General features: G+C 64.4%; 44 protein-coding genes and 1 pseudogene (2 of these 45 running past the window's edge). 30 read left to right on the top strand and 15 right to left on the bottom strand.

Features of this window, described 5'->3' with window-relative positions; translation table 11 throughout:
- Window positions 1-220 carry the end of an efflux transporter outer membrane subunit gene (locus CAG00_RS08515; protein WP_085664040.1) on the top strand. Its footprint begins 1,184 nt before the window's first position, so the window shows 220 of its 1,404 coding nt (coding positions 1,185-1,404); the start codon falls outside the window, past its left edge; the stop codon is at window positions 218-220.
- A 125-nt stretch (window positions 221-345) separates the two neighbouring features.
- Here the strand turns inward: CAG00_RS08515 and CAG00_RS08510 are convergent, their stop codons facing one another.
- Window positions 346-1,965 carry a PvdJ/PvdD/PvdP-like protein gene (locus CAG00_RS08510; RefSeq protein WP_085664039.1) on the bottom strand — a complete coding sequence of 540 codons (1,620 nt, stop codon included), beginning with the start codon at window positions 1,963-1,965 and terminating at the stop codon, window positions 346-348.
- A gap of 347 nt (window positions 1,966-2,312) precedes the next feature.
- Between CAG00_RS08510 and pvdM the strand changes: the two genes are divergently transcribed.
- Together pvdM and CAG00_RS08500 are read left to right on the top strand one after the other, a co-directional pair.
- Entirely contained in the window at window positions 2,313-3,659 is a 1,347-nt protein-coding gene (gene pvdM / locus CAG00_RS08505; protein ID WP_085664038.1) for a pyoverdine-tailoring dipeptidase-like protein PvdM, read from the top strand.
- Between the two features lie 17 nt (window positions 3,660-3,676).
- Window positions 3,677-4,963 (top strand): aminotransferase class V-fold PLP-dependent enzyme, encoded by a 1,287-nt coding sequence (locus CAG00_RS08500; RefSeq protein ID WP_085664037.1) that lies wholly within the window; start codon window positions 3,677-3,679, stop codon window positions 4,961-4,963.
- A 142-nt stretch (window positions 4,964-5,105) separates the two neighbouring features.
- On the opposite strand, the gene CAG00_RS08495 is transcribed toward CAG00_RS08500, so the two are convergent.
- Window positions 5,106-6,071 carry an alpha/beta hydrolase gene (locus tag CAG00_RS08495; RefSeq protein ID WP_085664036.1) on the bottom strand — a complete coding sequence of 322 codons (966 nt, stop codon included), beginning with the start codon at window positions 6,069-6,071 and terminating at the stop codon, window positions 5,106-5,108.
- A 142-nt stretch (window positions 6,072-6,213) separates the two neighbouring features.
- On the opposite strand from CAG00_RS08495, the gene CAG00_RS08490 reads away from it, so the two are divergent.
- Entirely contained in the window at window positions 6,214-7,335 is a 1,122-nt protein-coding gene (locus CAG00_RS08490; RefSeq protein ID WP_085664035.1) for a cupin-like domain-containing protein, read from the top strand.
- A gap of 141 nt (window positions 7,336-7,476) precedes the next feature.
- Here the strand turns inward: CAG00_RS08490 and CAG00_RS08485 are convergent, their stop codons facing one another.
- The 8 genes from CAG00_RS08485 to CAG00_RS08450 form a co-directional block, all read right to left on the bottom strand.
- Window positions 7,477-8,868 carry an aspartate aminotransferase family protein gene (locus CAG00_RS08485; RefSeq protein WP_085664034.1) on the bottom strand — a complete coding sequence of 464 codons (1,392 nt, stop codon included), beginning with the start codon at window positions 8,866-8,868 and terminating at the stop codon, window positions 7,477-7,479.
- A 217-nt stretch (window positions 8,869-9,085) separates the two neighbouring features.
- Window positions 9,086-10,408, bottom strand: a complete 1,323-nt coding sequence (locus CAG00_RS08480; RefSeq protein ID WP_025339993.1) for an ATP-binding protein — start codon at window positions 10,406-10,408, stop codon at window positions 9,086-9,088.
- Window positions 10,405-11,088 (bottom strand): response regulator transcription factor, encoded by a 684-nt coding sequence (locus CAG00_RS08475; RefSeq protein WP_025339994.1) that lies wholly within the window; start codon window positions 11,086-11,088, stop codon window positions 10,405-10,407. Before CAG00_RS08475 ends, CAG00_RS08480 begins: the two co-directional genes overlap by 4 nt.
- Before the next feature lie 120 nt (window positions 11,089-11,208).
- Complete coding sequence (locus CAG00_RS08470; protein ID WP_085664033.1) at window positions 11,209-11,772, bottom strand: NTP transferase domain-containing protein; 564 nt, start codon at window positions 11,770-11,772, stop codon at window positions 11,209-11,211.
- On the bottom strand, window positions 11,769-12,740 hold the full coding sequence (locus tag CAG00_RS08465; RefSeq protein WP_085664032.1) for an XdhC family protein: 972 nt from the start codon (window positions 12,738-12,740) through the stop codon (window positions 11,769-11,771). Before CAG00_RS08465 ends, CAG00_RS08470 begins: the two co-directional genes overlap by 4 nt.
- Before the next feature lie 3 nt (window positions 12,741-12,743).
- Window positions 12,744-13,955, bottom strand: a complete 1,212-nt coding sequence (locus CAG00_RS08460; protein ID WP_075045863.1) for a cytochrome c — start codon at window positions 13,953-13,955, stop codon at window positions 12,744-12,746.
- A gap of 2 nt (window positions 13,956-13,957) precedes the next feature.
- Window positions 13,958-14,494: a (2Fe-2S)-binding protein gene (locus CAG00_RS08455; protein ID WP_025339998.1), complete on the bottom strand. Its 537-nt coding sequence runs from the start codon at window positions 14,492-14,494 to the stop codon at window positions 13,958-13,960.
- Entirely contained in the window at window positions 14,487-17,318 is a 2,832-nt protein-coding gene (locus tag CAG00_RS08450; RefSeq protein WP_085664031.1) for a xanthine dehydrogenase family protein molybdopterin-binding subunit, read from the bottom strand. The genes CAG00_RS08455 and CAG00_RS08450 overlap by 8 nt, the downstream gene beginning before the upstream one ends.
- A 323-nt stretch (window positions 17,319-17,641) precedes the next feature.
- Between CAG00_RS08450 and dsbD the strand changes: the two genes are divergently transcribed.
- The 3 genes from dsbD to dsbG are packed head-to-tail and all read left to right on the top strand — an operon-like array spanning window position 17,642 to window position 20,953.
- Window positions 17,642-19,357, top strand: coding sequence for a protein-disulfide reductase DsbD (gene dsbD, locus CAG00_RS08445; protein WP_085664030.1), 1,716 nt, complete (start codon window positions 17,642-17,644; stop codon window positions 19,355-19,357).
- Window positions 19,357-20,193, top strand: a complete 837-nt coding sequence (locus CAG00_RS08440) for a TlpA disulfide reductase family protein (RefSeq protein WP_085592815.1) — start codon at window positions 19,357-19,359, stop codon at window positions 20,191-20,193. The genes dsbD and CAG00_RS08440 overlap by 1 nt, the downstream gene beginning before the upstream one ends.
- A 1-nt stretch (window position 20,194) precedes the next feature.
- Complete coding sequence (gene dsbG / locus CAG00_RS08435) at window positions 20,195-20,953, top strand: thiol:disulfide interchange protein DsbG (protein ID WP_085664029.1); 759 nt, start codon at window positions 20,195-20,197, stop codon at window positions 20,951-20,953.
- A 134-nt stretch (window positions 20,954-21,087) separates the two neighbouring features.
- Here the strand turns inward: dsbG and CAG00_RS08430 are convergent.
- A pseudogene (locus tag CAG00_RS08430) lies at window positions 21,088-21,384 on the bottom strand (phosphopantetheine-binding protein); the annotation flags it as partial.
- 373 nt (window positions 21,385-21,757) lie between these two features.
- On the opposite strand from CAG00_RS08430, the gene CAG00_RS27780 reads away from it, so the two are divergent.
- The 6 genes from CAG00_RS27780 to CAG00_RS08405 all read left to right on the top strand — a co-directional run bounded on the left by CAG00_RS27780 (window position 21,758) and on the right by CAG00_RS08405 (window position 26,363).
- Window positions 21,758-21,958: a hypothetical protein gene (locus tag CAG00_RS27780; RefSeq protein ID WP_139832751.1), complete on the top strand. Its 201-nt coding sequence runs from the start codon at window positions 21,758-21,760 to the stop codon at window positions 21,956-21,958.
- Window positions 21,959-22,020: 62 nt separating this feature from the next.
- The gene (locus tag CAG00_RS08425; protein WP_085664027.1) at window positions 22,021-22,887 is read left to right on the top strand and encodes an McbB family protein; all 867 of its coding nucleotides are present in this window, start codon (window positions 22,021-22,023) and stop codon (window positions 22,885-22,887) included.
- A complete protein-coding gene (locus CAG00_RS08420; protein WP_085664026.1) occupies window positions 22,884-23,675 on the top strand; it encodes a microcin B17 processing protein McbC in 792 nt (263 codons plus the stop codon). The genes CAG00_RS08425 and CAG00_RS08420 overlap by 4 nt, the downstream gene beginning before the upstream one ends.
- Before the next feature lie 4 nt (window positions 23,676-23,679).
- Window positions 23,680-24,882 (top strand): YcaO-like family protein, encoded by a 1,203-nt coding sequence (locus CAG00_RS08415; protein ID WP_085664025.1) that lies wholly within the window; start codon window positions 23,680-23,682, stop codon window positions 24,880-24,882.
- Complete coding sequence (locus tag CAG00_RS08410) at window positions 24,879-25,634, top strand: ABC transporter permease (protein ID WP_085664024.1); 756 nt, start codon at window positions 24,879-24,881, stop codon at window positions 25,632-25,634. Before CAG00_RS08415 ends, CAG00_RS08410 begins: the two co-directional genes overlap by 4 nt.
- Window positions 25,635-26,363: an ATP-binding cassette domain-containing protein gene (locus CAG00_RS08405; RefSeq protein ID WP_085664023.1), complete on the top strand. Its 729-nt coding sequence runs from the start codon at window positions 25,635-25,637 to the stop codon at window positions 26,361-26,363. It begins immediately after the preceding gene.
- A 216-nt stretch (window positions 26,364-26,579) separates the two neighbouring features.
- Here the strand turns inward: CAG00_RS08405 and CAG00_RS08400 are convergent, their stop codons facing one another.
- The gene (locus tag CAG00_RS08400; RefSeq protein WP_085664022.1) at window positions 26,580-39,533 is read right to left on the bottom strand and encodes a non-ribosomal peptide synthetase; all 12,954 of its coding nucleotides are present in this window, start codon (window positions 39,531-39,533) and stop codon (window positions 26,580-26,582) included.
- A 317-nt stretch (window positions 39,534-39,850) separates the two neighbouring features.
- Here CAG00_RS08400 and CAG00_RS08395 point away from each other — a divergent pair, with 317 nt between their 5' ends.
- Window positions 39,851-40,381 (top strand): RNA polymerase factor sigma-70, encoded by a 531-nt coding sequence (locus tag CAG00_RS08395; protein ID WP_015271130.1) that lies wholly within the window; start codon window positions 39,851-39,853, stop codon window positions 40,379-40,381.
- A 131-nt stretch (window positions 40,382-40,512) separates the two neighbouring features.
- On the opposite strand, the gene CAG00_RS08390 is transcribed toward CAG00_RS08395, so the two are convergent.
- Window positions 40,513-41,526 (bottom strand): GNAT family N-acetyltransferase, encoded by a 1,014-nt coding sequence (locus CAG00_RS08390; protein WP_085664021.1) that lies wholly within the window; start codon window positions 41,524-41,526, stop codon window positions 40,513-40,515.
- 63 nt (window positions 41,527-41,589) lie between these two features.
- Window positions 41,590-42,390 (bottom strand): ABC transporter substrate-binding protein, encoded by an 801-nt coding sequence (locus CAG00_RS08385; RefSeq protein WP_085664020.1) that lies wholly within the window; start codon window positions 42,388-42,390, stop codon window positions 41,590-41,592.
- A gap of 172 nt (window positions 42,391-42,562) precedes the next feature.
- Here CAG00_RS08385 and CAG00_RS08380 point away from each other — a divergent pair, with 172 nt between their 5' ends.
- Window positions 42,563-43,114: an exonuclease domain-containing protein gene (locus tag CAG00_RS08380; RefSeq protein ID WP_075045871.1), complete on the top strand. Its 552-nt coding sequence runs from the start codon at window positions 42,563-42,565 to the stop codon at window positions 43,112-43,114.
- A gap of 75 nt (window positions 43,115-43,189) precedes the next feature.
- Window positions 43,190-43,474, top strand: a complete 285-nt coding sequence (locus CAG00_RS08375) for a pyrimidine/purine nucleoside phosphorylase (protein WP_012315400.1) — start codon at window positions 43,190-43,192, stop codon at window positions 43,472-43,474.
- A 211-nt stretch (window positions 43,475-43,685) separates the two neighbouring features.
- On the opposite strand, the gene CAG00_RS08370 is transcribed toward CAG00_RS08375, so the two are convergent.
- Window positions 43,686-44,378 (bottom strand): alpha/beta family hydrolase, encoded by a 693-nt coding sequence (locus CAG00_RS08370; protein ID WP_085614477.1) that lies wholly within the window; start codon window positions 44,376-44,378, stop codon window positions 43,686-43,688.
- A 50-nt stretch (window positions 44,379-44,428) separates the two neighbouring features.
- On the opposite strand from CAG00_RS08370, the gene ccoN (CAG00_RS08365) reads away from it, so the two are divergent.
- From ccoN (CAG00_RS08365) to hemN, 14 genes are all read left to right on the top strand, one after another.
- On the top strand, window positions 44,429-45,853 hold the full coding sequence (gene ccoN / locus CAG00_RS08365; RefSeq protein WP_013973491.1) for a cytochrome-c oxidase, cbb3-type subunit I: 1,425 nt from the start codon (window positions 44,429-44,431) through the stop codon (window positions 45,851-45,853).
- A gap of 13 nt (window positions 45,854-45,866) precedes the next feature.
- Window positions 45,867-46,475 carry a cytochrome-c oxidase, cbb3-type subunit II gene (gene ccoO, locus CAG00_RS08360; RefSeq protein ID WP_013973492.1) on the top strand — a complete coding sequence of 203 codons (609 nt, stop codon included), beginning with the start codon at window positions 45,867-45,869 and terminating at the stop codon, window positions 46,473-46,475.
- A gap of 5 nt (window positions 46,476-46,480) precedes the next feature.
- The gene (locus tag CAG00_RS08355; RefSeq protein WP_025340008.1) at window positions 46,481-46,675 is read left to right on the top strand and encodes a cbb3-type cytochrome c oxidase subunit 3; all 195 of its coding nucleotides are present in this window, start codon (window positions 46,481-46,483) and stop codon (window positions 46,673-46,675) included.
- On the top strand, window positions 46,672-47,613 hold the full coding sequence (gene ccoP / locus CAG00_RS08350) for a cytochrome-c oxidase, cbb3-type subunit III (protein WP_015271136.1): 942 nt from the start codon (window positions 46,672-46,674) through the stop codon (window positions 47,611-47,613). Before CAG00_RS08355 ends, ccoP (CAG00_RS08350) begins: the two co-directional genes overlap by 4 nt.
- Window positions 47,614-48,073: 460 nt before the next feature.
- Window positions 48,074-49,516, top strand: a complete 1,443-nt coding sequence (ccoN, locus tag CAG00_RS08340) for a cytochrome-c oxidase, cbb3-type subunit I (RefSeq protein WP_015271137.1) — start codon at window positions 48,074-48,076, stop codon at window positions 49,514-49,516.
- The gene (ccoO, locus tag CAG00_RS08335) at window positions 49,516-50,124 is read left to right on the top strand and encodes a cytochrome-c oxidase, cbb3-type subunit II (protein WP_013973496.1); all 609 of its coding nucleotides are present in this window, start codon (window positions 49,516-49,518) and stop codon (window positions 50,122-50,124) included. Before ccoN (CAG00_RS08340) ends, ccoO (CAG00_RS08335) begins: the two co-directional genes overlap by 1 nt.
- Before the next feature lie 5 nt (window positions 50,125-50,129).
- On the top strand, window positions 50,130-50,321 hold the full coding sequence (locus tag CAG00_RS08330; RefSeq protein ID WP_085664065.1) for a cbb3-type cytochrome c oxidase subunit 3: 192 nt from the start codon (window positions 50,130-50,132) through the stop codon (window positions 50,319-50,321).
- A complete protein-coding gene (gene ccoP / locus CAG00_RS08325) occupies window positions 50,318-51,295 on the top strand; it encodes a cytochrome-c oxidase, cbb3-type subunit III (RefSeq protein ID WP_046615057.1) in 978 nt (325 codons plus the stop codon). Before CAG00_RS08330 ends, ccoP (CAG00_RS08325) begins: the two co-directional genes overlap by 4 nt.
- A gap of 321 nt (window positions 51,296-51,616) precedes the next feature.
- Window positions 51,617-53,032 carry a cytochrome c oxidase accessory protein CcoG gene (gene ccoG / locus CAG00_RS08315; protein ID WP_085664018.1) on the top strand — a complete coding sequence of 472 codons (1,416 nt, stop codon included), beginning with the start codon at window positions 51,617-51,619 and terminating at the stop codon, window positions 53,030-53,032.
- A 15-nt stretch (window positions 53,033-53,047) separates the two neighbouring features.
- The gene (locus tag CAG00_RS08310) at window positions 53,048-53,572 is read left to right on the top strand and encodes a FixH family protein (protein ID WP_054572585.1); all 525 of its coding nucleotides are present in this window, start codon (window positions 53,048-53,050) and stop codon (window positions 53,570-53,572) included.
- 155 nt (window positions 53,573-53,727) lie between these two features.
- A complete protein-coding gene (locus tag CAG00_RS08300; RefSeq protein ID WP_085664016.1) occupies window positions 53,728-56,202 on the top strand; it encodes a heavy metal translocating P-type ATPase in 2,475 nt (824 codons plus the stop codon).
- Window positions 56,181-56,396, top strand: coding sequence for a cbb3-type cytochrome oxidase assembly protein CcoS (ccoS, locus tag CAG00_RS08295; protein ID WP_025340014.1), 216 nt, complete (start codon window positions 56,181-56,183; stop codon window positions 56,394-56,396). The genes CAG00_RS08300 and ccoS overlap by 22 nt, the downstream gene beginning before the upstream one ends.
- Window positions 56,389-57,072, top strand: coding sequence for a sulfite exporter TauE/SafE family protein (locus tag CAG00_RS08290; RefSeq protein WP_046615052.1), 684 nt, complete (start codon window positions 56,389-56,391; stop codon window positions 57,070-57,072). Before ccoS ends, CAG00_RS08290 begins: the two co-directional genes overlap by 8 nt.
- Window positions 57,073-57,258: 186 nt before the next feature.
- On the top strand, window positions 57,259-57,671 hold the 5' portion of the coding sequence (hemN, locus tag CAG00_RS08285) for an oxygen-independent coproporphyrinogen III oxidase (RefSeq protein WP_085664015.1). Its footprint extends 970 nt past the window's final position; the window shows 413 of its 1,383 coding nt (coding positions 1-413); it begins with the start codon at window positions 57,259-57,261; its stop codon lies off the right edge, out of view.

Below are 57,671 nucleotides of genomic sequence, written 5' to 3'. Positions count from 1 at the left end.
GCGGCAGTGGCAGGATGAAGAGGTGGCGCAGGCGCGGCTGGCGTTCGACCTGGCGCAGCAGCGCTATGGCGCGGGAGCGGAGACGCTGTTGAGCGTGCTGGAGACCCAGCGCACCTTGTATGTGGCGCAGGACCAGCAGGCACAACTGCGCCTGGCCCGGTTGCAGGGTAGCGTGGCGTTGTACAAGGCATTGGGGGGTGGGTGGCAGGTCGGGCAGTAAACCGCGTTGCCTTCCGGGGCTGCTGCGCAGCCCATCGCGACGCAAGGCCGCTCCCACAGGTTCAAGCCATGCGCCGTCATGTGGGAGCGGCCTTGTGTCGCGAAAGGGGCGCAGAGCGCCCCCAATCAACGCGAGCGCTGCGCCACCTTCATGTTGCGCGCATACCACGGCCGCTGCGGTACCTTGGGCCGCAGCTTGTCGAGCAGGTCGTCATCGCTGTAGATGATGCGCAAGGCCAGCTTCATGGTCTCCGGGTCCATCTCTACACTGCGCCCGGGCCGCAAACCCGGCACCGTCGAGCAGCCATGGGTATCCGGCCCCAGCCACGGGTCGGCCACCTCCACCCAGCGCCCTGGCGCAAACCATGGCACGCCATTGACTTCCAGGCGCCGCACCTCGCCCGGGTGCAGCCGCTCATGAGCGTGGAACCAGTCCTCGATGCGGTCGTCGATCCAGCCATGAAAGTGCCAGAACACCGGGTTCACATGGGATGAAAACGGGTCACCGAGAAAATCGTTCTGTTCGGCGAACCAGCGGTCGGCAAAATCATCCGGCGTGCGCGCCGTCGGCACCGGCATGCCGTTGGAGGGGTCGCGCGGCACCGATGCCCAGCGCATGTGCAGCCAGTCGTGCAGGCCCAGCTCCACTTCCGAACCGAACTGGCCCAGGGTCAAGGTGCTCAGGTACTCCGGGTCGGTGTAGCGCGACTCCCAGACCAGGAAGTTGCCATGGAAGGTATCCGGCGTCTTGATGTCGCGCACCCACTGGGTGTAATCCGCATCACCGCTGGCCAGCCAGGTGGGCGGCAGGGCATTGCCGTCATGGTTGTCGAAGTAGCGGGCGAATCCGGCCCGGTCGCGCTCCAGTTCCGGCTGCGGCAGCGGGAAGCGCGTCCATGACGGCAGGTCCTGCAAGGCACGCGCCCTGCCAAGCATGTGCCGGTGCATGAAGAAAAAGTCTTCGCCCGAGCCGTTGCGGTCCTTGTGCCGGCCCCGCGCGTCACGCTCGCGATCACGCGGCCCGGGCTGCCAGCCCAGGCCACGCAGGGCGCCCTGCTTGTCCTTGCCCAGTTTGTGCCATTTGTCCCGCGACGAGTGCCACAGCTGGTGGAACAGGCGATGCTCCGGGGCGGTCAGCCAGGCCAGCAGTTGCGGGTTCAGCGGGATACGCTCGCGCGCCTCGGGGAAGGTGCGCTTCAAGGCCAGGAACTGGTTGTCCTCCACGGGCAATGTCAGCGCGCGGTCCAGGCGTGCAATGCGCCCGTTGAGGGTGGCCGGCCCGGCGTTGCCGAAGCGGCCCCATACCTCGTCGAGCACGATATGGCATTCATAGCGGGCCTGGGCCGAAAACAGGCGCCAGCGCAGGGTGCCCGGCTTGTCCGCCAACAGGTCGCCTACCACGCGGTAGCGCGGTTCCTCCTGCCCACGCAGGCGCTCGGGGGTATCCAGGTAGCCGCGCAGGGCGCGCCCGCTGGTTGCCACATCCAGGAACAGCTCCAGTTCACCCGTGGGCAGGCCGTCCAGGCCCGCATCCTTGCCTTGCAGGGTCCAGCGCCAGATGCCGCGCAGGGTATCGCCCAACTGCTGCAGGCGGGTATCGGCCAACTCGACCACGGCCTCGCCAGGGGTTTCCGGGAATTCCTCGGCGGCACGCTGGCGCTGCACATACAGCGCCCCCAGCGCACCGGGCACCACCACCCCCGTCAATGCCACACCGGCGATGAAACCGCGTCGGGAAATCGTCATTGCATACCTGTGCATTCATTGCGGCCATGGAGCACGGCCCGTCCAAGGCTAGAACGTTGCACGGCAGGCGAAATTTAGCGGCTTGCCACCCCCAAACCTTGAAGGCAACTCGGTCAATGTAGGAGCGGCCTTGTGTCGCGAAAGGGCCGCAAGGCGGCCCCGGCAATTTTGCAGAGGTGCGAAGATCCTGGGGGCGCTGCGCACCCCTATCGCGACACAAGGCCGCTCCTACAGGGCCCTGCGCCAGCGACCTGATAGCGGCTAAATTTCTCGGCTGCGAGCTCGTTCACTGCAGGTAGCGGCGGCCTCTGTGCCCATCCCTCGACGGTGAACCTACTGAGACCAAGATGACGACTCCACGCTGGAAGAAAGCCCTGTTTATCAGCCTGGCCGCGGCGGTTGCCGCTGGCGCCGGGTTTGCCGCCTGGCACTACTTCGCCACACCCGCCGGCTATCCCAGGGAGGTGACCCGCCAGGCCAACGACCTGCAGGAACGCATCATCTCGTTCGACAGCCATGTCACCCTGCCGCTGACCTTCGGCACCGAAGGCAGCGAGGCCGACAAGGATGGCGGCGGCCGCTTCGACCTGGCCAAAGCCGCACGCGGGCGTTTGTCTGGCGCGGCCCTGACCATCTTCGCCTGGCCAGAGTCCTGGACCGGTGACGGTGGCCCGCACCGCCCTACCCCAGGCTTCGTCGAAGCCGCCCGCCACACCCAGGAGGTGCGCTACAACGCCATCACCGCCATGGTCCGCGACTTCCCGCAGCAGGTGGGTATTGCCTATACCCCGCAAGACATGCGGCGCCTGCACGGTGAAGGCAAGTTCGCGGTGTTCCTCAGCATGCTCAACGCCTATGCGCTGGGCGATGACATCGACCAGCTCGACCGCTGGGCCGCGCGCGGCGTGCGCATGTTCGGCTTCAGCTACGTGGGCAACAACAGTTGGGCCGACTCTTCGCGCCCGCTGCCGTTCTTCAATGACACCGCCGATGCCCTGGACGGCCTGTCGCCGGTCGGCAAGCGCGCCGTGCAGCGGCTGAACGACCTGGGCGTGATCATCGATGTGTCGCAAATGTCCAGCAAGGCGCTGGCCCAGGCCGTCGCCCTCAGCCGCGCGCCGGTGGTGGCCTCGCACTCGGCGCCGCGGGCGATGGTCGACATCAGGCGCAACCTCTCCGACAAGGAGCTGCAGCTAATCAAGGACAGCGGCGGCGTGGTCCAGCTGGTGGCCTTCTCCACCTACCTCAAGCCCTTGAGCAGCAAGACCCAGGACAAACTCAACGCCCTGCGCGCCCGCTACGACCTGCCGCCACTGGCCAACCTCGACTACGCACTGATGCCCGGTGACCCGGTGATCGCCGGCTGGCCCGAGCAGAAGGTCGGCCAGTACGCCAACGCGCTGTACGGCATTCTCGAGGAGGAACCGCCGGCCACGCTCAAGGACTATGGCGACGCCATCGACTACACCGTGCGCAAGGTCGGCATCGACCATGTCGGCCTGAGTTCGGACTTCAACGAAGGCGGCGGCATCGACGGTTGGCAGAACGCCAGTGAAGCACGCAACGTCACCGCCGAACTGATCAGCCGCGGCTACTCCGAAGCGGATATCGCCAAGCTCTGGGGCGGCAACTTCCTGCGGGTGTGGGAGCAGGTGCAGCGCGCCGCGCAACCTGTCGCCACCTCATCCCCCTGACCCTTGCGAGCCATTTGATGAACGATCGTCGCACCTTTCTCAAGCAGGCCGGCCTGCTTGCGGCCGCCCTGCCCCTCACAGGCCCACTGCTGCCTGCCGCCCGAGCGGCAGCTGCGCAGCCTGCCACCGCCAGCGACTGGGCCGGGTTTCGCAACCTGTTCGAGCTGGACCCGGCCTACGCGCACTTTGCCAACTTCCTGATCACCTCGCACCCACGGCCCGTGCGCGAAGCCATCGAGGCGCTGCGTGCCCGCTTCGACCGCCACCCGGCCCGCATGGTCGACTGGGACAGCCAGTCGGAATGGAAGCACGAAGCCGCCGTGCGTGAATGGGCGGCCCGCTACCTCGAAGTGACGCCCCGGCAAATCGCCCTGACCGGCAGCACCACCGAAGGCCTGGGGCTGATCTATGGCGGGCTGAAGATTGCCCCGGGGCAGGAAATTCTCACCACCGTGCACGAGCATTCGGCCGCCCGCCATACCATGGGCTTTCGCACCACGCGCGATGGCACACCGGTGCACCGGTTGCGCCTGTTCGACGACCCCGCCAAGGTCAACAGCGACCAGGTACTGGCCACCATCGCGGCGGCCATCGGGCCGAAAACACGGGTGCTGGGCATGACCTGGGTGCACTCGGGCAGTGGCGTGAAACTGCCCGTTGGCGAGATCGGCGCGCTGGTGCGCGAGGTCAATGGCCAGCGTGACGAGCAGGACCAGATCATCTACGTGATCGACGGTGTGCATGGCTTCGGCGTCGAAGACATGCGCTTTGCCGATCTCAACTGCGACTACTTCATCGCCGGCACGCACAAGTGGATGTTCGGGCCGCGGGGTACCGGGATCATCTGCGCGGCGTCCACCGAACTGAAGCAGCTGAACCCGAGCATTGCCACGTTTTCCGAGAACGAGGACTTTGCCACGGTGATGACGCCCGGGGGTTACCACGCGTTCGAGCACCGCTGGGCATTGGGCAAGGCGTTCGAGCTGCACCTGCAGTTGGGCAAGGCGGCGGTGCAGGCGCGGATTCATGGGCTTAATGGCTATCTCAGGCAGCGGCTTGAGGCGCTGCCGGGGGTCGAGTTGGTGACACCGCGCAGCACGCAGTATTCGGCGGGGTTCACCTTCTTCCGGGTCACGGGGCAGGATGCTGACGAGGTGGCCCGGTATCTCAACAGCCAGCGCATCGTGGTCGATGCGGTTTCGCGGGATGTCGGGCCGGTGGTGCGGACGGCGCCTGGGCTGTTGAATACCGAGGCGGAGATCGAGCGATTGGTCGATGTGTTGAAGAAGCACCTTCGCGGGTGAGGCCCTGGGGCCGCTGTGCGGCCCATCGCGACACAAGGCCGCTCCTACAGGTACAGCGCCAAGCTCGAATAGACGCGGTCTACTGTAGGAGCGGCCTTGTGTCGCGAAAGGGGCGCGCAGCGCCCCCGGCAATTTCGGCCCATCACCGGCCAATGACCCGCTTCAACCACTCCCCGACATCCCGGTAAATCCCCTCCACCTGCCCCACGATCCCCGACATGCGCAAGAAGTCATGGGTCAACCCCTCCACCCGGGCAAAGGTCACCGCCGTCCCACCCGCCACCAGCCAGTCACGATAGGCCATGCCCTCATCATGCAACGGGTCATACTCGGCCACGAACAGGCAAGCCGGCGCCAATGGCTCGCGCAGCGTCGACAGCAACGGCGACACCCGCCAGTCCAGGCGCTGCTCGCACTGCGGCACATAATGCTGGTAGAACCAATCCAGCGTAGGCGTCTCCAGCAGGTAACCCTCGGCATGCTCGCGATGGGACTCACGCCAGCAGGAGATATCGGTCACCGGGTAGAACAGCAACTGTGCCAGCGGCTTGAACGCCAGCGCCTCCGGCTGCTCCACCGCCGTAATGGCCAGCACCGCCGCCAGGCTGGCGCCCACACTGTCCCCTGCCAGCACCACCCGGCGGTTGTCCAGGCCCAGCGAGGCCGCCTGCTCAGCCAGCCAGTTGGCGGCGTCCAGCACATCGTGCAAGGCTTTCGGGAACTGCTGCTCCGGTGCCAGCCGGTAGTCCGCCGCCAGCACCGCGAACTCGCCCAGGGCCGCCAGGCGACGGCACACCGAGTCATGCGAATCGAGGCTGCCGACCACATAGCCGCCGCCATGCAGGTACAGGATCACTGGCTGCAAGGCAGCACCAGCATCGCCCTGGCGGTACAGACGAGCAGCCAGGCGGGCACCGTCGCGCACGGTAATCTGCAACTCGCTGGCCGTGACGTTGCCGGGCGGGCTCGGGTCGAGTATCTGCGAGCTGCCTTCGAACTCGGCACGGGCCTGGGCCACGTCCATCGCGTGCATGGGCAGGCTCCTGCCCGTCAGCCGGCCAAATTCGACCAGTTCCAGAAATGCCGCCAGATCAGGGTGCAATGCCATGTGGGTTCCTTGGGTGAACAATGTGACTCGAGTCTCCCTACGGGACGTAGCAGCACACCGAAAAATTACCCGCCCACACGGCTAAATCGTTGGTGCAGGCACTCGTTATCCCAGCACAACGAAAGACCGCCAGAGGCATACCGTGGACCTTCAGAGCATCCTCAGCAAACTGTTCGCCAACGCCCATGCCGTCGGCATCGAAGGCGTTTTCCAGTTCGTCTTCGGCCAGGACCGGGCCTTCTGGTCGGAGGTGCGTGACAGCAGCCGCACCGGTGCCGGCCGGCACAGCGCCCCGGACGTCACCATCGAGGTGGCCGAGCGTGACTTCCTCGGCATCATGGGCGGCACCGCCAACGTCGAAGAACTGTTCGCCAGCGCCCGCCTGAAGATCAGCGGCAACATGGGTTTGGCCACCCTGCTGCCGCAGATCATCAGCAACGCCCGGCGCGGCGCGCCGGCGACCAAGGTGTCGATGAACCAACGCTACCCGACACCGGCACGCCTCAGCGAACGGGTGTCGGCCGCGCAACCGGTGCAGCGCGAGGTGGCACGCATTGCCCGCGCCGACATGCCGCTGGCGCGCTTCCAGGGCGAATACCTGGCGCACGGGACGCCGGTGGTCATCAGCGATGCCCTGCAGGACTGGCCGCTGTTCACCATGGGCCGCGAAGCTTCGCTGGAGCATTTCGCCGAACTGCAGGGCATCACCCGGCACGGCGATTACGTGAAGAAGACCTTCTCCACCGACCGCGACTTCCGTTCCACTTCCATGGCCGACTTCATCGCCTCGCTGGACACCCCTGCCAAACCCGGCGAAACCCCGGCCTACATGGGCAACAACATCGTGCCGGAAAAGCTGCTGACGCTGATTCGCTACCCGCAGTACTTCGCCCGCGAGAAGTTCATTGCGCCGCGCATCTGGATCGGCCCCAAGGGCACACTGACGCCACTGCACCGCGACGACACCGACAACCTGTTCGCACAGGTATGGGGGCAGAAGTCGTTCATCCTTGCCGCGCCGCACCATCGCCCGGCCCTGGGTACCTGGTCGACCAGCCCCAAGGGCGGCCTGGACGGCTGCGACTTCAACCCCGACGCCCCGGATTACCAGCGCTTCCCGGCGGCGCGCGAGGTGCCGTTCCTGCGCGTGGTGCTGCAGGCCGGTGACCTGTTGTTTCTGCCCGAAGGGTGGTTCCACCAGGTGGCGTCTGTGACCACCTCGCTGTCGGTGAACTTCTGGGTGAATTCCGGGCGCGGTTGGTAGCCGGGATTAGCAAGGGGCGCTTTGCGCCCCTATCGCCGGCAAGCCAGCTCCCACAGGTACAGCGCAAGCCTTCCGGTCGGCGCAGTCCCTGTGGGAGCCGGCTTGCCGGCGATAGGGCCGCGCAGCGGCCCCGGCAATCGATCAGACCGCCGCGATCAACGCCTCGGCAAAGCGCTGCGCGACCTCATCGATCTGCTCGCCACTGATGATCAACGGCGGCAGGAAGCGCACCACCGCCCCATGCCGCCCACCGAGTTCCAGGATCAGCCCGCGCTTGAGGCACTCGCGCTGCACCTTCGCCGCCAATTCACGGTTGGCCGCCGGATGCCCAAGCGCATCCCGCTGGCCTTGCGGGTCCACCAGCTCCACCCCAAGCATCAGGCCACGCCCGCGAATATCACCCAACTGCGGATAATCCCGCTGCAACTGCTGCAGGTGCTGGCGCAGGCGCTGGCCCATGGCCTCGGCATGCTCTGCCAGGCGATGCTCGACCAGGTAATCGATCACCGCCGAACCCGCCGCCATGGCCATCTGGTTACCACGGAAAGTGCCGGCGTGGGCGCCCGGTTTCCAGGTGTCCAGCCAGTCGCGGTACACCACCACCGCCAGCGGCAGGCTGCCGCCAATGGCCTTGGACAGGGTGACCACGTCCGGGATGATGCCGGCATGCTCGAAGGCGAACATGCGCCCGGTACGGGCGAAACCGCTCTGGATCTCATCGACGATCAACGCCACGCCGGCCTGCTCGGTGATACGGCGTACCCCCTTGAGCCACTCGATATCGGCCGGAATCACCCCGCCCTCGCCCTGCACCACCTCGAGGATCACCGCCGCCGGCAGCGGCACGCCGCTTTCCGGGTCGAGCAGCAGGGTTTCCAGGTAATGCAGGTTGGCCCTGACCCCGGCTTCGCCGCCCAAACCGAACGGGCAACGGTAGTCGTAGGGGTACGGCATGAACTGCACACCGTTGCCGAGCAAGGCACCCAGCGGCTGCTTCGGCCCATGGCTTCCCATCAGGCTCAGCGCACCCTGGCTCATGCCATGGTAGGCGCCATGGAAGGCCAGCACGGTGCTGCGACCGGTGGCGCTGCGCACCAGTTTCAGCGCTGCTTCGACCGCATCGGTACCGGTCGGGCCGCAGAACTGGACCTTGGCCTCACGGCGCAACGCCTCGGGCAGCACGCCGAACAGGTCCTGGACGAAGCGGTCCTTGACCGGCGTGGTCAGGTCCAGGGTGTGCAACGGCAGCTCATCGGCCAGTACCCGCTGGATCGCCTCGACCACCACCGGGTGGTTGTGGCCCAGCGCCAGCGTGCCGGCGCCGGCCAGGCAGTCGATGAACTGGCGGCCTTCGACATCCTCCACATGGATGCCACGGGCGCGCTTGAGTGCCAGTGGGATGCGCCGCGGGTAGCTGCGGGCGTTGGACTCCTGTTGTTGCTGGCGTTGCAGCAAGGGTGAATCGGTGAACTCGTACAAGGTACGCGGCGCGCTGGTCGGCGGGACCTGGGCAAGGCAGGAAGCGGTGGACATGGGTGAATCCTCGCAAGCAAGCGAAAGTGCGGGTGTTCGTCGCTTGGAGAACGCTTGAGTGCGGGGAGGATTTAGCGGTTGCTGTGGGATTTTTGAAAGCAGGCCCGGCCTCTTCGCCGGTAAACCCGCTCCCACAGGATTGGCACAGATCTCAGGGTTGATGCAGTACCTGTGGGAGCGGGTTTACCCGCGAAGAGGCCGGCACAGGCAATAAAAATCAATGCCCCGAGCGCGCCGGCACTTGCAACAACACCCGCAACCCATCACTGCGGCTGTCGAACTTCAGGCTACCGGCACAACGCTGCACGATCGCCTGCACGATCGCCAGCCCCAGCCCGCATCCACCACTCTGCCCGTTACGCCAGAAGCGCTCGGTCAGGTGTTCCAGGTCCGCCTCGGCAATCCCCGGCCCATGGTCCCGCACCATGAAGCCCACCTGGCCGTCAGCCATCTGCACCTCAAGCTCCACCGCCTCGTCGCCGCCATGGCGCAAGGCGTTGTCCAGCAGGTTGCGCAGCGCCGCCACCGCCAACGGCGCAGGCATGCCCAGGTAGATCTGCGTAGCGGCTTCAGGCAAGCGCAGCACGATGCGCCGGTTGTCACCGCCGCCGGCATCCTGCACCGCCTGCCGGGCCACCTGCTCGGCGCTGCACTGCACGCCATCCTCGAACGACAGGCTGCCCTCCACCCGCGCCAGCATCAACAACTGCTCCAGCGTGCGGTGCATGCGGTCGGCGCCCTGCTCGGCATGTTCCAGCGCCTGCTCACGCACGGCGCCATCGGTCATCCGCGCTACCTGCAGGTGGGTCTTGATCGCCGTCAGCGGGCTGCGCAGTTCATGCGCGGCATCGTCGGTCAGGCGCCGCTCACGCTCGATGGTCTGGGCAATACGCAGGAACAGCTGGTTCTGGGTTTCCAGCAACGGTTGCAGTTCGCTGGGCATCCCCGCCACCTGCAGCGGCTCGACGCTGTCCGCGCGCCGGCGGCGCAGGGCATCGCGCATGCGGTTGAGCGGCTCCAGGCCCTTGCCCAGGCCGATCCACAACAACCCCAGGCTGCCAAGCAGGGCCATCAGCACCGGCGCCGAGGCTGCCAGCAGGATCGACTGGTTCAGCGCCTCGCGCTCCATGTGCCGGTCGGCGGTGGTGATTCGCACATCGCCATGGTTGTAGGTGAAGGTGCGCCACAGCGCGTCGTCGATGGTCTGGTCACGGAAACCGCTGCGTTCATCGTCCATGACGCCATCATGCTTGTGGTTGCTGGCGAGAATCTCGCCACGCAGCGAGCTGACCTGGCAGGCCATGCCGTCCGGCACGCTGAACTGGTCGGCGGAAAAATGCGCCTCCCCACCCTTGGCGGTCAGCGGCTGCGGCAGCTGGTCGATCAGCCCGGCAACCATGCGCGCCGAAGCCACCAGGCGCTGGTCGAGGGAGAACATCATCTGCTGGCGCAGGTCGCGCAGCATCCACGCGGCGGCCAGCGCCCAGATGATCACGAAGGCGCTGCCCAGGATCAGGCTCAGGCGTACCCGCAGGCTCATGATGCGGCCTCCTCCGGCGCCTGCGCCGGGCCAAGGCGGTAGCCCAGACCGCGCACGGTCTCGACGATGCCGTTGCCCAGTTTGCGCCGCAGATGGTGGATATGCACGTTCAGGGCATTGCTCTCGACTTCGTCGCTGAAGCCGTACACGCAGTCTTTGAGCTGCTCGCCGGACAGCACCCGCCCGGGGTTCTGCAGCAGCGCCTGGAGCAATGCCTGTTCACGCCGGGACAGGTCGACCGGCTGGCCGGCCAGGGTTGCCTCGCAGCTGCTCGGGTCGTAGCGCAGCGGGCCGTGTTCGATCACATTCACCGCCCGCCCGGCCACCCGTCGCAGCAGGGTGTGCAGGCGAGCAGCCAGCTCGCGCAGGTCGAAAGGCTTGAGCAGGTAATCGTCGGCACCGGCCTGCAGGCCATCGACCCGGTCGGTGACCGCATCACGGGCAGTGAGCACCAGCACTGGCAGCGTCTCGCCTTTCTCGCGCAGGCGGCGCAACAGCTTCAGGCCGTCTTCGTCGGGCAGGCCAAGGTCGAGGATCATCACGTCGAACTGCGCGGCCTGCAGCATCGCCCGTGCATCGGCGGCGTTGCCCACACGGTCCACGGTCAGGCCCTGGGCGGTAAGGCCGGCGCAGATGCCGGCGGCGATCAGGTCGTCGTCCTCACAGAGCAGAACGTGCATGGCGGGGCTCCCGGAATGGTGTGGCTGGCATTGCACCTTGGGCAGATTAAGGGGGGATTATGGACCTTTTGTGGGGTGGATTGGGGTGTTCGTCTTGGGTGCGATGGCGAACACCAGGGCCTAAATCAACCCCTGCGGCGTATCTACATCCAGCAACACCCCAGCATCCTCCACTTCAACCACCACGCAACAATCCAGATGCGCTTGCACCACCGACCGGGCTCCTTCATCCCCGGCAAGCTGCCCCAGCGCCGGCCAGAAGTCGCGGCCGAAGACCACCGGGTGCCCCTGCTGCCCCGCATTGCGCGGCAACACGATGGTCGAGGCGGTGGCCGCCTCGGCCAACCGACGCAAGGTTACCGACTCGATCCAAGGCATATCACCCAGCAAGATCGCCACCGCCTGCGCCTGGCTGTCACCCAACGACCTGGCGCCGGCAGCCAGGCTATGCCCCATCCCCGACGCCGCATCCGGGCTGGCGATAACCCGGCAATCGGCAGGCAAGGCAAAATCCTCGCTCCACTCGCCCGCGCGCAACACCACGCGCACATCATCGAACACCGCTTGGGCCCGTTCCACACTATGCGCCAGCAGGCTGCGACCATCAGCCAAGGTCGCCCGGCGCTTGTCTGAACCGAAACGCGTGCCGCGGCCTGCCGCCAGCACCAGCGCAACCACGCTCACAGCGCGCCCCGCTCGATGCCGTTGCGCACCCGCAGAATGTCGGCCAGCACCGCCAAAGCGATCTCGGCCGGGGTCTTGCTGCCCAGGTTGAGGCCGATCGGGGCGTGGATGCGGCCCAGTTCGACCTCGCCCAGGCCACCGATCCGCCGCAGGCGTTCGCGGCGCTTGTCGGAGGTCACCCGGGAGCCCATCACACCGATATAGAACGCCTCGGTGCGCACCGCTTCGAGCATCGCCAGGTCATCGATCTTCGAGTCGTGGGTCAGCGCCACCACGGCTGTGTCGGCATGGCAACCGCCATGGGCGATGAACTCTGACGGCAGCTCGTGGCGCACTTCGATGCCATCCAGCCGCACGCCGTCGAGCACTTCGTCACGGGGCTCGCAAAGGATGACTTCGAAGCCCATGCCCTTGCCGAACTCGGCACAGAAATGCGCGACGCTGGAGTACCCGGCCAACAGCAGACGCTGGGCGGCACCCACACGCAAGAGTACACAAGCACTTTCACGCTGCACACGCGGCCCCTGGCTGTGGTCATCGGCAAGCAGGCGCCTGCCCTCGGGCAGGCTCACTTCACGCAGCACGCGGCGCTGGCCCTGCAATGCGCTTTCCAGCTCACGCAGGTGCGCCTGCACGTCACATTCGGCCGGCAGGTTCTCCACCAGCACTTCCAGCACGCCGCCACAGGGCAGGCGGATGCTCGAACGCGAGTCGCTGCCATCGCCATAACGCACGATGGCCACTGGCTCGGGAAACTCCCCCCGGCCCACGCGCTCGAGAAAGTCGTCTTCGACGCAGCCACCGGACAGCGAACCCAGCCACTGCCCGCTGGCGTTCACCGCCAGCAGCGAGCCCGGCGCACGGGGCGCCGAGCCATAGGTGGCGAGCACCGTGCACAACCACACCCGCTGGCCTCCGCACGACCACTGCAACGCCTGGCGGACCACCTGTAGATCGAGATGCTGCACCCTTTACTCCGCCTTCAGCTCGGCGAGCTGCTGTACGCTCAGGTCACCGGGCAATCCACCCCAGGCCTGGCGCAGGTAGTTGACCATATCCGCCACCTGCTGGTCATCGAGCTTGTCGGCAAAGCCCGGCATCGGCTGCATGCGCTCGAAGCCGGTGAACTGCTGCTCACGGATGCCTTCGAGGACCACCTTGACCAGGTTGCGCGAGTCGGCCTGGCGCAGCACCGTGTTGCCGCGCATGGCCACGGCGATGTGCGGCTTGCCCTCGCCGTCCACCCCATGGCAGCCGGCGCAGACATTCAGGTATTGCTGGCGGCCGCGCCTGGCGCTGTCGCTCATCTGCTCCAGTGCCACCGCCTGGATGGCCTTGGCCGGCGGTGGCTGGTCGCCCAGCAGGTAGGTGGCCATGGCCGCCAGGTCGGCATCCTCCAGGTGCTGGGTGCTGTGGTGCACCACCGGGAACATTTCGTTGAACATGCTGCCCTGGGCGCTGATGCCGTGCTTGAGGAAGGTGGTCAGGTCCGGCTGGGTCCAGCCGCGCTCGGCCAGGTCCTGGGCCAGCAGGCTCGGGGCCAGGTAGCCACCCAGCAGGCCGCCGCTCAGGCGCTGGTCCTGCTGCAAAGCACCGATCGGGTTGCGCGGGGTATGGCACTCGCCGCAATGGCCCATGACTTCGACCATGTACTGCCCACGCTGCCAGGCCGGGCTTTTGCCCTCGGTCGGCTGCAGTTGCACGCTTTTACCGTACAGCATGTTCCAGCCGCTCAGCCCCTGGCGCACGTTGAACGGAAAGCGCAACGCAGTCTGCGGTGCCGGGCGGTTGATTGGCGGCACGGTCATCAGGTAGGCGAGGATCGCGTCCGAATCTTCGCGCTTGATCAGGTGGTACGAGGTGTACGGCATCGCCGGGTAGAGGTTGGCGCCGTCCTTGCGCTTGCCCTCGGTTACCGCGGCGAAGAATTCGTCGGCGCTGTAGTTGCCGATGCCGTACTGCTTGTCCGGGGTGATGTTGCTGCCGTAAATGGTGCCGAACGGCGAATGGATCGGCAGGCCGCCGGCGTACGGCGCGCCGCCTTCGGCGGTGTGGCAGGCCATGCAGTCGGCCGCGCGGGCCAGGTATTCACCGCGCTTGACCTGCGCCTGGTCGGCTGCCTGGGCAAGCGAGGTAATGGCAAGGCCGAGAGCCAGCGCCAGTGCGCTACGAACAAGACCCATGCTCAACCCTCCTTGACCAGGCCGAGGTCGTTGAGCACCGTGCGGGTGGCGTCGTAGTAACGCACGTAGCCGGTGCAACGGCAGATGTGGTGGCCCAGGCTCGCCTCGATGCGGTCTTCCACCTCGCTCTTCTTCAACGGCTGGCGCTGGGCGGTTTCCACCAGCACCGTGGCGGCATTGACGAAGCCCGGCGCGCAGTAGCTGCACTGGAAGGCGAACAGGTCGACGAACTTCTGCTGGATCGGGTTCAGCGTGAGGTTGCCGGCCTCGTCCTGTCTGGCATGGCCCTCGATGGTGCGGACCTTCTTGCCCTCGAAGTAATGCGCGCCGGTAATGCAGGTGCGCACCTCCTCGCTGGTGCCGTCGGGGTTGTCGACGATCACCACGCAGGCGTGGCAGATGCCCTGGCCGCAGCCCAGGCGCGAGCCGGTGAGGTTCTGGTGTTCGTGCAGGTAGTCGATCATCGCCAGGTCGTCGGGGACCTCGACCGGGCCGACCGGTTGACCGTTGAGGGTCAGTTGCAGTGGACGGTTAGCCATTGAGGGCCTCCTTGATACGGGCTGGGGTGATGGGGAGATCGCGAACGCGCTTGCCGATGGCATGCGCGACGGCATTGCCGATGGCACCGACGACCGGGATCATCACCACCTCGGCGATGCCCTTGGACGGGTCGGTCGGTGACAGCGGCGGGAGGATTTCGCTGGTCTGCTGCCACACCGCCACGTCGCGCGCGTGCGGCAGGCGGTAGCGGTTGAAGTTCCAGTCGCCCTCCCCGGGCCCGCCCTCGTACAACGGCATTTCTTCGGTCAAGGCATGGCCGATGCCCATGGCGATACCGCCTTCGAGCTGGCCCTTGACCAGTTCCGGCACCAGCACCCGGCCGCACTCGACCCAGCTGTGGTGGTTGAGCACCTGCACTTCCTGAGTGCCCTTGTTCACCTTGACTTCGACAATGGTCGCCACCGGGCTGTAGTAGGTGACCATGGCGTTGTTCAGCTGGGTGTCGGGGTAGGCGGCGTTCTGCCGGTCGAGCAGGTGGTAGCCGTGGCTGCTCATCTGCGCCTTCTTGGCGTTCACCGCGCCATCACCGTACTTCACCGCCACCGCGTCGAGCGGGAAGCGCTCGCGCACGCCGTCGATGACGAAGTCGGCCTCGGCCCAGCTCCAGCGGTTGAAACCGTGCACGCTGACGCCAGTGACCAGGCCCATGTCATGGGCCTTTTGTGCCAGCTGGGCGAACGGGATCGGTGACAGGCCGTTGCCGGTCAGCTCGCCGTTGACCCATACCGCATTCTCGCGGCGCACCACCAGCGGGTTGGCCTGGCCGCCGTACGGGCCCTGGCGCCAGATGGCCATGGCCGCCGGCCACAGACCGTGGTTGAACAGCACGCGTGCCGCTTCGCGGGTGGCATGGCTGAAGTAGAAGGCCGAGTTGGTCGCCGACGACGGCGAAGCAAGCTTGCCGACCCAGCGCGGGTTGCGCAGCGCGGCGTCCTGCTCGGGCTGGCTGATCAGGTACGGGTTGCCGCTGGTGGTCAACTGCAACTCCGGCCATTCGGTGACCGCGGTCTTCACCTCGTCGGCCGAGCGGCCAAGGAAATCGCTGACCACCAGGGCCTGGGAGGTGGACATGCCGGTACCCAGCTCGGTGCCGATGTGGCGCAGGCTGATGCGCCCGTCGCGGCTGAATTCGATGCTGGCCATGGGGGCTTCGGAGCCGGTGCCGAAGTCTTTCTGGCAGATGGCAAAGCCCACGCCATACCAGTGGTCCGGGTCCTTGGCGTCCATCTGCTGCTTGCGCGCGTCGCGGTTGCGCCACCAGTCGTGCACGGCGGCCTTGTCGAGAATCTCGTACAGGCGCAGGGCGCCGGCCGGGACCGCGCCCTGGGTGTTCTTCATGCCCGACTTCAGCGCGTTGGCGCGGCGCAGGTCGATGGCATCGACGCCCAGGCGCCCGGCGATTTCATCCACCATCATTTCGGTGGCGGCCATGGTCTGCAGGGTGCCGTAGCCGCGCATGGAGCCGGCCTCGACGCCACGGGAATGATAGGCAGTGACCGACAGGTCGTTCTGCGGCATGTAGTAGATCGACTGCGCCGCCGTGGCCCCCACCGCTGCCACCGACGGGCTGTAGTTGATACGCCCGCCGCCGTCGCAGCTCATGTCGGCGCGGAAGATCTTGAAGCTGTTGTCCTTCTTGTCCACCGCCAACTGGTAGCGGATATCGAAGGCATGGCGCTTGATGCCGCTCTGGAACTGCTCGTAGCGGTCGTTGGCCAGGCGGATCGGCACACCGGCGCCATACAGCGCGGCCACGGCGGCGTAGAAGACGAAGATGTTGTTGTCTTTCGAACCGTAGCCCACGGTATAGCCCGGGTGCATGTTCAGCGTGTTCAGGGCGAAGCGCGACGGCTTGATCATGTGCACGCATTCCTGCGCCACTTCGAACGGGCACTGGGTCGCGACCACGAAGTGCAGCGTGCCGCTGGCCGGGTCGTACCAGCCGTTGCCGTTGTCCGGTTCCAGGGCGGCCGGCTCGATGGACGGCGTCTTGTAGCGCTCGTCGAACACCAGCCATTCCTCGGGTGGGTTGTCCAACTGCTCGGCCATGCGCTTGGCGTAGAACAGGCCCTGCTCGGTCAGATCGCCATGCTGGTTGGGCTGCTTCGACCACACCGGCTTGCGGTTGAGGATGGTGGGGAACAGCATGGAATTCTTCAGGCTGGAAAATTCATCGTCGTCGAACGGCGTGGCACCGCCCACGCGCACGAAGCGGAAGCTGCCGTAGGGGTCGCGCTGGTACAGCGGCGCCTGGGCGCCATAGCGGATCGCCTGGTCGTTGAACTGCAGCTTGCGCTTGGCCTGGCGGAAGCGCTCGAAGTCGTGCCAGATCAGGATCGCCACCGGGTGGCCGATGAACATCGGCACCTTGCCGGGCGGCAGCAGCGGGTCGGGCGAGTGGGCCTCGGGCCAGGCGATGCCGTCCTTTTCCAGGTCGGCAGCGGTGACGATGCGGTCCGGCTGCAGGTCGGCGCCAAGCAGGCTGAGGTCATGGCCGGCATAGATACGGTCGGCCTTGGTCGCCTTGAGCAGCAGCGCATGACCCTGCTGCGCGGGCCAGCCGGGCATGTCCTTGGCACGGATGTCGCGGGCGAACACCTTGTCGCCGCACACCTTGGACAAGGCGTCATTACGGAAACGCGCCTTGCCGTCATGGTTCATCCACTTCTGCGGCGAGGTGGTGACGCGTTCCTCCATCAGCGCGGCGAATGCCTGGCTGCCGAGCGGCGCCATGGTCACGCCGACACCAGCGATCAGGCCGCCTTGCAGGAAGGCGCGCCGGGAAATATCACGGTTGGACATGCTTGATCCTCTGGGCAGCAGGGGTACTGCCCTTTTTTTGATTCTGGTACTAGCCTGAAAAGCTGACCTGTACGTCAACTTTACAGCAATTGTGTTGGCGCAGGCAAAGTCAAGTCGACAATATGTCGCGACATGTCTGGGATCTGGGGCGGAATTTGCTCTGGGGCTGGTAGGTGTTTGTCTTAGGATCTCCCAGGCGCAGACAATCCCACGGCATACACCTCCAAGCCCTGATGCGCCCCCTGACCAAAAACCAGAGTTAACCTTGGGTTAATCGACCCAAGCCAGCATGACCCCTTTCAACGTACTGCCAAGGCGAAGACATGCGCGTCCTCCTGCTCTTCCTGACACTGCTGCTGGCCGGCCCGTTGCAGGCCAACCCGTTCGATGTCAAACCGGACTTCCTGCCGGTCAACCAGGCCTTCGTGCTTACCCACGACCGCCAGGCCGACGGCCAGATGCGCCTGTTCTTCCAGATCCAGCCTGGCTACTACCTGTATCAGAAACGCCTGAAGTTCGACGGCCTGCCTGCCGAACAGCACCCGCAACTGCCGGCCGCTCTCAACCATCACGACGAGTTCTTCGGCGACAGTGCGGTGTACCGCGACCAGCTCGAACTGCTGCTACCGGCCGATGCCCGGGGCCAGCTGCGCCTGGGCTGGCAGGGCTGTGCCGACGCCGGCCTGTGCTACCCGCCGCAAACCACGTTGGTCGACCTGGGTGGCAGTGTGGCGCCGGCGGCCGAACAAGCCAGTGACCAGGCCCTGGCCAGCGACCTGCAACAAGGCCACCTGGCCTGGAGCCTGCTGGCGTTCTTCGGCCTGGGCCTGTTGCTGGCCTTTACCCCCTGCTCGCTGCCGATGCTGCCGATCCTCGCCGGGCTGGTAATGGGCAATGGCGCCAGTGCCCGGCGCGGCTGGATACTGGCCGGGGTCTATGTACTGAGCATGGCCCTGGTGTATGCCGCCCTGGGCGTGGTCGCCGCGCTGCTGGGTGCCAGCCTGCAGGCCTGGCTGCAGCAACCCTGGCTGCTGGGCAGCCTGGCGGGGCTGTTCGTGCTGCTGGCCCTGCCGATGTTCGGCGCCTTCGAACTGCAACTGCCCGCCGCCGTGCGTGACCGTCTCGACCGCGCCGGGCAAGGCACCCGTGGCGGCAACCTGTATGGCGCGGCGCTGCTCGGCGCGCTGTCCGGCCTGCTGATGGGCCCGTGCATGACCGCGCCGTTGGCCGGCGCGCTGCTGTACATCGCCCAGAGCGGCGACGTGCTGCAGGGGGCGCTGGTACTGTTCAGCCTCGGCCTGGGCATGGGTGTGCCGCTGCTGTTGCTGGTAACCCTCGGCAACCGCTACCTGCCACGCCCGGGCGCCTGGATGAACCGGGTCAAGGGCGTGTTTGGCTTCGTGTTCCTGGGCATGGCGCTATACACCTTGCGCAGCCTGCTGCCCGCAGCATTGCTGCTGGCCCTGAGCGGCGCCTTGCTGATCGCCCTGGCCTGGGCTGCCTGGCCGGCCCTGCAGCGGTTGCCGGCGTTGCGCGCGTTGCCGCTGCTGGGTGCCCTGTGGGGCGGCCTGCTACTGGTAGGTGCGGCGGCCGGTGGCGACGACCTCTGGCAGCCGCTGCGCCCGTTCGCCGGTGGCGGCGCTGCGTCGGCCACCGGCCAGCACACCGAGGACGCCTTCGTCACCGTCAGCCGCCCCGAAGACCTGCAACGCGAACTGGATGCGGCCAAGGCCCGTGGCCAGTGGGTGATGCTCGACTACTATGCCGACTGGTGCGTGTCGTGCAAGGTCATGGAAAAACAGGTGTTCGCCCGCAGCGACGTGCAGGCCGGCCTGGCCGGTGTGCACCTGCTGCGCCTGGACGTGACCGCCGACACCCCGGCCAGCCAGGCCCTGCTGCAGCGCTACCAGGTACCTGGCCCGCCCAGCATCATCTGGGTCGGCCCGGAAGGCGACGAACGCCGCGCGCGGCGCATCACTGGTGAGGTGGATGCAGCCGCCTTCCTGCAACACTGGACCCAGACCAGGAGCCAAGGCTGATGCTGACCGTAACCCTCGGGCCACTGACCATGGCCCTCAACCACCTGCTGATGCTCACCGCCCTGGTGATCGCCAGCATGGTCGGCTGGTGGGTCGCCCGGCGTGGCGGCGAGAGCCCGGAATCGGCACTGTTCAACCTGTTCCTGATCGGCCTGCTGTGCGCACGCGCCGGCTTCGTGCTGGCCTATTGGCCGATGTACCAGGACGACCTGCTGCAGATCATCGATATCCGTGATGGCGGCTTCCTGTTCTGGTCGGGCCTTGCCGGCATCGTACTCGGCGCCTTGTGGCAGGGCTGGCGCCATCCGGGCCTGCGCCGTCCGCTGGGCTGGGCGCTGTTCAGCGGCGCGCTGTTCTGGGGCCTGGCCAGCCTCGGTGGCCACCTGTACAGCAAGGGCACCGAACTGCCCGAGCTGAGCCTGCGCAAGGCCAACGGCCAATCCGTAGCGTTGCACAGCTACCGCGGCAAACCGCTGGTCATCAACATCTGGGCCACCTGGTGCCCACCCTGCCGACGCGAAATGCCGGTGCTGCAACAGGCGCAAAGCGCTTACCCGCACGTGACCTTCCTGTTCGTCAACCAGGGCGAGACCCCGGAAAACGTCAGCACCTTCCTCGCCACCACCGGCCTGAGCCTGACCCACGTGCTGTTCGACGGCACCGGCTTGCTGGCCCAGCGCGTCGGCTCCATGGCCCTGCCCACCACCCTGTTCTACGACGCCGACGGGCGCCTGGTCGGCAGCCATCTGGGCGAGCTGTCCCGGGCCAGCCTGCGCCACGCCCTGGAGCCTTTCGACCGGGCCACCGCGCCCGCCCCTGCCGCACAAGGAAACTGACATGCGACTGACTGCACTGCTGCCCCTGTCCCTGGCCCTGCTGGCTGCCCCCACCCTGCAGGCCGAAGAGCTGCCCAAGGCGATTGCGCAACTGCAAGCCAAAGGCGCCGTGATCAAAGGCAGCTTCGACGCCCCCAACGGCCTGCGCGGGTATGCCGCCGAGTACCAGAACAACGGCCTGGCGCTGTACCTCACCCCTGACGGCAAGCATGTACTGGTTGGCAGCCTGTTCGACGAACAGGGCAACGACCTCAGTGCCGAGCCGCTGAAAAAGCTGGTGTATGCGCCGATGAGCGAGGAAATCTGGGCGAAGATGGAGAAAACCTCCTGGATCGCCGACGGCAAGGACGATGCACCGCGCAAGGTGTACCTGTTCAGCGACCCCAACTGCCCGTACTGCAACATGTTCTGGGAGCAGGCACGGCCGTGGGTGGAGTCGGGCAAGGTGCAGTTGCGCCATATCATGGTCGGCATCATCCGCGAGGACAGCCCGGGCAAGTCGGCGGCGCTGCTGGCGGCGAAAGACCCGGCCAAGGCACTGCACGAGCATGAAAAAGCGGGCAAGGCCAGCACACTGAAACCATTGGCACAGGTGCCAGAGGCGGTGCAGCAGAAGCTGGCGGCGAACATGGCGCTGATGGAAGAGATGGGTTTACAGGCGACCCCGGCGATCTTCTATCAGGATGACCAGGGCAACCTGCAGAGCCAGCAAGGCGCGCCGCGGCCGGAGTTGCTTGGGAAGATTCTCGGCAAGCGCTAAGTACACCGTTGCCTGTTCCGGCCTCATCGCCGGCAAGCCAGCTCCCACAGGGACCTCACAATATTCAAACCCTGTGGAGTACCTGTGGGAGCTGGCTTGCTGGCGAAAGGGGCGCACAGCGCCCCCCAGGTTTCCTATAACCCTTCCAGCTCGGCCATCAGGTCACTGAGCCGGTCGACCTTGTCGTCATCCAGCACACTGCCCTGCAGCCCCTGCACATACACCGCCAGCTCCTCCACCGTGCTGCACTCGAACATCGCCCGCAACGGCACGTTCAACTGCAACTGCTTCTGCACCCGCGAGGCGATCTGGGTGGCCAGCAGCGAATGCCCGCCCAGCTCGAAGAAGTTGTCGTGCACCCCGACCCGCTCGGCCTTGAGCACATCGGCCCAGATACCGGCCTGCACCACCTCAAACTCATTGCGCGGAGCTCATCAAGTGGCGCATTTCTCTGAACCACGATCAGGTTTTACATCTTGAAACACTAACTTCCACATCCAAAACAATAAACACACTTCTACTCCGCCAATCGCAAAAAGAACACTCACTACTGAATCACATATCAATCTCACGAGACATACAGACCAGCCCCACACCAAAGTAGGAAGTTTCTCACTCTCGCAATTAATCATTGGACATTCATCAGAGATACCCCTCAGCCAATTCCCACAACACCAACTGAAACTTAAACAACCAGATAGCGGCCTTAGCAGCGAATCACTCCCAACAAACTTGACGCACATCAAGTTCAACTCTAAACCTGCAGTCACCCCGGTGTTCGGGGTCACGCTGAAGGAGAGTTAAATGAGCAATCAATTTGGCATCACCCTCATGACATTGGAGTTCGATAAAGACTGCAACATGGAGTCGGAATTCTTCGGAGGGTCTGGTAGCAAAGGCGGCTGCGGCGGAAGTGGTGGATGCGGTGGCGGTGGTGGCTGTAACGGCGGCAGTGGTGGACATAACAATATTGATCTCGACACCCTCAAACAGAAAGGACGCTAAGTAAACAGCGGGCGCCCAGTGGCCGTACAACTGGCGCCCGCCTCACTTACCAGGAAATAACGATGAAGATGCTAAGAATCCACAACTATGAAATCCTCAATTTTGATTCCGAGCCAATGATCTTCTCCGCCACAGGCTTCACCAAAATCACAGACCCCAAATTAGCAAAAGCATTACGACACATTGCTGACACACAGTCCTCCCTCCTCCACCGCGACGAACTTGAGCAAATATTAACAAAAGAAGGCCTACATCTTCAGAGCTCTATTGAGTTCCTCAAATCCATATTGATCGTCGGCGAACAAACAAACGCTCCCTATTTCGAAAACGCCGTACTTTATAGCGACATGGAAATCCCCAATACACTCAAGAACCACCTTGAAAGCAAATTGCAGGGGGCGATTACAACGCAAAGCCTCCCGACAACCCACATACCTGAAGCAACATCACCCACCCTATTTGTATTCGCGTGCCTCAAGCTTCGCCCCGAATCACTCAGATTAAACTATACAAAATTACTGAAACAAAATAACCACTGCGGAGCAAGCATTGGATACATTAGCGGTAATCAGTTCCACTTAACTGAACCTTACATACCATCAATAGGTAATCCCTGTGCTTTCTGCACGCTTGATCGAATCACACATTATGAAACATTGAGAAGCAGCCAACATCACTGGAGCAAGATCTTGACCTTTTGCCGAGCACAAAAGATTGACTTACCGAAAACCCCTATAGACGACCTCCAGACTGCATTGATCATCGGCACCGTCACTTCATTCATAAGCAAATTCACGCGACCTCAAAAGTCAAAGATCACCCAAGACCGAGTCTTGCTTTCCAGAACACTAAATCTTGACGATGGCACACTTATTGAGGACAGCAGTTTTCACTGGCCACTCTGCCAATGCTTGGAATCTAAACCATGACTATTGCTCACGATCAGTACCTCAAATACATCACTCCTGAAGTCATGGATGACACCTTAGCCTTTCACGCCAAAGGGAACTATACGATCCATCGATCAACACAACACATAAGCACCCTCCACAACATCCCATCAAAGACACTAGAGAAGCTAACAGGAAACGAACTCCCACTTAACGTCTTCACAAATTCAAGCAACCACACAGCGCTCAGCCTCAGCACCTTACCTGCAAACCACTGCCTACGAAGAAATGATTCTTGCCCTCATTTCCCAGGGCACACCATAGCTTTTGATACCGTCCGCTCGCTACTCGCACCGCTATTAAAAAAGAATGAACTTAGTTATAAAATAGGTTACCCGAGCGGTGGAGCACTTTACCCAGTAGAAGTATTTTGCATCAACTTGCACAACAAAATCGACCACTGGCCAACTCAAAGCAACGCTCTGCACTTGCTTCCTTCATCACAAACATTTGAGGCACACACTCCAACAATTGATATCGACAAGCTCTCTCGAGCAATCGTGCCAGACTGCAGCAACATAGGCTCCCCAGCACTCGCTATCGCCTACTTCATTTACTTACCCAAGGCGCTATTCAAGTATCGGTATCGAGGTTACCGTCTTGCACTGATGGAAAGGGGCTCGATGTATATGCTCACAGACCTACGCTGCAAAGAACTTGGTTTAGAAGGAAGGCCGTGGTCGGGCTTTACCGACCACGAAGTAACAAATGGGCTTAATTTGAACCCAGCGTTATTTCTGCCTGCATGCATTCAGCTAGTTGGGTGAGCCAATGAATTTCTATAACGAGATCCATACCCCTTCGCGGGTAGATTTTGAACTCTTGCGACCGAGTGCAGTGACCCACATCCCACACACTGTAGAATGTGGCAGCCGATGGCGGACATACGGCTCAAGCAGCGACTGGTCATCTGACGTAATCAAAACAGCAATCGGTGAACACTTCGAACGTAAGCACTTCTACCTGGATGTCCCTGCCCACGACACAAACACGCTAGATGTAGGCCTTACGATCGAGGAGCACAAAGCATTTATCGAAGCGCTCTCGCAAACGGCTATGAATGGTGGAGGCAACCTACTGAAGCACCACCGTTTTGACCGCACGAATGTTTATAGGATCTCTGACTTTTCGCGCTGCCTCATACCCACCGTCTGCATTTCCATTTCACCATGCAGGAACCCCATTGACAACCAAATCTACCCGATGGGTGATACTTGTGGCTGCAGCGCGCATGTAGACATTGAAGCCGCTATCACAGGCGCGCTCAAGGAAGCCTTAGAGCGACAATTCCTTCTAAGATTTTGGCTGACTAAAACCTGTACGGCGGTGATCAAACAAGATGAGGCTTGTGCCATGCTTATGGATTGCCCCAGCCTTGAACTCTTCAGAGAGTTTGCCCAATCAGGCGAGACAATTATCCTAGACCTCACGGACGAACGCTTCCCTGGCAGTTGCATATTATTCTGCTATGGCAACAAGCACAACAAAGACGCAAAAGTTAGATTTTGCGCAGGCATGGCGTATGCCGACACACCTGGCAACGCACTAAAAAAGGCTACAGTCGAGTTATGGCAAAAATTTCGATACATGTTATCTCTCGATAGCAGCAACTCGCAAGAAAACGACATCGAAGACCCTTATCTCAAGCACTTCATGAATTGCAACAAATACGAGACCTTCGATCAAATTTCAACTCAAATCACATCACACCGTTCCATCATCAACCGCTCACCACCCCCCTTTAACTGCCAAAACCTGATCAACACTATCAGACGTCTCAACCTTGATGGCTACCTCTATTTATCACACATGCCCGCAGCCCGATCAAACCTGTATTTTTGCAAATACATATCGCCAAACCTATTCCTTCACATGAACAACTCCTTCTCCTTCAACACACTAAACAACCATTCTCGAACCTTTTATAAATCCATCATCCCAGAACAACTAACCCAAATGGTACCTTTCCCATGACCCTCCAAGGACCACATACCGTAACGCGAACAAAACAGATCTTCTCTGTCGCCAAGATATTGCTACTTGAGCATCTGCGAGAACCCACAGCATTGCTGTGGACTGCTGCAGCACCCTGTTTGATGTTTGTATTGCTTAGGCAAAACTCCTCACTCACAGTCCCATCAGACTCAACATATACATCCTCTGCTGCTTGGTTTTACGCCTACATCGCTGCAAACGTCGCCTTCTTTGGCCTCAGTTTCTACCTGATCGGCAGACGAGAAAGCGGCTTCGTACGTTCATTCATCTACCAACGAGAGGCGATCACGCTTTTCCTTACATCACACGCCGTCAGCTATACGCTGGTCAGCGTCATATACGCTAGTTTCTTCTACTTCATTTCCAAACCACTTTACGGTCTCTATTCGCTGCCGGAATTCCTGCATCTCACAGCCGCGTTCTATACAAGCTATATGATATTTTCCTGCATCGGCCTGGCCATCGCCGCGATGCCGATTAAATTCAGTACTGCCGGCACATTATTCTCGCTTCTTTCATTCCTTATGCTCCTTTCTGGTTACTTGGGTGCCACACAAGCAAATGACACTCATTGGTTAGCCTTGATCAACCCCTTGCACTTAAGCACAAAAATAATAAACGGAGAGTTACCACTCGCCACCAGCTTTTTCGCAGCCTTTGTCAGCTCAACAGCCGGACTCTATTTGACAGGACGACTGTTTAGAATCCAACCCATCTGGAGTCGATATTAAGTGAACCTACTAAACATCAACAATCTCAGCTTCTCGCACATCAAAAAACCATTATTACAGAACATCACACTAAACCTAAAAAAAGGAGAAGCAGTCGGCATACTGGGTAGTAACGGGGCGGGCAAAACAACGCTTTTCGACCTGATCTGCAACATCAGAAAACCAAGCAACGGCACAATCATAAATTCATCCAGACAGCAGGCTTATCTGACTCAAGTACTGACACCACCGCCCTTGCTCAGGATGAGCGAAGTCTACCAACTGATTACACATTTAAACTCCAGATCTGCACCGGATCACTGCGAGGTGCTTTCGCGCCTCTCTGAATGGTCACCTTCCCTGTCGAAACGGTATGCTGAAATCTACAAAAAGAAGGCATCTACTTGCAGCTATGGCGAAGTCCGGAGTTTTGTCACACTGACGCTACTGCTCATGGGCAGCGACCTGATCATCCTCGACGAGCCGACTGCGGGGGTAGACCCAGAATTCAGACACCACATATGGCTAGGTATAAAAAACGCGTGCAAAAACGGGGCTAGTGTTTTGATTTCATCTCACTATACCGAGGAAATTGCCACAAACTGCCATCGTTTCTACATGCTCGCTCATCAACACCTCGAGCCATTTGAGAATGCTCATGAGTTTCTCGCTCGCTACCATGCGGACTCTTATGATGAAGCATTCATCAATGCGTCGATGTCGCAGGAAAAAATCGGGGCCGCATCATGATGGCGAAGAACCATGGGAAAGATGGGCTTGCAGGTATGGCACCGGCTGCGCCGGAGTTCGCGGGCATGCCCGCTCCCACAGGTACAGCGCCAAACCTCGAAAACAACGCCGTATCTGTAGGAGCGGCCTTGTGTCGCGAAAGGGCCGCATAGCGGCCCCAGCAATTTCAACTTTTGTGCACCAATCCTGGGGCGGTGCAGGCCTCACCCGCTCAGGTCACAACCCCTCCAGCTCAGCCATCAGGTCACTGAGCCGGTCGACCTTGTCGTCATCCAGCACACTGCCTTGCAACCCCTGCACATACACCGCCAGTTCCTCCACGGTGCTGCACTCGAACATCGCCCGCAACGGCACGTTCAACTGCAACTGCTTCTGCACCCGCGAGGCGATCTGGGTGGCCAGCAGCGAATGCCCGCCCAGCTCGAAGAAGTTGTCGTGCACCCCGACCCGCTCGGCCTTGAGCACATCGGCCCAGATACCGGCCAGTACCTCTTCCAGCTCGTTGCGCGGCGCCTGGTAGGCATGGCTGTGCTGGCCACCGATGTCGATGGCCGGCAAGGCCTTGCGGTCGAGCTTGCCGTTGGCGTTGTGCGGCAGGCTGTCGAACCAGCCCCAGTGCAGTGGCACCATGTACTCCGGCAACTCGGCACGCAGGCGCTGCTTGAGCTGTTCCAGCAACGCAGCGTCGGCTGCAACGCCCTGATGCGCCACCAGGTAACCCACCAGGTGCTTGCCATTGACGCCCTCCTGCACGCCAACGGCAGCGTCGCGGAGCTCCGGCTGTTCGTGCAGGCGGGCTTCGATTTCGCCCAGTTCGATGCGGTAGCCGCGAATCTTCACCTGATGGTCGATGCGCCCGACATACTCCAGCACCCCGTCCGGGCGCTGCCGCGCCAGGTCGCCGGTGCGGTACAGGCGTTCGCCCGGTGCACCATGAGGATGGGGAATGAACGCCAGCGCCGTACGCACCGGGTCGCCGACATAGCCACGGCCCACGCCGGTGCCGGCCACGCACAACTCACCTGTCGCACCCAGTGGCACCAGCGCCTGGTCCTCGCCGAACAGATACAGGCGGTTGTTGTCGGTCGGCGTGCCGATCGGCAGGTAGCTGCCACGGGTCGAGGCGGCATCGACGCGGAAGAACGCCACGTCATCGGAGCACTCCGCCGGGCCGTAGGCGTTGACCAGGCCGATCCGCGGGTAACGCTGCAGCCACTGCGCCGCCAGCTCCGGTGGCATGGCTTCGCCGGTCGGCAGCATCCAGCGCAGGCCATCGAGGGCCTGGTGGTCGTTGGCCAGCATGCCCTGGATCAGCGACGGCACGCTCTCCAGCACGCTGATGCCGGTGGCCTGCACATGCGCCAGCAGGCCCTGCGGGTCATGGGCGATGGCGTTCGGCACGATCTCCACCCTGGCGCCGAACAGCGGCGCGGCAAGGAACTGCCACACCGAAATGTCGAAGCTCTGCGAGGCCGTCTGGGCGATCACGTCCTGCTCGCCGAGCGCCAGGTACGGCACCTTGCTCAGCTGGTTGTTGAGCATGCCGCGCTGCTCGACCATCACCCCCTTCGGCAAGCCGGTGGAGCCTGAGGTGTAGATCACATAGGCGAGGTTATCCGGCCCGCTGTGAATGCCGGGATTGTGGCTGGCCACCGGGCTGGCCTGGATGTCTTCCCAGACCAGTAGCTGCGGCCGTGCCGCCACTGCAAGCTGGTCCAGCAACTGCCGCCCTTGCCCGGCACAGGCCGCGCTGCACACCAGCACGGGTGTACGGCTGAGCTCGATGATGCTTTGCAGGCGCGCCGCCGGCAGGCCCGGGTCCAGTGGCAGGTAGCCGGCGCCGGCCTTGAAGCTGCCGACGATCATGCCCAGCAGCGGTAGCCCACGCTCGGCCAGCAGTGCCACCGGCTGGTCCAGGTTCACACCCGCCGCGATCAAGGCATGGCCCAGGCGGTTGGCCGCCAGGTTCAAGCCGGCGTAGTCGTAGGACGCGTCCAGGCAGCGGGCCACGGTACGTTGCGGATGCGCGGCCACCTGCGCCTCGAACTGCGCGACGTAGCTCTGTTCCAGCGGATAGGCGCGCGCGGTACGGTTGCAGTCCTCCAGCAAGAAACGCTGCTCCTCGGCGCCCAGCAACGGCAGTGCGCTCATCTCCCCTTCAAAGCCTTGCACCAGCGCCAGCAGCAGGCGCTTGAACTCGGCCAGCAGGCGCTCGACGGTCGGGTAGTCGAAGTAGCGCTGGTCGAACGACAGGTGCAGGCCAAGGTCATCGCCCGGGTAGCACACCGCTGTGAGCGGGAAGTTGGTGTGGGTACGGCCCGAGTCGGAGCTGGCATTCAGGTGCTGGGCGTGGTCGAGCACGGCAGTTTCCACCGGCGCGTTCTCGAACACGAACAGGCTGTCGAACAGCGGCTGGCCCTTGGGCAGTTCGCTGCATTCCTGGATCGCCACCAGCGGCAGGTATTCATATTCGCGCAGCTCCATGTTGCGCTCCAGCAGGCCTTGCAACCACTGGCGCACACTGCAGCGCTCACCCGCCACCGGCAATTGCACGCGCAGGGCGACGCTGTTGATGAACAGGCCGACGGTACGCTGCATCTGCGGCATGCTCACCGGGCGCCCGGCCACGGTCACGCCAAAGGCCACGTCGCGGTCGCCACTGTAGCGCGCCAGTACCAGGGCCCAGGCCGCCTGGGCGAAGGTGTTGACGGTGAGCTGGTGGGCCTGGGCCAGCTCGCGCAGGCGCACGCCGTCGCTCACCGCCAGGCGCGTATAGCAGTCGCCGACGATCATGCCGCTACCGGCATGGTCGTGGCGCAGCGGGCGGTCGCTGGGGATGGGGGTGGCACGTTCGAAGCCGGCCAGGTTGGCCTGCCACCAGGCTCGCGCGTCGTCCAGGCCCTGGCGTTGCAGCCAGCCGATGTAGTCGCGGTAGCGCGGTGGCACCGGCAAGCGGGCCTGGCGCCCCTCGCCGAGGGCCTGGTAGATCTCGAAGAAATCGTTCATCAACAGCGAACGGCACCAGGCATCGATGAGGATGTGGTGGTTGCTCATCATGAACCAGTAGCGCTCGTCGGCCACACGCACCAGGCGCAGGTGGAACGGCGCCTCGCTGAGCAGGACGAAACCGGCCTCGCGTTCCTGCTTGTGCAAAGCCTGCAGGCGCTGCTCCTGGGCGTCGTCGTCGAGGCCACGCCAGTCCTGGTAGTCCACCGGCGTGTTGCCCGGCTTGTGGATGATCTGCAGCATCGCCTCGCCGGTGTTCCAGCTGAACGATGCGCGTAGCGCTTCGTGGCGCGCCACCACCGCCTGCCACGCCTGGGCGAAGCGTTCGGGGTCGAGCGCGCTGTTGATGCGGTAGCGGTCCTGCATGTAGTAGAGGCCGGTGCCCGGCTCCAGCAGGGTGTGCAGCAGCATGCCCTCCTGCATCGGCGTCAGCGGGTAGACGTCCTCGATTTGCGCTGCCGGTACCGGCAGCGCGTCGATCTGCGCCTGAGTCAGGTGCGCCAGCGGGAAGTCCGATGGCGTGAAACTGCCGTTGCCATCAGCCAGGCAATGCTCGACCAGCGCCAGCAGCTCCTGGCGATAGGCTTCGGCCAGGCTGGCGATGGTCCGCTCGTCGTAGCGTTCGGTGCTGAAGGTCCAGCGAAGTTGCAGGGCGCCGCCGTACACCTGGCCATCGACACTCAGCCAGTTGGGCAGCGGTGCATCGAGGTCGTGGGCCAGGCCGGCCGGGGCGTCCATCGGCTGGAACAGGGCTGTGCTGTCGAACTGCTGGTCGAACTGGCCCAGGTAGTTGAAGGTGATGCGTGCCTGCGGCAGGGCCGCCATCTGCTCGCGCCCTGCCGTATCGGCCAGGTAGCGCAGCACGCCGTAACCCAGCCCTTTGTGCGGCACCTGGCGCAGCTGCTCCTTGATGCGCTTGATCGAGCCTGCCCGCGCCGCATCGTCCTCGCCTGGCAGCGGGCGCAGGCTCAGCGGGTAGGCGTTGGTGAACCAGCCGACGCTGCGGGTCAGGTCCATGTCTTCGAACAGCCCGTCACGGCCATGGCCCTCAAGCTGTACCAGCACTTCTTCATCGCCGCTCCAGCGGCACAGGGCACGCGCCAGCGCGGTCAGCAGCAGGTCGTTGACCTGGGTGTGATAGGCCGCCGGGGCCTGCTGCAGCAACTGCCGGGTCTGCGCCACATCCAGGCCGATGACCAGGGTACGGGCGTGGCGGTGCAGGTTGCCGCCCTGCGGGTGATCACATGGCAGTTCACGGCGCACGCCACCCAACTGGCCTTGCCACCAGCCCAGCTCGTCGCGCAGCGAATCGCTGCCGGCATAGCTGGCCAGGCGTGCGGCCCAGTCGCCCATGGCGTGGGTCTTGGCCGGCAGCGGCTGGCCACGGTACAGCGCTTGCAGGTCTTCCAGCAGCACGCGCCACGACACGCCATCGACCACCAGGTGATGGATCGCCAGCAACAGGCGCTGGCCGCCCTGCCCGTCATTAACCAGCAAGGCGCGCAACAGTGGGCCCTGTTCCAGGTCGAGGCTGCGTTGCAGGTCGGTGTACAGCGGTTGGCAATCGGCGAAGTCGGCGACCGTGGCTGTCCACAGTAACTGCCCGGTGGCAGGCGAAGCATATTCGGCCTGCCAGCGGCCCTGGGCCATGCCAAAGCGCAGGCGCAGGCTGTCGTGGTGCTGCACCAGGCCGGCCAAGGCTCGCTCCAGTACCCCCTCATCCAGCGGCTTGCGCGCCTCCAGCAGAACAGCCTGGTTCCAGTGCTGCGGCTGTGGCACTTCACTGTCGAAGAACCAATGCTGGATCGGCGTGAGGCCGGTCTGACCCTGGCGCTGGCCCTGTTCGATGCTGCTGGCGGCTTCGCTGCGCTGAACGATGGCGGCCAGGGTCTGGATGGTCTGATGCTGGAACAGGTCGCGCGGGGTGAACTGCAAGCCGGCCTGACGAGCCCGGCTGACCACCTGGATCGACAGGATCGAGTCGCCGCCCAGTTCGAAGAAGTTGTCCTGCACGCCGACCCGGGCAACGTTGAGCACGTCGCGCCAGATCTGCGCCAGTTGCGCTTCCACCTCGTTGCCAGGCGCCTGGTACTGCTGGCGTGCCTGCTCCAGGTCCGGCAGCGGCAGCGCACGGCGGTCGAGCTTGCCGTTGCCCATCAGCGGCAGGCTGTCGAGCAGCACCAGGTGCGCCGGCACCATGTAGTCCGGCAGGTGCTGGCGGGCATCGGCTTTCACCGCGTCGCGCAGCAGGCCCTGGGCCTCGCTGTCGGCAGCGGCCTGCCCGCACACCAGGTAACCCACCAGTTGCTTGCCGCCCGGCAGGTCGAGGGCCAGCACCACAGCTTCGTCGACATCGGCATGCGCCTGCAGGCGGCTTTCGATTTCGCCCAGTTCGATACGAAAACCGCGAATCTTCACCTGCTGGTCGGCGCGGCCGACGTACTCGACCAGGCCATCGCTGCCCAGGCGCACCAGGTCACCGGTGCGATACAGGCGCCCGCCTTCGCTGCCGAACGGGTCGGCGACGAAGCGCTCGGCGCTAAGGCCCGGGCGGTCGTGGTAACCCTGGGCCAGGCCGGCACCGCCGACATACAGCTCGCCAACACCGCCTTGCGGCAACAGGGCAAGGTCTTCGTCGAGGATGTAGGCCGTGCGGCTACCGATGACGCGGCCGATCGGTACGCTGCCCAGATCCGCCGGCAGTGTCTGTGGTGCCAGGCAGGCCAGCGGCATGACCACGGTTTCGGTCGGCCCGTAGGCGTTGAAGAACTGCTGTGGCGCGAAGGCCTGGCGGATGCGCTGCAGGTGTTCGCCGGTCAGCGCTTCACCACCGGTAATGACCAGGCGCACTGGCAACTGTTCGCCCTGCCCGGCCAGGTACTGGGCCAACTGGCTACCGTAGCTGGGCGTGAAGCCGAGGATGCTCACCTGCTGCTCGCGCACCAGCTGGCAGATTTCTTCGGCGCCCCACTGCCCCTGGGCGCGCAGCACTACGCGGGCGCCACACAGCAGTGGCACCCACAGGCGTTCGCTGGCGGCGTCGAAATTGATCGAATAGAAGTGCAGCTCGCAGTCATCGCTGCGCATGCCGAACGCGTCGATCACCGCCTGGCAATGCATGGCGAACTCGCCGTGGCTGACTACCACGCCCTTGGGCTTGCCGGTGGAACCGGAGGTGTAGATCAGGTAGGCCTGGTGCTGCGGCAGGTTGAGGTTGTCCAGCGGCGCATCGCTGTAGGCCGACAGGCTGGCGCTGTCGTCCTCCAGGCTCCAGCGCGCCACGCCTTCGGGCAACTGCCCCAGGGTTTGCAGCAGCGTGCGCTGGCTGAGCAGCAGGCCGATGCGGCTGTCTTCGATCATGTAGCGCAGGCGGTCGAGCGGGTATTCGGGGTCGAGCGGCACGTAGGCGCCACCGGCCTTGAGGATGGCCAGCAGGCCGACGACCATTTCCAGCGAACGCTCCAGCGCCAGGCCCACACGCACCTGCGGGCCGACGCCACGCTCGCGCAGGGCGCGGGCCAGGCGGTTGGCCTGCTGGTCGAGTTCGGCATAGGTCATGTGCCGGCCGGCGAAGGTCAACGCGCCAGCGTGTGGCGTGCGCGCAGCCTGGGCGGCGAACAGGCCGTGCACGGTCTGGTCGAGAGCGAGACCCTGCTCGCCCTGCAACTGGCCCGCCAGCAGCTGCTGCTCGGCGCTGCTCAGCATCGGCAGCTCGCACAGGCGTTGTTGCGGGTTGTCGAGCAGGCCCGCCAGCAATTGCTGCCAGTGCTCGGCCATGCGTGCGATGCGTGGCTCGTCGAACAGGTCACGGCTGTAGGTCAGGCAGCAACCCAGGCGGCCGTCGAGGTCGGTCACCTCCAGGTACAGGTCGAACTTGGTGGCGCTGGCGTCGTTGACCAGGTAATCCACCTGCATGCCGGCAAGCTGGCGGCTTTGCTGGAAGGCCCAGCGCTGCACGTTGCACATCACCTGGAACAGCGGGTTGTAGGCGCTGCTGCGCGGTGGCTGCAGGGCTTCCACCAGCTGGTCGAACGGCAGGTCCTGGTGCGACTGGCCTTCGATGGCAACCTGGCGTACCTGCTCCAGCAACTGTGCGACGCTCATCTGGCCGTCCAGCTCGCAACGCAGCACCTGGGTGTTGAGGAACGCGCCAATCAGCCCTTCGCTTTCCGGGCGGATGCGGTTGGCCACCGGCGCGCCAATGCGCAGGTCACGCTGGCCGCTGTAGCGGTGCAGCAAGGCGGCCAGGGTGGCAGTCATGGTCATGAACAGGGTCAGGCCGCGCTGGCTGTTGAAGGCATGCACGCGGGCGACCAGCGCCGGGTCGAGCTCGAAGCGGTACAGCTCGCCACGGTGGGTCTGCACTGCCGGGCGCGGGCGGTCGGCAGGCAGCGCCAGCACCGGGTGTTCATCGCCCAGGCGGGCCTGCCAGTAGGCCAGCTGGCGGGCGCCCTCGCCGCTTTCCAGCCATTGCCGTTGCCACACGCTGTAGTCCAGATACTGCACCGGCAGCGGCGCCAACGGCGATTCGCGGTCATCGACGAAGGCCTCGTACAGCTCGCCCAGTTCGCGGGCGAAGATGTCCATGGCCCAGCCTTCGGTGACGATATGGTGCAGGGTCAGCACGAAGAAGTGCTCGCGCTCTTGGGCTTTGACCAGACAGGCACGCAGCAACGGACCGCGCTCCAGGTCGAACGGCTGGTGCGCCTGGTCGTCGGCCAGTTGCTGCAGGCGTTGTTGGCGGGCATCGGCGGGCAAGGCGCTGAAGTCCTGCCAGTCGAGGTGCAGGCTGCTGTTTTCGGCCACGCACTGATACGGCACGCCATCGATGCTGGGGAAGGTGGTGCGCAGGGTTTCGTGGCGCACCACCAGCGCCTGCAACGCACGCTCGAAGGCATCCACATGCAGGGTGCCGCGCAGGCGCGCCATGCCGCCGACGTTGTACGCCGGGCTGCCCGGCTCCATTTGCCAGAGGAACCACATGCGCTGCTGGGAGTACGACAGCGGCACCGCCTGGCGGCGGTCGACGCGGGTGATTGCGCCTTGCAGATTGCGCTCACCGGCGGCACGGATACGCGTGATCTCGGCACAGAAGGCGCCCAGCTCGCTGGCGTCGAACAGGGCCTTGAGCGGCAGCTCGACATCGCAGGCCTGACGCGTGCGCGAGACAATTTGAGTGGCCAGCAGCGAATGGCCGCCGAGGGCGAAGAAGTCATCCTGCAGGCCAACGCGCGGCAGGTTCAGCACTTCACGCCAGATGGCAGCGACCTGCTGCTGCAACTCGGTTTGCGGCTCGATGTGCTCCCGCTGCTGCCACACCGGGGCCGGCAACGCCTTGCGGTCGACCTTGCCGCTGGGGCCCAGCGGCATCTGCGCCAGCGGGATGAGTTGTGCCGGCACCATGTACGCCGGTAGTTGTTCAGCCAGCACCGTCAGCAATGCATCTGGCTGGGCGCTGCCACTGTAGTAGCCGACCAGTTGCGCGCCTACGGCATCCTTGTGAATCAGCACCAGCGCCTGTTCGACCCCCGCTTGCGCCAGCAGGCAGGCCTGGACTTCCTCGGGTTCGACACGGAAGCCACGCACCTTGACCTGCTGGTCGAGGCGGCCAAGGTATTCCAGCGCCTCGGTCTGCACCTGCCAGCGGGCGCGGTCGCCACTGCGGTACAGGCGCTCGCCATTGCCGTCGGCCCGGGGCACGAAGCGCTCGGCGGTGAGGCCCGGGCGACCCAGGTAGCCACGGGCCAGGCCTGCACCGCCAAGGTACAGCTCGCCCGGCACACCGGGGGCGGTCAGTTCCAGTTCGTCGTCCAGCACACGGCACAGCACATTGCCCAGCGGGCGGCCGATCGGCGAGCGTTCGCCATCGGTGGCCTGGCAGTGCCAGTGGGTGACGTTGATGGCGGTTTCGGTCGGGCCATAGCGGTTGTGCAACTGCACCTGTGGCAGCACCTGCAGCACGCGGTCACGCAGTGCCGCGGACAGCGCTTCGCCACCGGAGAACAGCCGGCTCAGGCTGCTGCAGGCACCCGCCTGCGGCTCCTGTACGAACACCTGCAACAGCGGCGGCACGAAGTGCAGCGTGGTCACGCCATGGGCCTGCACCAGCGCGGCGATGCGCTGCGGGTCGCGGTGCTCGCCAGGGCCGGCGAGCACCAGCTTGCAACCGGTCACCAGTGGCCAGAAGCATTCCCACACCGAAACGTCGAAGCTGATCGGCGCCTTCTGCATCAGCACGTCGCTGTCGTCCAGCACATAGCTGGCCTGCATCCATTGCAGGCGCTCGGCCAGTGCCGCGTGGGTATTGCCCACGCCCTTGGGCTGGCCGGTGGAGCCGGAGGTGTAGATCACATAACCCAGGTTGTCGCCATGCAGGTGCAACCCGGGGGCATGGCTTGGCCAGCTGTCCAGGTGCAGCTGGTCGAGGGCGATGGCGCTGACGCCGTCCACCTGTGGCAGCTTGCCCAGCAGGTTGCTGTGGCTCAGCAACAGGCCAGCGTTGCAGTCGGCGAGCATGTAGGCCAGGCGCTCGGCCGGGTAATCGACGTCCAGCGGCACATAGGCACCACCGGCCTTGAGAATGGCCAACAGGCCCACCAGCAGCTGCGGCGAACGCTCGACGGCGATGGCCACGCAGGTGTCGGGGCCGACGCCTTTGTCACGCAGGTAGTGGGCCAGACGGTTGGCTTGCTGGTGCAACTCGGCGTAATCCAGGCTGCCACCGTCCCACACCAGGGCGGTGCGCTGCGGGGTCAGGCGTGCCTGGTCATTGAGCTGCTCGACCAGCAGGCGCTGCGGCGCCGCAGCGGGTGCCTCGCCCCAGCTCAGCAGTTGCGCGCGGCCAGGCTCGTCGAGCAATTGCACCTCGCCCAGCGCCCGCTGCGGCCCGGCACACACCTGCTCGAGCAGGGCCAGCAGGTGCTGGGCCAGGCGCTTGACGGTGCTGGCATCGAACAATTCGGCGGCATAGTCGAAGGCCAGGCTCAGGCGGCCCTGGTGGTCTTCTTCACTGTGCAGCTGCAAGTCGAACTTGGCTTCGCGACTGTGCCACGGCAGCTCTTCGGCCAGCAGGCCCGGCAGGCGGCGCAGGGCAGACAGGTCACGTTGCTGGTGGTTGAACATGACCTGGAACAGGCCTTGCTCGCGAGCCTCGGGCAAGGCTTCGAGCAGTTGCTCGAACGGCAGGTCCTGGTTGGCCTGGGCATCCAGGGTGGCCCGGCGCACCTGGGCCAGCAACTGGTCGAACGGCAGGCGGCCATCGAGTTGCGCACGCAGTACCTGGGTGTTGATGAAGAAGCCGACCATGCCTTGGGTTTCCAGGCGCGGGCGGTTGGCGTTGGGCACGCCGACACGGATATCGGCCTGGCCACTGTAGCGGTGCAACAGCGCCTGCCAGCCGGCCAGAAGCACCATGAACAGGCTGGCCTGCTGTTCGCGGGCCAGGCCCTTGAGCGCTTCGGTGAGCCTGGCCGGTACCTTGAGGTTGAAGCGGGCGGCGCGGTGGTCGCGCTGGCTGGTGCGCGGGTGGTCGGTGCACAGGTCGAGCACCGGCAGTTCATCCCCCAGATGCGCCTGCCAGTACTGCAGCTGACGCTCGGCTTCGCCTGCGGCCAGCCACTGTCGCTGCCAGGTGCCGTAGTCGGCATAACCCAGGGTCAGCGGTGCCAGGTTGGCCTCGAGACCCTGGCAATGGGCGGCGTACAGTTTGGCGAATTCGTCGAGCAGGATGTTCAGCGACCAGCCGTCGGCGACGATATGGTGCAGGGTCACCCACAGTTGATGGTGTTCATCGTCCAGGCGCACCAGGGTCACCCGCAGCAACGGCCCCCGGGTCAGGTCGAACGGCTGGCGAGCTTCGGTTTCACGCTGGGCGGCGACCTGTTCGGCGGCCTGGCCTTCGAGGTCCAGGCGGCGAAGGTCGAACGGCTGCTGCGCCTGGATGCGCTGCAGGGCCTGGCCGTTCTCTTCGGCAAACAGGGTACGCAGCGATTCATGGCGCGCCACCAGCGCCTGGAAGGCCGCTTCCAGTGCGTTTTCGTCCAGCTCACCGCGCAACTGCAGGCCGGCCGGAATGTTGTAGGCCGCCGACTGCGGGTCCAACTGCCACAGCAGCCACAGGCGGTTTTGCGCCAGCGACTGGGGTAGCGCCTGGGTGCGTTCCAGGGTAGCGATGGTGCCGACCCGGCCACCGCCTTCGGCGATGATCGCGGCCACGGCCTTGGCGTAGTCAGCCAGTATCGGCGCCTCGAACAGGGTGCGCAGGCCCAGCTCGATGCCCAGTTCATCAGCCAGGCGTGCGGTGGCGTGGGTGGCGGCGATGGAGTTGCCACCCAGCAGCAGGAAGTGGTCGTCTGCCGCCACCGCCTCGACCTTGAGGATGTCGCGCCACACACCGGCGATGCGCGCCTGCAGTTCATTGCCGGCGGCATCCGTGGCAACGGGCTCGCTCACCTCAGGGAAGCGGGCGTAGCAGTCCAGGCTGCCATCGTCCATGCGCAGGCGGCAGGCCGAACGCTGCAGCTTGCCGCTGGAGGTCTTGGGTAGCGCCCCCGGGTTCAGCAGCAGGACCACGGCCGGGGCCTGGCGGCAGGCGTCGGCGATCACCTGACGCAGGGTCTTGATCAGCTCCCGGGGCTTGATTGCCTTCTGCACGTTGCGGCTGATTTCCACCGCCACGCCAATGTCCTCCTCGCCTTGCTGCTCGACGGCGAACACTGCCACCCGGCCTTTGCGCAGCACCTCCACTTCGCGCTCGAGGGTCTTTTCCAGGTCCTGCGGGTACAGGTTTTGCCCGCGCACGATCAGCATGTCCTTCAGGCGCCCGGTGACGAACACTTCCCCTTCGCGCATGAAGCCCAGGTCGCCGGTACGCAGCCAGGTCTGGCCGTCCATCTCGACGAAGGTGCGGGCGCTGGCCTCGGGGTTGCGCCAGTAGCCCAGGGCGATGCTCGGGCCGCCGGCCCAGATCTCGCCCACCTGGTTGTCGCCCAGCACCTGCAGGCGTTGTGGTTCGACAATGCGCACGGCATGCCCGGGCTGCGGGTAGCCACAGCTCATCAGCACACTGCCCTTGCCAGGTTCCGCACGGTTGTCGGCAAAGGCTTCGGCGTCCAGCTCCAGCGCGGCGATGCCCTGGCCACGGCGGCTGCCGCTGACGAACAGGGTCGCCTCGGCCAGGCCATAGCTGGCGAAGAAGCTCTGCGGGTCGAAGCCGCAGGCCTGGAACTTGTCGGCAAAGGCCGCCAGGCTGTCCTGGCGGATCGGCTCGGAGCCGGAATAGGCCACCCGCCAACGGCTCAGGTCGAGCCCGGCCAGGGAGGCCTCGCTGACCCGCTCGCTGCACAGCCGGTAGGCAAAGTCGGGGCCGCCGCTGATGGTGCCGCCGTACTCGCTGATGGCCTGCAACCAGCGCAGCGGCCGGGCCAGGAAGTAGCCCGGCGACATCAGCACACAGGGCACGCCGCTGAAGATCGGCTGCAGCAGGCCGCCGATCAGGCCCATGTCGTGGTACAGCGGCAGCCAGCTGACGATCACATCGTCTGGGTTGAGGTCGATGCCAAAGCCTTGGCGGATCAGTTGCTCGTTGGCCACCAGGTTGCCATGGCTGACCTGCACGCCCTTGGGCAGTGCGGTGGAGCCGGAGGTGTACTGCAGGAAGGCGATGTCATCACCCTTGAGCGCGGGCTCGCGCCAGTTCGCAGCCAGCGCCGGGGCCAGGCCATCCACCGCCAGCAGTTCGGGGGCGTTGACCGCCGCCAGGGCCTCCAGGCCCTGCAGGCTGTCGTGCAGGGCCGCGACGGTCAGCAGCAGGCGCGGCTCGGCGTCGTCGATGATCGACAGCAAGCGCTGCTGGTGGTGCTGGCGCGCGGACTCCGGCGGGTAGGCCGGCACCGCAATCACACCGGCATACAGGCAGCCGAAGAACGCCGCAACATAGTCTGGCCCGCTGGGGAACAACAGCACCGCGCGGTCGCCGAAGCTGGCCCGGGTTTGCAAGGCAGCGGCGATGGTGCGCGCACGCTGATCGAGGTCCCGGTAGCTGAGCACGGCCTGCTCGCCGGGAGCGTCGGCCAGAAAGCGCAAGGCGACTTTGTCCGGGGTCTGCGCGGCGCGTTGCGCCAGGGCCTGGACCAGCGAGAGCGGGAGTTCGAAGGCGTCCGTCATGGGGTGTTCCTGCCAGTGTCTGGTTGGGTCGGGCCGGCTGCTGCGCGAACGTGGGCGCAGCGGCATGTGGCGGCCTGAGGTGTACACAGGGGAACGGATGGGCGGGGGGAGAAATTAGCGTGTCATAGCACCGGCAAGGGCACCACGCAGGCCCTTTCGCGGGCAAGCCCGATGCCACAGGCTTAGAACCGAAATGCACGGTTACCAATTACATTTCGCATTTGACAATCATTATCATTCTGAATAGCTTGTCGCCCGTCGTAGGAAGCTTCCCAAATTTGGGTGCGTCCTTTCCCCTCTGTGACAAGGTGATTTCCATGGCGGAACAACTATCCACAAGTAAGTGCGATTCACCATTACTGCAGGCCTTCGTCGACAACCGCAGCATCCTGGTCAAGATCGCTGCCCGCATCACCGGCTGCCGGTCGCGCGCCGAAGATGTGGTGCAGGACGCCTTTTTCCGGCTCAGCGCCGCCCCGCAGATCACATCGTCGTTCAAGGCGCAGCTGAGCTACCTGTTCCAGATCGTGCGCAACCTGGCCATCGACCACTACCGCAAGCAGGCGATGGAGTTGAAGTACTCCGGCAGCGAGGAGGAAGGCCTGAACGTAGTCGTGCAGAACGCCTCCCCCGAAGCCACCCACATCAACCTTGCCGCGCTGGATGACATTGCCGAGGCGCTGAACGAACTGCCCCAGCGCACCCGCTATGCCTTCGAGATGTACCGCCTGCATGGCGTGCCGCAGAAGGACATTGCCAAGGAGCTGGGAGTGTCGCCGACACTGGTCAACTTCATGATCCGCGATGCGCTGGTACATTGTCGCAAGACGGCCAGTCGGCAGGCCTGAAACATTTGCCTCGAGATCGCCGGGGGCGCGTTGCACCCCTTTCGCGACACAAGGCCGCTCCTACAGAGACCGCGCCCTTAATGTAGGAGCGGCCTTGTGTCGCGATGGGCCGCACAGCGGCCCCCTGGCACTCAAGCCAATTTACACTTATCGAAAAAACGCTCCCGCCCCAGAATCATCAACGCCGCGCGCTTGTGCGGGAAGTCGAACTCCTTGTCGCAATGGAAGCACTGGTCGTGCATGTAGCCGATCATCTTGCCGTTGTCGGCACGCGGCTCGGCCACCACCCGCTGGGTGCGCGGGTCATCCAGGAACAGGTAGTGCACCAGCGCCGATAGCCAGCTGGCCACCTTGTGCGGCCCACGGTGGCTCTCCTCCCCCACCAGCATGTGGATGCCACGGTCGTAGTCATCGGCCGGGTAGAACGGCGCAATGCGGTCTTCCTTGGCCCAATACGCCTCGAAGTAGGCAAACGGCTGGTCATCGAAGCAGCCGATCAGCGTCAGGGCATGCGGGTCGGCCTCGAGCTTGCCCAGGTATTCACGGTGCTGCGCCAGGGTGCCAGCCTCCTGCCAGAACGCCTCCACCCGCGGGTTGTTCTGCCAGCGGTTGAAGCGCTCCAGGTCATGTTCGATTTCCAAGGTACGCAGCGACACCCAACTGCCCAGGCGCGTATCGAAGCGCCGGTACACCTCGCCACGAGGCTTGGGCGCGCGGCGTGGGTGGCGCTTGCCGTTGCTGATCTGCATTTGCTGCGGGTATGCCACGCTGGCCGACTCGCCCAGCCACGGCTGTGGCAGCTGCCAGAACAGCGCTCGCTCGCACAGGTATTGGCCAGGCTGCTCGCCGGCCAGCAGCAAGCCACTGTTCAATGCCTGGGGCAACGCCTCGGGCAGGTACCAGGCCAGGCGCTGGCAGGCGGTGTCGCGGGCCAGCAGCCAATAACAGGCGGCCCACAAGGCCTGATAGGGGCGCTCGGGGCACAGCCGCTCCAGGTGAACATGCAGGGTAGCGCCCACCTCCAGGCGCAACTGAATCAGCGGGCGGCCTTCGAGGGACAGGCTCAGCCAGCTGTCGCCCTCCTCGGCACTGAGGCTGCGCCAGCGTGGCGCTGACAGGGGCTGCGAAGCGGCATCGAACGGCATGGGCTTGACTCACGGTAATGAAGAAAAGGCTCACTGCTGAGAACGTTGCCGCACCACGGGAATTTAGTCGTGTGGGGCCGACACCGTGATGCGGTAGGGCTCGAAGATGCGCGCCAGCTCGCCACTGTCGCGCAGCGCCCGCAGCAGCGCCGCGAACGACTGCTCGCCGATCGGCGCCCCCGGGCGCAGCAAGGCGTAGTGGTGGTAGACCTGGTCAATGCGCTGCGAGGACACCAACTGCTCCCGGCTGGCCGGGTTGCGCTCCAGGAAATCGCTGAGATAGGAACGCGTGACCAGGGCGATGTCGGCGCGGTCGGCCTGCACCATCAGCAGGTTGCTGTCGTGGGAATAGGTCAGGGTCGCTTTGTAGGCGGTGCGCAGGTAGTCCGGATCGGAGTTGAAGCCGGCGAACGCATAGTGGTAGCCGTTGATCAGCGCCAGGCGCTTGCCGTGCAGGTCGTCGAAGTAATGCGGGTCACGGCCATTGGCCTTGCGGGCGACGAACACCTCGGCATCTTCCAGGCCCAGGTCCACGCTCTGGTGGGCAATCTGCTGCCAGCCCCACTCCGGGTTCTCGAAAATGGCCATGTCGGTGCGGCCTTGCTGGAGGTCACCAAAACGCCGCTGGATGGAGGTGGGCACCACGACGAAGTGGTAGCGCTGCTGCGTGCGGTTGAGCGCGTCGACCAGCTGCGGCAGCAGGCCGCTGTCGGCGCCCTGCTCGGGGCGTACCGTGTACGGTGGGAAATGCGCCGCGCCAATCCTCACTTCGACGGCATCGGCAGCCCATACCGGCGCCGCCAGCCAGAACACGGCCAGCAGCATCAGGGAAGACAGGGCCTTTAGGCCGGGCGCTGGAGTCAAGACGGATGCTCATCACGGTTCATGCCTGGGTCCACCTAAGCTAGGCGTTTTCCGGGCCGGACACAACTGCCGGATAGTGGCCCTTTGTGCCAAAGCCGCAGGCAAATTGCCAGGGGATGCCGGATGCCCTGAGTTTGGCTACGCTCTAGCAGGATCTGCAAGGGAGCCTGGTATGGGCCATTGGTTGGTGATCGACCTGGAAGCCACCACCGACGATGGTGGGTGGCCGGTCACAGAGATGGAAGTCATTGAAATCGGCGCAAGCCTGGTTACCCGCGAAGGCCGCGAGGTCGACCACTTCCAGCGCTTCGTGAAGCCCCGGCGGCGGCCGCAGCTGACCCCGTTCTGCCGTGAGCTGACCCACATCAGCCAGGCCAGCGTGGACAGTGCCGCACCGTTCCGCGAGGTATGGGCAAGCTTCGAGCGCTGGCTCGGGCACCACCGCGGGCAGCTTCAGGCCTGGGTCAGCTGGGGCGACTACGACCGCCAGCAGTTGCACCAGGAGTGGCAGCAGCATGGGCTGGACAGCCTGCTGCGGACCCTGCCGCACATCAACCTCAAGCAACGCTTCGCCAAGGCCCGCCACCTGCAGCGCCCCGCTGGGCTGAATGGTGCACTGCAGCTGGCCGGCATGCACTTTTGCGGGCAGCAGCACCGGGCCCTGGAAGATGCGCGCAATACCGCGCGGCTGCTGCCGTTGAGCCTGCCGGTGGACGCTACCTGAAAGCAGATGACGGGGCCCGTGGGCTTGGGCATACTGGCCAGCCCTTTTTCATCCCCCCTTTTCAGGAGTCGCCCCATGTTCAAGGTCAACGAATACTTCGATGGTACTGTCAAGTCGATCGCCTTCGAAGGCACTGAAGGCCCGGCCACCGTCGGCGTGATGGCCCCGGGCGAATACGAGTTCGGCACTGCCAAGCGCGAGATCATGCACGTGGTTTCCGGCGCCCTGACCGTGAAGCTGCCGGGTAGCGACAACTGGGAAACCTTCAACGCCGGTGACAAGTTCAATGTGGCCGCCGACAGCAAGTTCCAGCTGAAGGTGGCGGTGGATACTGCCTACCTGTGCGAGTACCGTGACTAAGCGGTAGCCTGTACCGGCCTCTTCGCGGGTAAACCCGCTCCCACAGGTACTGCACAAGTTTCAGACCTGTAGCGAACCTGTGGGAGCGGGTTCACCCGCGAAGAATCCAGCACTATTGCGACAGGAATGCCGCAACCTCCCACAGGTACTGCGCAAGTTTCAGACCTGTAGTGAACCTGTGGGAGCGGGTTCACCCGCGAAGAATCCAGCACTACTGCGACAGGAATGCCGCAACCTTCTCAGCCGCCGCCTGCAAGTGCTGCTCATGGCTGAACCCCGAGGCCTTCAGCGGCTTCAGGTCATGGTCCCCCGCCACCAGCCAGCTCACCTCGATCGCCGGCGATAACGCATACCCTGCCACCGCCTCGCGGTTACCCAGCGCATCCCGCTCGCCCTGCACGATCAACGTCGGCGTCTTCAATTCGGCCAGGTGCTCGACCCGTGGCTTCTCCGGCTTGCCCACCGCATAGAACGGATAGCCCAGGCACACCAGTGCATCCGCTTCCAGTTCATCGGCCAGCAGGCTGGCCATGCGCCCGCCCATGGACTTGCCACCCACCGCCAGCTTGCCCGCGACCAAAGGTCGCACCTGCCGGTACACCTCGCGCCAGCATTCCAGCAACACCTTCTGCGGGTTCGGCGGCCGCTTGCCGCCGGCAACCCTGCGCTCGGCCATGTACGGGAACTCGAAGCGCACTACCGCTACCCCAAGCGCCGCAAGCCTTTGCGCCATTTCGTCCATGAACCCGCTGTCCATCGGCGCACCTGCGCCATGGGCCAGGATCAGGCAGCCCTTGTAGCCGCCCTTGCCCCGAACGTGCGGGGGATCGCAGCGCAAGCCTGGGACATTTCCGACCTTCGCCCATTGATCCCCGTCAATACCGGCACTTTGCCCATTAATCATGCTTGCCTCGCTGTAAAGCCTGCCAAATAACCGTGGATGGGAACCCATACATGAACACAACCAGCAGTACCGCCTATAACTACAAGGTGGTCCGCCAATTCGCCATCATGACGGTGGTGTGGGGAATCGTCGGGATGGGGCTCGGCGTCTTCATCGCCGCCCAGCTCGCCTGGCCTTCCCTCAACTTCGACCTCCCCTGGACCAGCTTCGGCCGCCTGCGCCCCCTGCATACCAATGCGGTGATCTTCGCCTTCGGCGGCTGTGCGCTGTTCGCCACCTCCTATTATTCGGTGCAACGCACCTGCCAGACCACCCTGTTCGCACCGGGCCTGGCCGCGTTCACCTTCTGGGGCTGGCAACTGGTGATCCTGCTGGCGGCCATCAGCCTGCCGCTGGGCTACACCAGCTCCAAGGAATACGCCGAACTGGAATGGCCGATCGACATCCTGATCACCATCGTCTGGGTGAGCTACGCCATCGTGTTCTTCGGCACGCTGATGAAGCGCAACACCAAGCACATCTACGTCGGTAACTGGTTCTTCGGCGGCTTCATCCTCACCGTGGCGATGCTGCACGTCGTCAACAACCTGGAACTGCCGGTCAGCCTGACCAAGTCCTACTCGGTCTATGCCGGCGCCACCGATGCCATGGTGCAGTGGTGGTACGGCCACAACGCCGTGGGCTTCTTCCTGACCGCGGGCTTCCTGGGGATGATGTACTACTACGTGCCCAAGCAGGCCGAACGCCCGGTGTATTCCTATCGCCTGTCGATCGTGCACTTCTGGGCGCTGATCACCCTGTACATCTGGGCCGGCCCGCACCACCTGCACTACACCGCCCTGCCCGACTGGGCGCAGTCGCTGGGCATGGTGATGTCGCTGATCCTGCTGGCACCAAGCTGGGGCGGCATGATCAACGGCATGATGACCCTGTCCGGCGCCTGGCACAAACTGCGCAGCGACCCGATCCTGCGCTTCCTGGTGGTGTCGCTGGCGTTCTACGGCATGTCCACCTTCGAAGGCCCGATGATGGCCATCAAGACGGTCAACGCCCTGTCCCACTACACCGACTGGACCATCGGCCACGTGCACGCCGGCGCCCTCGGCTGGGTGGCGATGATCTCGATCGGCGCGCTGTACCACACCATCCCGAAAGTGTTCGGCAAGGAGCGCATGTACAGCATCGGCCTGATCAACGCGCACTTCTGGCTGGCCACCATCGGCACTGTGCTGTACATCGCCTCGATGTGGGTCAACGGCATCGCCCAGGGCCTGATGTGGCGCGCGGTCAACAGCGACGGCACGCTCACCTACTCGTTCGTGGAAACCCTGGTGGCCAGCCACCCAGGCTTCATCGTGCGCTTCGTCGGCGGTGCGATCTTCCTCAGCGGCATGTTCCTGATGGCCTGGAACACCTGGCGCACCGTGCGTTCGCCGGCGCTCGATGTCGCCCCTGCGAACGCCCAGCTGGCTTGAGGAGACCTGCCTGATGAAACATGAAGTCATCGAGAAAAACGTCGGCCTGCTGGCCCTGCTGATGGTGTTTGCCGTCAGCATCGGCGGCCTGACCCAGATCGTCCCGTTGTTCTTCCAGGACGTCACCAACAAGCCGGTGGAAGGCATGAAGCCCTACACCGCGCTGCAGCTGGAAGGCCGCGATATCTACATCCGCGAAGGCTGCGTGGGCTGCCACTCGCAGATGATCCGCCCGTTCCGCGCCGAAACCGAGCGCTATGGCCACTACTCGGTGGCTGGTGAAAGCGTGTGGGACCACCCGTTCCTGTGGGGCTCCAAGCGCACCGGGCCAGACCTGGCCCGGGTCGGTGGCCGCTACTCGGACGACTGGCACCGTGCCCACCTGTACAACCCGCGCAACGTGGTACCGGAGTCGAAGATGCCGTCGTACCCATGGCTGGTCGCCCAGCAGGTCGACAACAGCCATACCGACACCAAGATGCGCACCCTGCGCACCCTGGGCGTGCCGTACACCGACGATGACATCGCCGGGGCCCGCGACGCGGTCAAGGGCAAGACCGAGATGGACGCCCTGGTCGCCTACCTGCAGGTGCTCGGCACCGCGATCAAGAACAAGAGGTGAATGCGATGGGAATGGACATCGGCATGATCCGCGGCCTGGGCACCCTGGTGGTGATGATCGCTTTCATCGGCCTCACCCTGTGGGTATTCAACCGCCGCCGCGACCGTGATTTCGCCGAAGCGCGCCTGCTGCCCTTCGTCGACGACCGCCTGCCCTCTGCCGGACAGGCACCTGCTGCAAAAAGGAGTAACGGGCAATGACCACCTTCTGGAGTACGTACATCTGCGTACTGACCATCGGTAGCCTGATTGGCCTGACCTGGCTGCTGCTCGCCACCCGCAAGGGCCAGAGCAACAACACCACCGACCAGACCATGGGCCACAGCTTCGACGGCATCGAGGAATACGACAACCCGCTGCCCAAGTGGTGGTTCTGGCTGTTCGTCGGCACCCTGGTGTTCTCAGTCGGCTACCTGATCCTCTATCCGGGCCTGGGCAACTGGAAGGGCATCCTGCCGGGCTATGAAAATGGCTGGACCGGCGCCAACGAATGGCAGAAGGAAATGGACAAGGCCGACGCAAAATTCGGCCCGATCTTTGCCAAGTACGCCGCCATGCCCGTGGAAGAAGTGGCCAAGGACCCGCAGGCACTGAAAATGGGCAGCCGCCTGTTCGCCTCCAACTGCTCGGTGTGCCACGGCTCGGACGCCAAGGGTGCCTATGGCTTCCCCAACCTCACCGACAAGGACTGGCGCTGGGGTGGCGAAGCGGAAACCATCAAGGCGTCGATCATGAACGGTCGTCACGGCGTGATGCCGGCCTGGGCCGAAGTGATCGGCGAGCAGGGCGTGGCGGATGTGGCCGCGTTCGTGCTCACCAACCTCGATGGCCGCAGCCTGCCGGAAGGGGTCAAGGCTGACGCCGCCAAGGGCAAGGAGATCTTTGCTGGCAACTGCGTGGCCTGCCACGGGCCTGAAGGCAAGGGAACCCCGGCCATGGGCGCGCCAGACCTGACCCACCCACAGGCGTTCATCTACGGTTCGAGCTTTGCCCAGCTGCAGCAGACCATTCGCTATGGTCGCCAGGGTCAGATGCCGGCGCAGGCGGAGATCCAGGGCAACGACAAGGTGCACCTGCTGGCGGCGTATGTGTATAGCCTGTCGCAGGATGGTGCTGCTGAAACCGTGACTGCCAAGTAATACCGCCAAGGGGCCGCTTTGCGGCCCTATCGCGACACAAGGCCGCTCCTACAAGGGACCGCGTACTCCCTGTAGGAGCGGCCTTGTGTCGCGACGGGCTGCAAAGCAGCCCCATTCCCACCTTGCCCCCGCTCTACCCTCCCTTGCACCCCCTCCGAACAGAACTAAGCTTGTTGCCTCAGTGGGCCTCGCTCCGAAAGGAGCGAAGCAGACGCGGCGCGTAGCCTGTCGCCGTCCTGATAAAAAGCTTGACCGATCGATCAGAAAAAGGCGAAAAACGGTACACATTACAAATATTTATTTGTGTACAATCGTCCAGACCCGATCGCTGCGGGACATCAGTGAACGGGCTCGGGCACGGGTCGGCGTACCAAAGTTGCGTTGCGGTAACCCCGGTGGTTATCAATACTGGCGCCGATTTTTCGACCAACAAGAACATCAAAACCGTGGAACCTTAGCAATGAGCACAGCAATCAGTCCGACTGCTTATAACTATAAGGTCGTCCGCCAGTTCGCCATCATGACGGTGGTCTGGGGGATCCTTGGCATGGGCCTCGGCGTCTTCATCGCCTCGCAGCTGGTATGGCCGCAACTGAACCTGGACCTGCCCTGGACCAGCTTCGGCCGCCTGCGCCCGCTGCACACCAACCTGGTGATCTTCGCCTTCGGGGGCTGTGCGCTGTTCGGCACCAGCTACTACGTGGTACAGCGCACCTGCCAGACCCGGCTGATCTCCGACAGCATGGCCGCCTTCACCTTCTGGGGTTGGCAGGCGGTGATCGTCGGGGCGCTGATCACCCTGCCGATGGGCTACACCACCACCAAGGAGTACGCCGAGCTCGAGTGGCCGCTGGCGATCCTGCTGGCCATCGTCTGGGTCACCTACGGGTTGGTGTTCTTCGGCACCATCGTCAAGCGCAAGACCAAGCATATCTATGTCGGCAACTGGTTCTACGGCGCCTTCATCGTGGTTACCGCGATGCTGCACATCGTCAACCACATCTCGCTGCCGGTAAGCCTGTTCAAGTCGTACTCGGCCTACTCCGGCGCCACCGACGCGATGATCCAGTGGTGGTACGGCCACAACGCCGTGGGCTTCTTCCTCACCACCGGCTTCCTGGGGATGATGTACTACTTCGTACCCAAGCAGGCCGAACGCCCGATCTACTCGTATCGCCTGTCTATCGTGCACTTCTGGGCACTGATCACCCTGTACATCTGGGCTGGCCCGCACCACCTGCACTACACCGCCCTGCCAGACTGGGCACAGTCGCTGGGCATGGTCATGTCGATCATCCTGCTGGCGCCAAGCTGGGGCGGCATGATCAACGGCATGATGACCCTGTCCGGTGCCTGGCACAAACTGCGCACCGACCCGATCCTGCGCTTCCTGGTGGTGTCGCTGGCGTTCTACGGCATGTCCACCTTCGAAGGCCCGATGATGGCCATCAAGACCGTGAACTCGCTGTCGCACTACACCGACTGGACCATCGGCCACGTTCACGCCGGCGCCCTCGGCTGGGTAGCGATGATCTCGATCGGCGCCGTGTACCACATGATCCCGCGCCTGTATGGCCGCGAGCAGATGCACAGCGTCGGCCTGATCAACGCGCACTTCTGGCTGGCTACCATCGGTACCGTGCTGTACATCGCCTCGATGTGGGTAAACGGCATCACCCAGGGCCTGATGTGGCGCGCCATCAACGATGACGGCACCCTCACCTACTCCTTCGTCGAAGCCCTGCAGGCCAGCCACCCTGGCTATATCGTCCGCGCCCTGGGCGGTGCGTTCTTCGCCACCGGCATGCTGCTGATGGCCTACAACGTGTTCCGTACCGTACGTGCCGCCAACCCGGCACAGGCTGAGGAAGCCGCCAAGATCGTCGTCGTGGGAGCGCACTGATGAAGCATGAAGCCGTCGAGAAGAACATAGGCCTGCTGGCCTTCTTCATGGTCATCGCCGTGAGCGTCGGTGGCCTGACCCAGATCGTCCCGCTGTTTTTCCAGGACGTCACCAACAAACCCGTGGAAGGCATGAAGCCGCGCACCGCGCTGGAACTTGAAGGCCGCGATATCTACATCCGCGAAGGCTGCGTGGGCTGCCACTCGCAGATGATCCGCCCGTTCCGTGCCGAAACCGAGCGCTACGGCCACTACTCGGTAGCCGGCGAGAGCGTGTGGGACCACCCATTCCTGTGGGGCTCCAAGCGTACCGGGCCGGACCTGGCGCGGGTCGGTGGCCGTTACTCCGATGACTGGCACCGTGCGCACCTGTACAACCCGCGCAACGTGGTACCGGAATCGAAGATGCCGTCGTACCCATGGCTGGTCGAGCACAAGCTCGACGGCAAGGACACCGCGAAGAAGATGGAAGTGCTGCGCACCCTCGGCGTGCCGTACACCGACGCCGATATCGCCGGGGCCCGCGACGCGGTCAAGGGCAAGACCGAAATGGACGCCATCGTCGCGTACCTGCAGGGTCTTGGCACCATCATCAAGAGCAAACGGTGACGCTGATGGATATCGGGATGATTCGCGGCCTGGGCACCGTCGTGGTGATGGTGGCCTTCGTGGGCCTGGCGCTGTGGGTGTTCAACCCACGGCGCAAGAAGGACTTCGACGAAGCGACCCAACTGCCCTTCGCGGATGACTCCGAAGCCAGCCGGCACGTCGAGCAAGCAAAAGCTTCTGGGAGCAAAAAACAATGACAACCTTCTGGAGTCTGTACGTTACCGTCCTGACCCTGGGCACCATCTTCTCGTTGACCTGGCTGCTGCTGTCGACCCGCAAGGGCCAGCGCGAAGAGGTCACCGACGAAACCGTCGGGCATGCCTTCGATGGCATCGAGGAGTACGACAACCCGCTGCCGAAATGGTGGTTCTGGCTGTTCGTCGGCACCATCGTCTTCGCCCTCGGCTACCTGGTGCTGTACCCGGGCCTGGGCAACTGGAAAGGCGTCCTGCCGGGCTACTCGTACCTGGATAACGACAAGCAGACCGAGTTTTCCAACGGTCAGCCGGGCTGGACCGGCGTGCACGAGTGGGAAAAGGAAATGGCCAAGGCCGACGCCCGCTTCGGGCCGATCTTCGCCAAGTTCGCCGCCATGCCCATCACCGAGGTGGCCAAGGACCCGCAGGCCCTGAAGATGGGCGCGCGGCTGTTCGCTTCCAACTGCTCGGTGTGCCACGGCTCCGACGCCAAGGGTGCCTTCGGCTTCCCTAACCTCACCGACAACGATTGGCGCTGGGGCGGCGAGCCAGACACCATCAAGACCACCATCATGGGCGGTCGCCACGGCGTGATGCCGGCCTGGGCCGAGGTGATCGGTGACCAGGGCGTGGCCGATGTGGCTGCGTTCGTGGTCAGCAAGCTCGATGGCCGCACCCTGCCAGAGGGCGTGAAGGCCGATGCCGAGAACGGGCAGAAGATCTTCGCCGCCAACTGCGTGGCCTGCCATGGGCCGGAGGGCAAGGGTACGCCAGCCATGGGCGCGCCGAACCTGACCCATCCGCAGGCGTTCATCTACGGTTCGAGCTTTGCCCAGTTGCAACAGACCATCCGCTACGGTCGCCAGGGGCAGATGCCGGCCCAGGAGCAGTTGCAAGGGAATGACAAGGTGCACTTGCTGGCGGCTTATGTGTACAGCCTGTCGCAGCAGGCCGAACCGGCCAAGGCCGAGTAAGGCAGGCCTGGCCTCTTCGCGGGTAAACCCGCTCCCACAGGTACTGCGCTCGCGTCAGGATCTGTGCGATCCCTGTGGGAGCGGGTTCACCCGCGAAGAGGCCGGCAAAGACACAGCATTTCTTGCAGGCTGATGACCTGGATCAATTGACACCCGCCATAACACGATTCATGCCACGAACCCAACGCGACTAAAGGTCGCAGTGCAGCCCCATACTGCCATCAGCGGCGTATCATGGGCCGCAGAGCGCTAGCAGATTGCGCGAGACTGCGGCCGGCACGCACTGGCTGCGGCGTTTTTCCACTGCCGTGGGACTTGATGATGAGCAAGCAAATTCCGGTACATGACGTCACCCCGCCTGCCAACAAAGGGAAGGATTCCGTCGACCTCTACGCCTCCCGGGAAAAGATATACACCCGTGCCTTCACCGGCCTGTTCCGGCGCCTGCGCATGGTCGGCGGGGCTGTGCTGTTCCTGCTGTACTTCGGCACCGTGTGGCTGAACTGGGGCGGCCACCAGGCCGTGTGGTGGAACCTGCCCGAGCGCAAGTTCTACATCTTCGGCGCCACCATCTGGCCGCAAGACTTCATCCTGCTTTCGGGCATCCTCATCGTGGCCGCCTTCGGCCTGTTCTTCATCACCGTGTTCGCCGGCCGGGTGTGGTGCGGCTACACCTGCCCGCAAAGCGTGTGGACCTGGATTTTCATGTGGTGCGAAAAGGTCACCGAGGGCGACCGCAACCAGCGCATGAAGCTCGACAGAGCCCCCATGAGCGGCAACAAGTTCCTGCGCAAGTTCGCCAAGCACAGCCTGTGGCTGCTGATCGGCTTCGTCACCGGCATGACCTTCGTCGGCTATTTCTCGCCGATCCGTGAACTGGCCACCGAATTCTTTACCGGCCAGGCCGACGGCTGGGCCTACTTCTGGGTCGGCTTCTTCACCCTCGCCACCTACGGCAACGCCGGCTGGCTGCGCGAGCAGGTGTGCGTGTACATGTGCCCCTACGCGCGCTTCCAGAGCGTGATGTTCGACAAGGACACGCTGATCGTTTCCTACGACCCGCGCCGTGGCGAAACCCGCGGCCCGCGCAAAAAAGACCTGGACTACAAGGCCGCGGGCCTGGGCGACTGCATCGACTGCACCATGTGCGTGCAGGTCTGCCCCACCGGCATCGACATCCGTGACGGCTTGCAGATCGAGTGCATCGGCTGCGCAGCGTGCATCGACGCCTGCGACAACATCATGGACAAGATGAACTACCCCAAAGGGCTGATCAGCTACACCACCGAGCACAACCTGTCCGGGCAGAAGACCCACATGCTGCGCCCACGCCTGATCGGCTACGCCGTGGTACTGCTGGTGATGATGGTCGGCCTGGCCACTGCCTTCGCCACCCGTTCGCTGGTCGGTTTCGACGTGAGCAAGGACCGCGTGCTGTACCGCGAGAACGCCCAGGGCCGGATCGAGAACGTGTACAGCCTGAAAGTGATGAACAAGGACCAGCGTGACCACGTCTACGTGCTGGACGCCACCGGCCTGCCAGACCTGAAGCTTGAAGGCCAGCGCGAGATCCGCGTGGACGCTGGTGATATCGTCAGCCTGCCGGTGCAGCTGTCTATCGCACCCGAGAAACTGCCATCGACCACCAACGAAATCACCTTCATCCTCAAGAGCGCCGATGACAGCGACGCCCAGGTTGAAGCCAAGAGCCGCTTCATCGGCCCACAGATCCGCTGAGAGAGATAACCCACAATGCCTGCCACCGCCGCCAGCCCCTGGTACAAGCACCTCTGGCCCTGGATCATCATCGGCATCCTCGCCACCTCGGTGTGCCTGAGCCTGACCATGGTCAGCATCGCCGTGCACAACCCGGACAACCTGGTGAACGACAACTACTACGAGGCTGGCAAGGGCATCAACCGCTCGCTGGACCGAGAACTGCTGGCGCAGACGCTGGGCCTGAAGGCCGGCGTGCACCTGGACGAGCTGACCGGCGAAGTGGACGTGCGCCTGGCCGGCAACAGCGACCCGCAGAGCCTGGAGCTGAACCTGATTTCGCCAACCCAGCCGGAGAAAGACCGCAAGGTGCTGCTGAGCCGGGTCGAGGCTGGGCGCTATGTGGGGCAGCTGGAGGACAAGGTTGACGGGCGGCGCTTCGTTGAGCTGCTGGGTAGCGAAGGTGGCCAGGTTTGGCGCTTGTTCGAGGAAGAGAAAGTGGAGCATGGTGTCACTTTGCAACTGGGTGACGAAGCCATTCAAGGCGCCGAGCACCTGTAGGAGCGGCCTTGTGTCGCGAAAGGGCTGCAGCGCAGCCCCAGCGATGCATGCACCGCTGCTGAAGTCCCGGGGCCGCTTCGCGGCCCTTTCGCGACACAAGGCCGCTCCTACAGGGATGCGTGCCAGCCGGCCGATTTGTGTAAGGCAATGACGTGATGACCCAGCCCACCCCCTGCTACCACTGCGCCCTGCCCGTCCCCGCCGGCAGCCGCTTCAACGCCGTGGTCCTCGGCCAGCCCCGGCAGTTCTGCTGCCCCGGCTGCCAGGCGGTGGCCGAGTCGATCGTCGCCGGTGGCCTGGAGCACTACTACCAGCACCGCAGCGACAACAGCGCCAACCCCGAGGCCCTGCCCAAGCAGCTACAGGACGAACTGGCCCTCTACGACCGCAGCGACGTACAGCAAACCTTCGTTCGCCATGCTGGCGACCTGGCCGAAACCACCCTGCTGGTCGAAGGCATAAGCTGCGCCGCCTGCGGCTGGCTGATCGAAAAGCACCTGCGCAACCTGCCCGGCGTCGCCGAGGCGCGCCTGAACCTGTCCAACCACCGCCTGCTGCTGAACTGGCATGACCAGCAACTGCCGCTCTCGCGCCTGCTCGCCGAGCTGCGCCAGATCGGCTACGCCGCCCACCCCTACCAGCCCGACCAGGCCGCCGAGCAACTGGCCCGCGAGAACCGCAGCGCCCTGCGCCGCCTGGGCGTGGCCGGGCTGCTGTGGTTCCAGGCGATGATGGCAACCATGGCCACCTGGCCGGAATTCAACATCGACCTGTCGCCCGAGCTGCACACCATCCTGCGCTGGGTGGCGCTGTTCCTCACCATCCCCATCGTGTTCTACAGCTGCGCACCGTTCTTCAAGGGCGCGGCACGCGACCTGCGTACCCGCCACCTGACCATGGACGTTTCGGTGTCGCTGGCCATTGGCCTGGCCTTCGGCGCCGGCATCTGGACCGCCATCACCGGCAGCGGCGAGCTGTATTTCGACACCGTGGGCATGTTCGCGCTGTTCCTGCTCACCGGCCGCTACCTGGAGCGCCGCGCCCGCGAACGCACCGCCGCGGCCACTGCGCAACTGGTCAACCTGCTGCCGGCCTCGTGCCTGCGCCTGGACGCCGTCGGCCGCAGCGAGCGCATCCTGCTCAGCGAACTGCAGCGCGGTGACACGGTGCAGGTGCTGCCAGGCTCAGTAATCCCCGCCGACGGGCACATCGTCGAAGGCCGCTCCAGCGTCGATGAATCGTTGCTGACCGGTGAATACCTGCCACAACCACGGCGGGTCGGCGAGCGGGTCACCGGCGGCACCCTGAACGTCGAAAGCACCCTGAACGTGGAAGTCGAAGCCCTCGGCCACGACTCGCGGTTGTCGGCAATCGTCCGCCTGCTGGAACGCGCCCAGACCGAAAAACCACGCCTGGCCGAAATCGCCGACCGGGCCTCGCAGTGGTTCCTGCTGTTCTCGCTGCTGGCCGCTGCGGCCATCGGCCTGTGGTGGTGGCACCTGGACCCGGCGCGGGCGTTCTGGATCGTGCTGGCCATGCTGGTAGCGACCTGCCCTTGCGCGCTGTCCCTGGCAACGCCAACGGCGCTTACTGCGGCCACCGGCACCTTGCACAAGCTCGGCCTGCTGGTCACCCGTGGCCATGTGCTGGAAGGCCTGAACCAGATCGACACGGTGATTTTCGACAAGACCGGCACGCTGACCGAAGGCCGCCTGACCTTGCGCAGCATTCGCCCGCTCGGCAGCCTGCCCGCCGACCGCTGCCTGGCCCTGGCCGCAGCGCTGGAGAACCGCTCCGAACACCCCATCGCCCGTGCCTTCGGCCGCACCGCCACGCCTGCTGACGACGTGCAGACCGTGCCGGGCCTGGGCCTGGAGGGGCTGGTCGAAGGCCAGCGCCTGCGCATTGGCCAGGCCACCTTCGTCTGCGCCCTGAGCGGCGCGGAAATCCCCGGCGTGCCAGAGCCGCGCGGCCAGTGGCTGCTGCTTGGCGACCGTCAGGGCCCACTGGCCTGGTTCGGCCTGGACGACCGCCTGCGCGACGATGCCCCTGCCCTGCTGGCGGCCTGCAAGGCCCGTGGCTGGCGCACGCTGCTGCTGTCGGGCGACAGCTCGCCGATGGTTGCCGAAGTGGCCGCACAGCTGGGCATCGACCAGGCCATCGGCGGCCTGCGCCCGGACGATAAACTGGACCGGCTGAAGGCGCTGCAGGCGGCCGGGCGCAAGGTGCTGATGCTGGGTGACGGGGTCAACGACGTGCCGGTACTGGCCGCCGCCGACATCAGCATCGCCATGGGCAGCGCCACCGACCTGGCCAAGACCAGCGCCGACGCCGTGCTGCTGTCCAACCGCCTGCAGGCGCTGGTACAGGCCTTCGAGCTGGCCCGCCGCACCCGCCGCAACATCCTCGAGAACCTGCTGTGGGCGACCTTGTATAATGGCCTGATGTTGCCGTTCGCCGCGCTTGGCTGGATCACCCCGGTTTGGGCAGCCATCGGCATGTCGGTCAGTTCACTGATCGTGGTACTCAACGCCCTGCGCCTGACCCGCCTGCCCCTGCCATCGGGCCTGCCAGCGAACGAAGCGCCCTTGCCCGGGAGGAAGTCGTCATGCCCGCACTCTATGTCATGATCCCCGCAGCCCTGCTGCTGGTCGGCGTGGCCGTGTACATCTTCTTCTGGGCGGTGGACAGCGGCCAGTACGACGACCTGGAAAGCCCTGCCCACAGCATCCTGTTCGACGACCAGGACCCGCGCCACCAGGCGGCGGTGAAGCCTGACGACAACCAGGCCGACACCGACAAGGAACCCCCACCCCGTGCCTGACCTGCTGCCCCTGCTGGGCTCGGCGTTGATCCTCGGCCTGCTCGGCGGCGGCCACTGCCTGGGCATGTGCGGCGGCCTGATGGGCGCGCTGACCCTTGCCATACCACCCGAACAACGTGGCCGGCGCTTGCGCCTGCTGCTGGCGTACAACCTTGGGCGCATTCTCAGTTATGCCTGTGCCGGCCTGCTGCTGGGCCTGGCCGGCTGGGCCGTGGCCAGCAGCCCGGCGGCGCTGGCACTGCGGGTGGTGGCGGCGCTGCTGTTGATCGCCATGGGGTTGTACCTGGCCGGCTGGTGGAGCGGGCTGACCCGCATCGAGGCGCTGGGCCGAGGGCTGTGGCGGCATATCCAGCCGGTGGCGTCGCGCTTGCTGCCGGTGTCCAGCGTGCCTCGGGCGTTGTTGCTGGGGGCCCTGTGGGGGTGGTTGCCGTGCGGGTTGGTGTACAGCACCTTGCTGTGGGCGGCCAGCCAAGGCAATGCCGGGTACAGCGCGGCGCTGATGCTGGCTTTCGGCGTGGGGACCTGGCCGGTATTGCTGGCTACCGGATTAGCCGCGGAGCGGGTAAACATTTTGTTGAAAAGACGCAGTGTGCGGGTGGCTGGCGGGGTGCTGGTGATGCTGTTTGGTATCTGGACCATGCCTGGACCGCACCAGCATTGGTTGATGGGGCATTGATGGGGGCCGCTTTGCGACCCTTCGCTGGCATGCCCGCTCCCACAGGATCATGTGTACCCCTGTGGGAGCGGGCAAGCCCGCGAAGGGCTGCAGAGCAGCCCCAATGCCCTTGATACAAATCAACACAGATTCCTACAGACGGCCATAGACTCCGGGGCACTGCTGCTCTTTCCGGGGACCGCCCTCATGCTCGACGACCTTCGTTGGGATACCGACCTGATCCGCCGTTACGACCTGGCCGGACCACGCTACACCTCTTACCCGACCGCCGTGCAACTGCACAGCGAAGTGGGCTCGTTCGACCTGCTCCACGCCCTGCGCGAAAGCCGTCGGGCCGCGCGCCCGCTGTCGCTGTACGTGCATGTGCCGTTCTGCGCCAACATCTGCTACTACTGCGCCTGCAACAAGGTCATCACCAAGGACCGCGGCCGCGCCGCGCCCTACCTGCAGCGCCTGGAGCAGGAAATCCAGCTGATCGCCTGCCACCTCGACCCTAAACAGCGTGTCGAGCAGCTGCATTTCGGCGGCGGCACGCCAACTTTCCTCAGCCATGTGGAACTGCGCCAGCTGATGGCCACCCTGCGCCAGCACTTCCACCT

Source organism: Pseudomonas sp. B5(2017) (assembly GCF_002112825.1).
GTDB classification, from domain to species: Bacteria; Pseudomonadota; Gammaproteobacteria; order Pseudomonadales; family Pseudomonadaceae; genus Aquipseudomonas; species Aquipseudomonas putida_Z.
This window is presented reverse-complemented; position numbering and strand designations above follow the sequence as displayed.

What these genes read in the sequence shown, in the direction of transcription:
- CAG00_RS08510 (WP_085664039.1), bottom strand. Translation starts at nt 1,965, where the DNA reads ATGACGATTTCCCGACGCGGTTTCATCGCCGGTGTGGCATTGACGGGG.
- pvdM (WP_085664038.1), top strand. Translation starts at nt 2,313, where the DNA reads ATGACGACTCCACGCTGGAAGAAAGCCCTGTTTATCAGCCTGGCCGCG.
- CAG00_RS08500 (WP_085664037.1), top strand. Translation starts at nt 3,677, where the DNA reads ATGAACGATCGTCGCACCTTTCTCAAGCAGGCCGGCCTGCTTGCGGCC.
- CAG00_RS08495 (WP_085664036.1), bottom strand. Translation starts at nt 6,071, where the DNA reads ATGGCATTGCACCCTGATCTGGCGGCATTTCTGGAACTGGTCGAATTT.
- CAG00_RS08485 (WP_085664034.1), bottom strand. Translation starts at nt 8,868, where the DNA reads ATGTCCACCGCTTCCTGCCTTGCCCAGGTCCCGCCGACCAGCGCGCCG.
- CAG00_RS08480 (WP_025339993.1), bottom strand. Translation starts at nt 10,408, where the DNA reads ATGAGCCTGCGGGTACGCCTGAGCCTGATCCTGGGCAGCGCCTTCGTG.
- CAG00_RS08475 (WP_025339994.1), bottom strand. Translation starts at nt 11,088, where the DNA reads ATGCACGTTCTGCTCTGTGAGGACGACGACCTGATCGCCGCCGGCATC.
- CAG00_RS08460 (WP_075045863.1), bottom strand. Translation starts at nt 13,955, where the DNA reads ATGGGTCTTGTTCGTAGCGCACTGGCGCTGGCTCTCGGCCTTGCCATT.
- CAG00_RS08455 (WP_025339998.1), bottom strand. Translation starts at nt 14,494, where the DNA reads ATGGCTAACCGTCCACTGCAACTGACCCTCAACGGTCAACCGGTCGGC.
- CAG00_RS08450 (WP_085664031.1), bottom strand. Translation starts at nt 17,318, where the DNA reads ATGTCCAACCGTGATATTTCCCGGCGCGCCTTCCTGCAAGGCGGCCTG.
- dsbD (WP_085664030.1), top strand. Translation starts at nt 17,642, where the DNA reads ATGCGCGTCCTCCTGCTCTTCCTGACACTGCTGCTGGCCGGCCCGTTG.
- CAG00_RS08440 (WP_085592815.1), top strand. Translation starts at nt 19,357, where the DNA reads ATGCTGACCGTAACCCTCGGGCCACTGACCATGGCCCTCAACCACCTG.
- dsbG (WP_085664029.1), top strand. Translation starts at nt 20,195, where the DNA reads ATGCGACTGACTGCACTGCTGCCCCTGTCCCTGGCCCTGCTGGCTGCC.
- CAG00_RS27780 (WP_139832751.1), top strand. Translation starts at nt 21,758, where the DNA reads ATGAGCAATCAATTTGGCATCACCCTCATGACATTGGAGTTCGATAAA.
- CAG00_RS08425 (WP_085664027.1), top strand. Translation starts at nt 22,021, where the DNA reads ATGAAGATGCTAAGAATCCACAACTATGAAATCCTCAATTTTGATTCC.
- CAG00_RS08420 (WP_085664026.1), top strand. Translation starts at nt 22,884, where the DNA reads ATGACTATTGCTCACGATCAGTACCTCAAATACATCACTCCTGAAGTC.
- CAG00_RS08415 (WP_085664025.1), top strand. Translation starts at nt 23,680, where the DNA reads ATGAATTTCTATAACGAGATCCATACCCCTTCGCGGGTAGATTTTGAA.
- CAG00_RS08410 (WP_085664024.1), top strand. Translation starts at nt 24,879, where the DNA reads ATGACCCTCCAAGGACCACATACCGTAACGCGAACAAAACAGATCTTC.
- CAG00_RS08400 (WP_085664022.1), bottom strand. Translation starts at nt 39,533, where the DNA reads ATGACGGACGCCTTCGAACTCCCGCTCTCGCTGGTCCAGGCCCTGGCG.
- CAG00_RS08395 (WP_015271130.1), top strand. Translation starts at nt 39,851, where the DNA reads ATGGCGGAACAACTATCCACAAGTAAGTGCGATTCACCATTACTGCAG.
- CAG00_RS08390 (WP_085664021.1), bottom strand. Translation starts at nt 41,526, where the DNA reads ATGCCGTTCGATGCCGCTTCGCAGCCCCTGTCAGCGCCACGCTGGCGC.
- CAG00_RS08380 (WP_075045871.1), top strand. Translation starts at nt 42,563, where the DNA reads ATGGGCCATTGGTTGGTGATCGACCTGGAAGCCACCACCGACGATGGT.
- CAG00_RS08375 (WP_012315400.1), top strand. Translation starts at nt 43,190, where the DNA reads ATGTTCAAGGTCAACGAATACTTCGATGGTACTGTCAAGTCGATCGCC.
- CAG00_RS08370 (WP_085614477.1), bottom strand. Translation starts at nt 44,378, where the DNA reads ATGATTAATGGGCAAAGTGCCGGTATTGACGGGGATCAATGGGCGAAG.
- ccoN (WP_013973491.1), top strand. Translation starts at nt 44,429, where the DNA reads ATGAACACAACCAGCAGTACCGCCTATAACTACAAGGTGGTCCGCCAA.
- ccoO (WP_013973492.1), top strand. Translation starts at nt 45,867, where the DNA reads ATGAAACATGAAGTCATCGAGAAAAACGTCGGCCTGCTGGCCCTGCTG.
- CAG00_RS08355 (WP_025340008.1), top strand. Translation starts at nt 46,481, where the DNA reads ATGGGAATGGACATCGGCATGATCCGCGGCCTGGGCACCCTGGTGGTG.
- ccoP (WP_015271136.1), top strand. Translation starts at nt 46,672, where the DNA reads ATGACCACCTTCTGGAGTACGTACATCTGCGTACTGACCATCGGTAGC.
- ccoN (WP_015271137.1), top strand. Translation starts at nt 48,074, where the DNA reads ATGAGCACAGCAATCAGTCCGACTGCTTATAACTATAAGGTCGTCCGC.
- ccoO (WP_013973496.1), top strand. Translation starts at nt 49,516, where the DNA reads ATGAAGCATGAAGCCGTCGAGAAGAACATAGGCCTGCTGGCCTTCTTC.
- CAG00_RS08330 (WP_085664065.1), top strand. Translation starts at nt 50,130, where the DNA reads ATGGATATCGGGATGATTCGCGGCCTGGGCACCGTCGTGGTGATGGTG.
- ccoP (WP_046615057.1), top strand. Translation starts at nt 50,318, where the DNA reads ATGACAACCTTCTGGAGTCTGTACGTTACCGTCCTGACCCTGGGCACC.
- ccoG (WP_085664018.1), top strand. Translation starts at nt 51,617, where the DNA reads ATGAGCAAGCAAATTCCGGTACATGACGTCACCCCGCCTGCCAACAAA.
- CAG00_RS08310 (WP_054572585.1), top strand. Translation starts at nt 53,048, where the DNA reads ATGCCTGCCACCGCCGCCAGCCCCTGGTACAAGCACCTCTGGCCCTGG.
- CAG00_RS08300 (WP_085664016.1), top strand. Translation starts at nt 53,728, where the DNA reads ATGACCCAGCCCACCCCCTGCTACCACTGCGCCCTGCCCGTCCCCGCC.
- ccoS (WP_025340014.1), top strand. Translation starts at nt 56,181, where the DNA reads ATGCCCGCACTCTATGTCATGATCCCCGCAGCCCTGCTGCTGGTCGGC.